The 43,598-nt window shown below is 59.8% G+C and carries 44 protein-coding genes, 2 tRNA genes and 1 pseudogene (1 of these 47 only partly in view); 30 read left to right on the forward strand and 17 right to left on the reverse strand.

Annotation, left to right across the window (positions count from 1 at the left end):
• Positions 1 to 1,453, reverse strand: the 5' portion of a protein-coding gene (locus UB23_RS25350) for a glycogen/starch/alpha-glucan phosphorylase (RefSeq protein ID WP_045061988.1). Its footprint begins 998 nt before the window's first position; 1,453 of the gene's 2,451 nt are visible here — the first part of the coding sequence; the start codon lies at positions 1,451 to 1,453; its stop codon lies off the left edge, out of view.
• Positions 1,454 to 1,712: 259 nt separating this feature from the next.
• Between UB23_RS25350 and UB23_RS25355 the strand changes: the two genes are divergently transcribed.
• Positions 1,713 to 2,153, forward strand: coding sequence for a YkgJ family cysteine cluster protein (locus UB23_RS25355; RefSeq protein WP_045062033.1), 441 nt, complete (start codon positions 1,713 to 1,715; stop codon positions 2,151 to 2,153).
• 173 nt (positions 2,154 to 2,326) lie between these two features.
• Here the strand turns inward: UB23_RS25355 and typA are convergent, their stop codons facing one another.
• Both typA and thiI read right to left on the reverse strand, forming a co-directional pair.
• Complete coding sequence (gene typA, locus UB23_RS25360; RefSeq protein WP_045061989.1) at positions 2,327 to 4,147, reverse strand: translational GTPase TypA; 1,821 nt, start codon at positions 4,145 to 4,147, stop codon at positions 2,327 to 2,329.
• A 139-nt stretch (positions 4,148 to 4,286) separates the two neighbouring features.
• On the reverse strand, positions 4,287 to 5,741 hold the full coding sequence (gene thiI, locus UB23_RS25365; protein ID WP_045061990.1) for a tRNA uracil 4-sulfurtransferase ThiI: 1,455 nt from the start codon (positions 5,739 to 5,741) through the stop codon (positions 4,287 to 4,289).
• 332 nt (positions 5,742 to 6,073) lie between these two features.
• Here thiI and glnA point away from each other — a divergent pair, with 332 nt between their 5' ends.
• The 3 genes from glnA to UB23_RS25380 all read left to right on the forward strand — a co-directional run bounded on the left by glnA (position 6,074) and on the right by UB23_RS25380 (position 8,841).
• The gene (glnA, locus tag UB23_RS25370) at positions 6,074 to 7,480 is read left to right on the forward strand and encodes a type I glutamate--ammonia ligase (RefSeq protein WP_045061991.1); all 1,407 of its coding nucleotides are present in this window, start codon (positions 6,074 to 6,076) and stop codon (positions 7,478 to 7,480) included.
• Positions 7,481 to 7,711: 231 nt separating this feature from the next.
• Positions 7,712 to 8,221, forward strand: a complete 510-nt coding sequence (locus tag UB23_RS25375; RefSeq protein ID WP_045061992.1) for a DUF4124 domain-containing protein — start codon at positions 7,712 to 7,714, stop codon at positions 8,219 to 8,221.
• Positions 8,218 to 8,841: a DUF4124 domain-containing protein gene (locus tag UB23_RS25380; protein WP_045061993.1), complete on the forward strand. Its 624-nt coding sequence runs from the start codon at positions 8,218 to 8,220 to the stop codon at positions 8,839 to 8,841. The genes UB23_RS25375 and UB23_RS25380 overlap by 4 nt, the downstream gene beginning before the upstream one ends.
• Positions 8,842 to 8,874: 33 nt before the next feature.
• Here UB23_RS25380 and UB23_RS29835 read toward each other — a convergent pair whose 3' ends face one another.
• Positions 8,875 to 9,048 carry a hypothetical protein gene (locus UB23_RS29835; RefSeq protein ID WP_160298072.1) on the reverse strand — a complete coding sequence of 58 codons (174 nt, stop codon included), beginning with the start codon at positions 9,046 to 9,048 and terminating at the stop codon, positions 8,875 to 8,877.
• Positions 9,049 to 9,071: 23 nt separating this feature from the next.
• Here UB23_RS29835 and glnL point away from each other — a divergent pair, with 23 nt between their 5' ends.
• Together glnL and ntrC are read left to right on the forward strand one after the other, a co-directional pair.
• Complete coding sequence (gene glnL / locus UB23_RS25385; protein ID WP_045061994.1) at positions 9,072 to 10,157, forward strand: nitrogen regulation protein NR(II); 1,086 nt, start codon at positions 9,072 to 9,074, stop codon at positions 10,155 to 10,157.
• Positions 10,154 to 11,590 carry a nitrogen regulation protein NR(I) gene (gene ntrC / locus UB23_RS25390; protein ID WP_045061995.1) on the forward strand — a complete coding sequence of 479 codons (1,437 nt, stop codon included), beginning with the start codon at positions 10,154 to 10,156 and terminating at the stop codon, positions 11,588 to 11,590. The genes glnL and ntrC overlap by 4 nt, the downstream gene beginning before the upstream one ends.
• A 551-nt stretch (positions 11,591 to 12,141) precedes the next feature.
• On the opposite strand, the gene UB23_RS25395 is transcribed toward ntrC, so the two are convergent.
• The gene (locus UB23_RS25395) at positions 12,142 to 12,582 is read right to left on the reverse strand and encodes a hypothetical protein (protein WP_045061996.1); all 441 of its coding nucleotides are present in this window, start codon (positions 12,580 to 12,582) and stop codon (positions 12,142 to 12,144) included.
• On the opposite strand from UB23_RS25395, the gene UB23_RS25400 reads away from it, so the two are divergent.
• Positions 12,581 to 13,036, forward strand: a complete 456-nt coding sequence (locus UB23_RS25400; RefSeq protein ID WP_007949025.1) for a tRNA (cytidine(34)-2'-O)-methyltransferase — start codon at positions 12,581 to 12,583, stop codon at positions 13,034 to 13,036. The two genes, UB23_RS25395 and UB23_RS25400, sit on opposite strands and share 2 nt — an antisense overlap.
• Positions 13,037 to 13,144: 108 nt before the next feature.
• Here the strand turns inward: UB23_RS25400 and secB are convergent, their stop codons facing one another.
• From secB to UB23_RS25415, 3 genes are read right to left on the reverse strand one after another with little or no spacing between them, the layout of a single operon-like run.
• Positions 13,145 to 13,636: a protein-export chaperone SecB gene (secB, locus tag UB23_RS25405; protein WP_045061997.1), complete on the reverse strand. Its 492-nt coding sequence runs from the start codon at positions 13,634 to 13,636 to the stop codon at positions 13,145 to 13,147.
• A gap of 39 nt (positions 13,637 to 13,675) precedes the next feature.
• A complete protein-coding gene (gene grxC / locus UB23_RS25410) occupies positions 13,676 to 13,930 on the reverse strand; it encodes a glutaredoxin 3 (protein ID WP_045061998.1) in 255 nt (84 codons plus the stop codon).
• Between the two features lies 1 nt (position 13,931).
• Positions 13,932 to 14,345, reverse strand: coding sequence for a rhodanese-like domain-containing protein (locus UB23_RS25415; RefSeq protein ID WP_045061999.1), 414 nt, complete (start codon positions 14,343 to 14,345; stop codon positions 13,932 to 13,934).
• A gap of 153 nt (positions 14,346 to 14,498) precedes the next feature.
• Here UB23_RS25415 and gpmI point away from each other — a divergent pair, with 153 nt between their 5' ends.
• The 4 genes from gpmI to UB23_RS25435 all read left to right on the forward strand — a co-directional run bounded on the left by gpmI (position 14,499) and on the right by UB23_RS25435 (position 19,704).
• Positions 14,499 to 16,028, forward strand: a complete 1,530-nt coding sequence (gene gpmI / locus UB23_RS25420) for a 2,3-bisphosphoglycerate-independent phosphoglycerate mutase (RefSeq protein WP_045062000.1) — start codon at positions 14,499 to 14,501, stop codon at positions 16,026 to 16,028.
• Positions 16,029 to 16,279: 251 nt separating this feature from the next.
• Positions 16,280 to 17,575: a murein hydrolase activator EnvC family protein gene (locus UB23_RS25425; protein ID WP_045062001.1), complete on the forward strand. Its 1,296-nt coding sequence runs from the start codon at positions 16,280 to 16,282 to the stop codon at positions 17,573 to 17,575.
• Positions 17,576 to 17,606: 31 nt separating this feature from the next.
• Positions 17,607 to 18,926: a S41 family peptidase gene (locus UB23_RS25430; protein WP_045062002.1), complete on the forward strand. Its 1,320-nt coding sequence runs from the start codon at positions 17,607 to 17,609 to the stop codon at positions 18,924 to 18,926.
• A gap of 1 nt (position 18,927) precedes the next feature.
• Positions 18,928 to 19,704, forward strand: coding sequence for a divergent polysaccharide deacetylase family protein (locus UB23_RS25435; protein WP_045062003.1), 777 nt, complete (start codon positions 18,928 to 18,930; stop codon positions 19,702 to 19,704).
• 132 nt (positions 19,705 to 19,836) lie between these two features.
• On the opposite strand, the gene UB23_RS25440 is transcribed toward UB23_RS25435, so the two are convergent.
• The 7 genes from UB23_RS25440 to UB23_RS25470 all read right to left on the reverse strand — a co-directional run bounded on the left by UB23_RS25440 (position 19,837) and on the right by UB23_RS25470 (position 25,660).
• Complete coding sequence (locus UB23_RS25440) at positions 19,837 to 20,592, reverse strand: substrate-binding periplasmic protein (RefSeq protein WP_045062004.1); 756 nt, start codon at positions 20,590 to 20,592, stop codon at positions 19,837 to 19,839.
• Positions 20,593 to 20,669: 77 nt separating this feature from the next.
• Positions 20,670 to 21,440, reverse strand: a complete 771-nt coding sequence (gene hisF / locus UB23_RS25445; RefSeq protein WP_007972752.1) for an imidazole glycerol phosphate synthase subunit HisF — start codon at positions 21,438 to 21,440, stop codon at positions 20,670 to 20,672.
• 9 nt (positions 21,441 to 21,449) lie between these two features.
• Positions 21,450 to 22,187 carry a 1-(5-phosphoribosyl)-5-[(5-phosphoribosylamino)methylideneamino]imidazole-4-carboxamide isomerase gene (gene hisA, locus UB23_RS25450; RefSeq protein ID WP_045062005.1) on the reverse strand — a complete coding sequence of 246 codons (738 nt, stop codon included), beginning with the start codon at positions 22,185 to 22,187 and terminating at the stop codon, positions 21,450 to 21,452.
• 42 nt (positions 22,188 to 22,229) lie between these two features.
• Complete coding sequence (locus UB23_RS25455) at positions 22,230 to 22,484, reverse strand: DUF2164 domain-containing protein (protein ID WP_045062006.1); 255 nt, start codon at positions 22,482 to 22,484, stop codon at positions 22,230 to 22,232.
• Complete coding sequence (gene hisH, locus UB23_RS25460) at positions 22,485 to 23,123, reverse strand: imidazole glycerol phosphate synthase subunit HisH (RefSeq protein WP_045062007.1); 639 nt, start codon at positions 23,121 to 23,123, stop codon at positions 22,485 to 22,487.
• The gene (hisB, locus tag UB23_RS25465) at positions 23,123 to 23,716 is read right to left on the reverse strand and encodes an imidazoleglycerol-phosphate dehydratase HisB (protein ID WP_007897437.1); all 594 of its coding nucleotides are present in this window, start codon (positions 23,714 to 23,716) and stop codon (positions 23,123 to 23,125) included. The genes hisH and hisB overlap by 1 nt, the downstream gene beginning before the upstream one ends.
• A 282-nt stretch (positions 23,717 to 23,998) precedes the next feature.
• Entirely contained in the window at positions 23,999 to 25,660 is a 1,662-nt protein-coding gene (locus UB23_RS25470; protein WP_045062008.1) for an OFA family MFS transporter, read from the reverse strand.
• 222 nt (positions 25,661 to 25,882) lie between these two features.
• On the opposite strand from UB23_RS25470, the gene UB23_RS25475 reads away from it, so the two are divergent.
• From UB23_RS25475 to vapC, 10 genes are all read left to right on the forward strand, one after another.
• On the forward strand, positions 25,883 to 26,287 hold the full coding sequence (locus UB23_RS25475; protein ID WP_045062009.1) for an acetyl-CoA sensor PanZ family protein: 405 nt from the start codon (positions 25,883 to 25,885) through the stop codon (positions 26,285 to 26,287).
• 78 nt (positions 26,288 to 26,365) lie between these two features.
• On the forward strand, positions 26,366 to 28,585 hold the full coding sequence (locus UB23_RS25480; protein ID WP_045062010.1) for an AsmA family protein: 2,220 nt from the start codon (positions 26,366 to 26,368) through the stop codon (positions 28,583 to 28,585).
• Positions 28,582 to 29,649: an A/G-specific adenine glycosylase gene (mutY, locus tag UB23_RS25485; protein WP_045062011.1), complete on the forward strand. Its 1,068-nt coding sequence runs from the start codon at positions 28,582 to 28,584 to the stop codon at positions 29,647 to 29,649. Before UB23_RS25480 ends, mutY begins: the two co-directional genes overlap by 4 nt.
• Complete coding sequence (locus UB23_RS25490; RefSeq protein ID WP_010464608.1) at positions 29,646 to 29,918, forward strand: oxidative damage protection protein; 273 nt, start codon at positions 29,646 to 29,648, stop codon at positions 29,916 to 29,918. Before mutY ends, UB23_RS25490 begins: the two co-directional genes overlap by 4 nt.
• Before the next feature lie 103 nt (positions 29,919 to 30,021).
• A tRNA-Phe gene (locus UB23_RS25495) sits at positions 30,022 to 30,097 on the forward strand.
• Positions 30,098 to 30,259: 162 nt separating this feature from the next.
• Complete coding sequence (locus UB23_RS25500) at positions 30,260 to 31,222, forward strand: alpha/beta hydrolase family protein (protein WP_045062012.1); 963 nt, start codon at positions 30,260 to 30,262, stop codon at positions 31,220 to 31,222.
• A 37-nt stretch (positions 31,223 to 31,259) separates the two neighbouring features.
• A complete protein-coding gene (locus UB23_RS25505; protein WP_045062013.1) occupies positions 31,260 to 31,676 on the forward strand; it encodes a hypothetical protein in 417 nt (138 codons plus the stop codon).
• Between the two features lie 6 nt (positions 31,677 to 31,682).
• Complete coding sequence (locus UB23_RS25510) at positions 31,683 to 32,135, forward strand: hypothetical protein (RefSeq protein ID WP_045062014.1); 453 nt, start codon at positions 31,683 to 31,685, stop codon at positions 32,133 to 32,135.
• 181 nt (positions 32,136 to 32,316) lie between these two features.
• Complete coding sequence (gene vapB / locus UB23_RS25515; protein WP_045062015.1) at positions 32,317 to 32,547, forward strand: type II toxin-antitoxin system VapB family antitoxin; 231 nt, start codon at positions 32,317 to 32,319, stop codon at positions 32,545 to 32,547.
• Positions 32,547 to 32,954 (forward strand): type II toxin-antitoxin system tRNA(fMet)-specific endonuclease VapC, encoded by a 408-nt coding sequence (vapC, locus tag UB23_RS25520; protein ID WP_045062016.1) that lies wholly within the window; start codon positions 32,547 to 32,549, stop codon positions 32,952 to 32,954. The genes vapB and vapC overlap by 1 nt, the downstream gene beginning before the upstream one ends.
• 77 nt (positions 32,955 to 33,031) lie before the next feature.
• Here vapC and gabP read toward each other — a convergent pair whose 3' ends face one another.
• Both gabP and UB23_RS29640 read right to left on the reverse strand, forming a co-directional pair.
• The gene (gabP, locus tag UB23_RS25525; RefSeq protein WP_045062017.1) at positions 33,032 to 34,423 is read right to left on the reverse strand and encodes a GABA permease; all 1,392 of its coding nucleotides are present in this window, start codon (positions 34,421 to 34,423) and stop codon (positions 33,032 to 33,034) included.
• 157 nt (positions 34,424 to 34,580) lie between these two features.
• Positions 34,581 to 34,808, reverse strand: a complete 228-nt coding sequence (locus tag UB23_RS29640) for a hypothetical protein (protein ID WP_152644325.1) — start codon at positions 34,806 to 34,808, stop codon at positions 34,581 to 34,583.
• A gap of 175 nt (positions 34,809 to 34,983) precedes the next feature.
• Here UB23_RS29640 and UB23_RS25530 point away from each other — a divergent pair, with 175 nt between their 5' ends.
• The 9 genes and pseudogenes from UB23_RS25530 to UB23_RS25570 all read left to right on the forward strand — a co-directional run.
• Entirely contained in the window at positions 34,984 to 35,757 is a 774-nt protein-coding gene (locus tag UB23_RS25530; protein WP_045062018.1) for an ABC transporter ATP-binding protein, read from the forward strand.
• Positions 35,758 to 35,769: 12 nt separating this feature from the next.
• Complete coding sequence (locus UB23_RS25535) at positions 35,770 to 36,516, forward strand: ABC transporter substrate-binding protein (RefSeq protein ID WP_045062019.1); 747 nt, start codon at positions 35,770 to 35,772, stop codon at positions 36,514 to 36,516.
• A 78-nt stretch (positions 36,517 to 36,594) separates the two neighbouring features.
• Positions 36,595 to 37,290 (forward strand): ABC transporter permease, encoded by a 696-nt coding sequence (locus UB23_RS25540; RefSeq protein ID WP_045062020.1) that lies wholly within the window; start codon positions 36,595 to 36,597, stop codon positions 37,288 to 37,290.
• Entirely contained in the window at positions 37,287 to 37,976 is a 690-nt protein-coding gene (locus UB23_RS25545) for an ABC transporter permease (RefSeq protein WP_045062021.1), read from the forward strand. The genes UB23_RS25540 and UB23_RS25545 overlap by 4 nt, the downstream gene beginning before the upstream one ends.
• Complete coding sequence (locus UB23_RS25550) at positions 37,957 to 39,186, forward strand: methyltransferase (protein ID WP_045062022.1); 1,230 nt, start codon at positions 37,957 to 37,959, stop codon at positions 39,184 to 39,186. The genes UB23_RS25545 and UB23_RS25550 overlap by 20 nt, the downstream gene beginning before the upstream one ends.
• A gap of 343 nt (positions 39,187 to 39,529) precedes the next feature.
• A complete protein-coding gene (locus UB23_RS25555; RefSeq protein WP_045062023.1) occupies positions 39,530 to 40,354 on the forward strand; it encodes an FkbM family methyltransferase in 825 nt (274 codons plus the stop codon).
• A 77-nt stretch (positions 40,355 to 40,431) separates the two neighbouring features.
• Positions 40,432 to 40,507 (forward strand) — tRNA-Thr (locus UB23_RS25560).
• 164 nt (positions 40,508 to 40,671) lie between these two features.
• Positions 40,672 to 42,000: a tyrosine-type recombinase/integrase gene (locus UB23_RS25565; RefSeq protein WP_045062024.1), complete on the forward strand. Its 1,329-nt coding sequence runs from the start codon at positions 40,672 to 40,674 to the stop codon at positions 41,998 to 42,000.
• A gap of 906 nt (positions 42,001 to 42,906) precedes the next feature.
• Positions 42,907 to 43,479: pseudogene (locus UB23_RS25570) on the forward strand (hypothetical protein); the annotation flags it as partial.
• Positions 43,480 to 43,598 lie beyond the last annotated feature (119 nt).

Genomic DNA, 43,598 nt, shown 5'->3' on the forward strand with positions numbered 1-43,598 from the left:
TCAGCTCGGAGTTGGCCTGGTACAGCCAGCGGCGGAAGGTGATGCCGTTGGTCTTGTTGTTGATCCGCTCCGGGTACAGCTTGTGCAGCTCGGAGAACACGGTTTTGCGCATCAGCTGGGTGTGCAGGCCGGACACGCCATTGACGCTATGGGAACCGAGGAACGCCAGGTTGCCCATGCGCACGCGGCGGCCATTGTCTTCCTCGATCAGCGACACCGCGCGCAACACGTCGAAGTCGTGTATGCCCTTGGCCCGCAACGAGTCGATGTGCTGGGCGTTGATCAGGTAGATGATCTGCATGTGTCGCGGCAGCATGCGCTCCATCAGGCCGACCGGCCAGGTCTCCAGCGCCTCGGGCAGCAGCGTGTGGTTGGTGTACGAGAGCGTATCGACCGTCACCTGCCACGCAGCGTCCCATGCCACGTCATAGACGTCGACCAGTTGGCGCATCAGTTCGGCTACGGCGATCGATGGGTGCGTATCGTTGAGCTGGATCGCCGCGTGGTCACCCAGGGTCAGCACCGAGGTGTGCATGTTGCGGTGGCGGCGCAGCAGGTCCTGCAAGGAGGCGGCAACGAAAAAGTATTCCTGGCGCAAACGCAGTTCCTGACCGGCTTCGGTGCTGTCCGCCGGGTAAAGCACACGGGAAATACTTTCGGCCCGGGCAACCTCGGCAACGGCGCCCAGGTGGTCACCGGCGTTGAAGCGTTCCAGGTGCAGATCTTCCATGGCGCGGGCGCGCCACAGCCGCAGAGTGTTGACGCTCGCCCCGCGCCAGCCGACAACCGGGGTGTCGTAGGCAATGGCGCGAACGGTTTCCACGGGTGTCCAGACCTGCTTGGTCTTGCCGTTCTCGTCAGTGACGGTCTCGACACTGCCACCAAAGCCGATCGGGTAAACCACCTCCGGGCGCTCGAACTCCCACGGGTTGCCGAAGTCCAGCCAATGCTCGGTTTGCTCCTGCTGCCAGCCATCCACGATGGCCTGGCGGAACAAACCATGCTCGTAACGAATTCCGTAGCCATGGCCGGCGATGCCGAGCGTCGACATGCTTTCCATGAAGCACGCGGCCAGGCGCCCGAGGCCGCCGTTACCCAGCGCCGCGTCAGGCTCCAGCAGGCGGATACGCTCAAGGTCGACACCCAGCTCGGTCAGCGCTTCGCGCGCAACATCAAGCAGGCCGAGGTTGCTCAGGCTGTCATAGAGCAGACGGCCGATGAGGAATTCCAGCGAGAGGTAATAAACACGCTTCTGGCCTTTACGGTAGATCTGCCGGGTGTGATCCATCCAGTGCTCGACCATGTGATCGCGCGCCGCCAAGGCAATGGCTTCGAACCAGTCGTGGTCGAAGGCGTGATCCGGGTCTTTGCCCACCGCGTAGGTGAGTTTGGTCAAGACGGCGTCGCGGAATGCGGCCACCTCTGCTTCGCGAACAAGTGGTTCTTGAGTCATCGATAAGACCTCGAGCGAGCGTGGAGTAGTTGAGCCTAGACGGTCTGACAGGCCGTGGAGAGTCTGGTTCGGCAGTTTTTCCCGTTAGTGCGAGATAGGTCGACATTACCTTGTCGTATGCCGGAAAGAATGCAGGGCCCGTGCCGGATTACCGAAGCCGATGAGCCGCGCTGGAAAAAAACTGGCGAAAGGTTGTTCAAAAATCCACCAGTCCCGGTATGATCGCGCGCCCTGATGCACACGCTGGTAACAACCGATGATGAAACCCAACCTGATCGCCGCTGCGGAGATCGATCGCCTCGATACCTGGGCCAAGTATTCTGCACCGATGTGCGGCTCTTGTGTGTCCAGCTGCTGCACCCTGCCGGTCGAGGTCAAGATCAAGGACCTGATCCGGATCGGCATCGTCGACGAATTCGAGCGCGGCGAGCCGGCGAAGAACATTGCCAAGCGTCTGCAGAAGGAAGGGATCGTCGAGCGCTACAGCCAGAAGACCGAGATCTTCACCCTCCAGCGCATGAGCAACAACGATTGCCTGTACCTGGATCGTAAGAGCCGTCTGTGCACTATTTATGAAAAGCGCCCGGATACTTGCCGCAATCACCCCAAGATCGGGCCGCGGCCGGGATATTGCGCTTACAAGCCCAAGGAAGTGGTGCGCGAGACCAGTAGCAGCCGTCGCACCCTCGAGAAATTCTAACGCCGAAAAGATCGCAGCCTCGTTTCACTCGACAGCTCCTACAGGGTTATGTGTACGCCTGTAGGAGCTGTCGAGTGAAACGAGGCTGCGATCTTTTGATTTTTTCTCCAGACAAAACAAAAACGCCCCCGATCTCGCGATCGGGGGCATTTTTTGTCTGCTAACTAAATGACTTAGTTACCGGACTTCTTGGCAGCGCGGGTACGCTCGCTTTCGCCCAGGATCTTCTTACGAAGACGGATGGACTTAGGAGTGACTTCGCACAATTCGTCTTCTTGAACGAATTCCAGAGCTTGTTCCAGGGTGAAACGGATAGGCGGAACCAGAGCGATAGTTTCGTCTTTACCCGAAGCACGCATGTTGTCGAGCTTCTTGCCTTTGGTTGGGTTGACGCCCAGGTCGTTGTCGCGGCTGTTGATGCCGACGATTTGACCTTCGTACACGTCTTCACCGTGACCCAGGAACAGTTTGCCGCGAGCTTGCAGGGTTTCCAGCGAGTAAGTCAGAGCCTTACCGGTAGCAACCGAAACCAGCACGCCGTTTTGACGGCCGGACATGTCGCCGGACTTCATCACGTCGTAACGGTCGAAGATCGAGGTCAGGATGCCTGCACCGGAGGTCAGGGTCAGGAACTCGTTACGGAAACCGATCAGGCCACGTGCCGGGATGTTGTACTCAAGGCGCACACGGCCCTTGCCATCCGGAACCATGTTGGTCAGGTCGCCTTTACGGATACCGATCTGCTCCATGATCGAACCTTGCGATTCTTCCGGCAGGTCGATGGTCACGTTTTCGTACGGTTCGTGCTTCACGCCGTCAACCATGCGGATGATCACTTCCGGACGACCAACACCCATTTCGAAGCCTTCGCGACGCATGGTTTCGATCAGTACGGACAAGTGCAGCTCACCACGGCCGGAGACCTTGAACTTGTCGGCGGTGTCGCCTTCTTCAACGCGCAGGGCAACGTTGTAGAGCAGTTCCTTGTCCAGACGTTCTTTGATGTTACGGCTGGTGACGAACTTGCCTTCACGGCCGCAGAACGGCGAGTCGTTAACCTGGAAGGTCATCGAAACGGTTGGTTCATCAACGGTCAGCGGCTTCATCGCTTCAACGTTCTGTGGGTCGCACAGGGTGTCGGAGATGAACAGCGACTCGAAGCCGCTGATGCAGACGATGTCGCCGGCAGCTGCTTCTTCAACGTCAACGCGGTGCAGACCGTGGTGACCCATCAGTTTCAGGATACGGCCGTTACGGCGCTTGCCGTCAGCGTCGATCGCAACAACCTGGGTGTTCGGCTTGACGCGACCACGAGCGATACGGCCAACGCCGATAATGCCCAGGAAGCTGTTGTAGTCCAGTGCCGAGATTTGCATCTGGAACGGGCCGTCACGGTCAACTTGCGGTGCTGGTACGTTGTCGACGATCGACTGGTACAGCGGAGTCATGTCTTCAGCCATGTCGGTGTGATCCAGACCGGCAATGCCGTTCAGGGCCGAGGCGTAGACGACTTTGAAGTCCAGCTGTTCTTCGGTGGCACCGAGGTTGTCGAACAGGTCGAAGATCTGGTCCAGAACCCAGTCCGGACGTGCGCCTGGACGGTCAACCTTGTTGATGACCACGATCGGACGCAGGCCGGCTTCGAAAGCCTTCTTGGTCACGAAACGGGTTTGCGGCATAGGGCCGTCTTGAGCGTCAACCAGCAGCAGAACGGAGTCAACCATCGACATTACGCGTTCAACTTCGCCGCCGAAGTCGGCGTGGCCCGGGGTGTCCACGATGTTGATGTGGTAGCCGTTCCAGTTGATGGCGGTGTTTTTCGCCAGAATGGTAATACCGCGCTCTTTCTCCTGGTCGTTGGAGTCCATCACGCGCTCGTCGTTGAGCTCGTTGCGCTCCAGGGTGCCGGATTGACGCAAGAGTTTGTCTACCAAGGTGGTTTTACCATGGTCAACGTGAGCAATGATGGCGATGTTGCGTAGATTTTCGATCACTTGTGTATCTCGATCAGAGGATTCGGTGTGCTGACAAGTCTTGGCAGCGATTAACAGTAGAGTCAGGCCTTGCCGTTACAGCTTGACGGCAGAGTCGGGGGGCCGGTGACGCAGGCCACAGGCAAACAGCCCCGGGCTCTTAGCTCGGTCGATAAACGCGCACATTGGCATGCCCCTCACTGAGCAAATGGTGGGCATGCAGGCGACTCATCACGCCTTTGTCGCAATACAGCAGGTACTGGCGAGTAGGGTCCAGTTCCTTGAAACGAGCGTTCAATGCATAAAACGGCATCGTTTGTACCTCAATGCCCGCGAGGTCCAGCGGCTCGTCTTCAGCGGCATCCGGATGACGGATGTCGATGACGATCTGACCTGCCAGTGCTTCGCCGACTTCTTCGATTTGCAAGTCCTGGCCCAATTCGTCGATCACGCGATCGATCGGTACCAGCTTGGCGTTCTCAAGCGCACGCTCGAGAACCGCCATGTCGAATTCTTTCTCTTCGTGCTCCACGCGCGGACGCTTGGCGTGGGTCTTGGGGTTCACCGAGATGACCCCGCAATATTCCGGCATGTGCTTGGCGAAATCGGCCGTGCCGATTTCGTTGGCCAGATCGATGATGTCCTGCTTGTGGCTGGCGATCAGCGGTCGCAAGACCAGCTTGTCAGTCACGCAGTCGATCACGGACAGGTTCGGCAGCGTCTGGCTCGACACCTGGGAAATCGCTTCACCGGTGACCAGCGCCTCGATCTCCAGCCGATCGGCAATACGGGAAGCAGCGCGCAACATCATACGCTTCAAAACTACGCCCATATGACTGTTATCGACTTTCCCGAGAATTTCTCCCAGTACTTCCTCGAACGGCACACTGACAAATAACACGCGTTGGGAGCTGCCGTACTTCTTCCAGATGAAGTGCGCGACCTCCATCACCCCCAATTCATGGGCCCGCCCGCCCAGGTTGAAGAAGCAGAAATGGCTCATCAGCCCGCGGCGCATGATCTGGTAGGCGGCCACCGTTGAATCGAAGCCACCGGACATCAGCACAAGCGTCTGCTCCAGGGCACCCAGCGGATAACCGCCGATGCTGTTGTGCTGGTTGTGGATCACGAACAACCGTTTGTCGCGAATTTCGAGACGAACTTCGATTTGCGGCTCTTTCAGCGAGATTCCGGCGGCGCCGCATTGACGACGCAGCTGGCTGCCGACGTATTTCTCGACATCCATGGAACTGAATTCATGCTTGCCGGCGCGCTTGCAGCGCACCGAAAAAATCTTCCCGGCCAGGGCGTCACCGAAGTGCAGCTTGCACTTGGCAACGATGTCGTCGAAGTCACCCAATGGGTACTCGTCGACCTGCAGGAAATGCGCAATGCCCGGCATGCAGCTCAGGCGCTCGGTCATCTCCTTCAGGGCCTTGGGCTCGCTAACGCGGGTTTCCAGCTCGAGATTGTCCCACACACCGTTCACCACCACGGCCGGGTCCAGGTCGCGGAGCACGGTGCGGATGTTCTTGGCCAACTGGCGGATGAAACGCATCCGTACCGGGCGGCTCTTGATGGTGATCTCGGGGAAGACTTTTACGATTAGTTTCATGAAAACAGCGCGCGCTGGGCCAGCCGAAAAAGGGGGGCGCGGATTATAGCGGAAATTGCTCAAGGTTTAACCAGTTAATATGCAGAACCTTCGACGCGCACCAAAACGGGTCATTTGTGTGATTATGCGCCACATAACGGGGCGAGTTTTGCCGTTTCTGAACGCCATACATCTATATAAGCGTGAATTTGGGGCGAAAAACCCATGCTGGGGCACTGGCATGCAATTTGCTCCCTTGTGAGGCAGGTTGCCTTGGCAGAGTATTCGCGCCGGCATCACCCACATTCCAAGGGCCATCCACTACCAAAGCCCGAAGCCACCCGGAGGACACTATGTCGAAGTCGGTTCAACTCATCAAAGATCATGACGTCAAGTGGATTGATCTGCGCTTCACAGACACCAAAGGCACTCAGCACCACGTGACCATGCCGGCTCGCGACGCGCTGGATGAAGCTTTCTTCGAAGAAGGCAAAATGTTCGACGGTTCCTCCATCGCTGGCTGGAAAGGCATCGAAGCCTCCGACATGATCCTGCTGCCAGACGACAGCACGGCCGTTCTCGACCCGTTCACCGAAGACCCAACGCTGATCCTGGTCTGCAACGTGATCGACCCGTCGACCATGCAAGGCTATGACCGCGACCCGCGCGCCATCGCCCACCGCGCCGAGGAATACCTGAAGTCGACCGGTATCGGCGACACCGTATTCGTTGGCCCGGAGCCAGAGTTCTTCATCTTCGACCAAGTGAAGTTCAAGTCCGACATCTCCGGCTCGATGTTCAAGATTTACTCCGAGCAAGGTTCGTGGATGTCCGACCAGGACATCGAAGGCGGCAACCATGGCCACCGTCCAGGTATCAAAGGCGGCTACTTCCCGGTTCCACCGTTCGACCACGACCACGAAATCCGTACCTCCATGTGCAACGCCATGGAAGAAATGGGCCTGACCATCGAAGTTCACCACCACGAAGTGGCGACTGCCGGCCAGAACGAAATCGGTGTGAAGTTCAACACCCTGGTGGCCAAGGCTGACGAAGTTCAGACCCTGAAGTACTGCGTACACAACGTTGCTGTCGCCTACGGCCGCACCGCGACCTTCATGCCTAAGCCACTGTACGGCGATAACGGCTCGGGTATGCACGTTCACCTGTCCATCGCCAAAGATGGCAAGAACACCTTCGCAGGTGAAGGCTATGCCGGCCTGTCCGACACCGCCCTGTACTTCATCGGCGGCATCATCAAGCACGGTAAGGCCCTGAACGGCTTCACCAACCCGTCGACCAACTCCTACAAGCGTCTGGTCCCAGGTTTCGAAGCACCGGTCATGCTGGCCTACTCGGCTCGCAACCGTTCCGCTTCGATCCGTATTCCTTACGTGTCGAGCCCGCGCGCTCGCCGTATCGAAGCCCGCTTCCCGGATCCAGCAGCCAACCCGTACCTGGGCTTCGCTGCACTGTTGATGGCTGGCCTGGACGGCATCCAGAACAAGATCCACCCTGGCGACGCAGCTGACAAAAACCTGTACGACCTGCCGCCTGAAGAGGCCAAAGAGATCCCACAAGTTTGCGGCAGCCTGAAAGAAGCCCTGGAAGAGCTGGACAAAGGTCGCGCGTTCCTGACCAAAGGCGGCGTGTTCTCCGACGACTTCATCGACGCTTACATCGCTCTGAAAAGCGAAGAAGAAATCAAGGTCCGCACCTTCGTACACCCACTGGAATACGAGCTGTACTACAGCTGCTGATCCGGTAGCGCCAGCACTCGCGGCGTGACAAAAAGAGGCCTCCTTCGGGAGGCTTTTTTTATGCGTACAAGATCAAAAGATCGCAGCCTTCGGCAGCGCCCACAGGCGCGTAGGAGCTGCCGAAGGCTGCGATCTTTGCTACTGCTTTTCATACCGAAATATTAACGACTTGGGTCAAGCGCCAGCCCTGACCTATGCTGCACCCCAACGCCTTCGCTTCTGGTCGATTTTATGGGTCGTGTTTTTTTACTGTTGTTGCTGCTGATCGCCCTGCCCGCTGCAGCGCAGATCTACAAGTACACCGACGCCAACGGCAACACCGCCTACAGCAACCAACCGCCCGATGGCGTCGTGGCGCAGCCGGTCGAGCTACCTCCGCTAAACAGCGTCGAATCACAAGCACCTGCTGCGCCGCCTGTTGACGCCGTAACTGACGAACAGCCGAGTAGCGCATACGAAGTGCTGGAATTGACCAACCTGCCCACCAGCGAAGCGTTACGCGCCAACAACGGCACATTCACCGTGAACGTGTTGATCAAGCCGCGCCTGCGGGGCCCGCATCTGTTCCGGCTGCTGCTGGATGAACAGCCCTACGGCCAGCCTGGCAACGTGCCAGTCCTGCAGTTGGTAAACATCGATCGTGGCACCCACAGCCTGGCGGTACAGGTGATCAGCGGGGACAACGTCGTGCAGCAAAGCCCGACCGTGACCTTCACCGTGCAGCGAGTGCACAAGCCTTGAAAGGGTGGCTGTTGGCCGGACTGCTGCTGGTTGCGCTGCCCGCGCCGGCCGAAATATTTACCTACGTCGATGCCCAGGGCAATCGGGTCTTCACCGATCAGCCCGGCTCCGGCAACGCCAAGCGCGTACCGCTGGCGCCGGGTAATCGCATGTCCGCCAATCCGGGCAGCGCCAAACCGGCGACCCCCAGACCACAAGCCGAAGCCCCCCCTCTTTATCGCTACGACCTGCTGAGGGTGCTGGTACCCGAACCTGACGCCACGCTGCGCAGCAGCGCCGGTGAACTGATCGTCAGTGTGACCAGCGAGCCCGGCCTGCAACGGGGTCACCGCTACCGCCTGCTGCTGGACGGCAAACCCACCGCCGAACCCGGCCTCAGCCCGGTCTTTGCCCTGACCAATGTCGACCGCGGCAGCCACAACCTGTCCGTTGAAATCCTCGACCAGCAAGGCCGCACAGTAGAGCGCACCGCCAATCAACCCTTTCACATGCTGCGAATTTCCCTTGCCCAGAAACGCCAGGTCAAACCCTGCGCCCTTTCCGACTTCGGCCAGCGCCCGGAGTGCCCGCTCAAGGACAAACCCGAAGAGGAAAAAAATCCCTTCCTGAAGTTCTTTTAACCCTCAGCCTGCTTGCGCACTATATTGGTGCGCCTAGAGGCGCACTACCCAGTTCTCATCCCATTTTGGTTCGAAACTACCCGTCGAAGCTGGCAAAACGCCACGCAAAAGAGCGTCAAACGCCTGTTTCAGGCGATCGACGCTTCTTTTCAGAGCCTTGGTTTGGTTTTTGCATTTTCCAGTAACAAACGCTTTTTTCTTGCGCACGCCCTGCTCCAAAAGAGGTCCTGATGACCATTAGCGACGCACTGCACCGCTTGCTGCTCGACAACCTGACTACCGCCACCATCCTGCTCGACGCGCAGCTGCGCCTGGAGTACATGAACCCGGCGGCAGAAATGCTCCTGGCAATCAGCGGGCAGCGCAGTCACGGGCAATTCATCAGTGAATTGTTCACCGAATCCACCGAAGCGCTGAATTCCCTGCGCCAGGCTGTTGAACAGGCTCACCCTTTCACCAAGCGTGAAGCGATGCTTACTGCCCTCACCGGCCAGACCCTGACTGTCGACTACGCAGTGACGCCGATCCTCTCCAACGGCGACACCCTGCTGCTGCTCGAGGTCCACCCGCGCGATCGCCTGTTGCGCATCACCAAGGAAGAGGCACAGCTGTCGAAACAGGAGACCAGCAAGATGCTGGTGCGTGGCCTGGCGCACGAGATCAAGAACCCGCTGGGCGGGATTCGTGGCGCAGCGCAACTGCTGGCCCGTGAACTGCCCGAAGAAAGCCTTCGCGATTACACCAACGTGATCATCGAAGAAGCCGATCGCCTGCGAAACCTGGTGGATCGCATGCTCGGCTCGAACAAGCTGCCATCGCTGGCCATGTGCAACATTCACGAAGTGCTCGAGCGGGTCTGCCATCTGGTGGAAGCCGAAAGCCAGGGTTGCATCAACCTGGTGCGCGACTATGACCCAAGCATTCCCGATGTCCTGATTGATCGTGAGCAGATGATTCAGGCGGTATTGAACATCGTGCGCAATGCGATGCAGGCCATCAGCAGCCAGAATGAGCTGCGCCTTGGCCGCATCAGCCTGCGCACCCGGGCCATGCGCCAGTTCACCATCGGCCACGTGCGTCACCGCCTGGTCACCAAGATCGAGATCATCGACAACGGTCCAGGCATACCGGCGGAACTTCAGGAAACCATCTTCTTTCCCATGGTCAGCGGCCGCCCGGACGGTACCGGGCTGGGCCTGGCCATTACCCAGAACATCATCAGCCAGCACCAGGGCCTGATCGAGTGTGACAGCCACCCAGGCCACACCACCTTCTCGATCTTTCTGCCACTGGAACAAGGAGCCACATCGACATGAGCCGTAGTGAAACCGTGTGGATCGTCGATGACGACCGTTCTATCCGTTGGGTCCTGGAAAAAGCCTTGCAGCAGGAAGGCATGACCACGCAAAGCTTCGACAGCGCCGATGGCGTGATGAGCCGCCTGGCGCGCCAGCAGCCGGACGTGATCATCTCTGACATTCGCATGCCCGGCGCCAGCGGTCTGGACCTTCTGGCGCGGATTCGCGAACAGCACCCACGGCTGCCAGTGATCATCATGACCGCTCACTCCGATCTGGACAGCGCTGTCGCGTCCTATCAGGGCGGCGCGTTCGAGTACCTGCCAAAACCGTTCGACGTCGACGAAGCCGTATCGCTGGTCAAGCGGGCGAACCAGCACGCCCAGGAGCAGCAAGGTCTTGAAGTCGTCCCGACCCTGACCCGCACTCCGGAGATCATCGGCGAAGCGCCGGCGATGCAGGAAGTGTTTCGCGCCATTGGACGCTTGAGCCACTCCAACATCACCGTGCTGATCAACGGCGAATCGGGCACCGGCAAGGAACTGGTCGCCCACGCCCTGCATCGTCACAGCCCACGGGCAGCCTCGCCGTTCATCGCGCTGAACATGGCGGCAATCCCCAAGGACCTCATGGAATCCGAGTTGTTCGGCCATGAGAAAGGCGCCTTCACCGGCGCCGCCAACCTGCGTCGCGGGCGTTTCGAACAGGCAGATGGCGGCACGCTGTTCCTCGATGAAATCGGTGACATGCCGGCAGACACCCAGACTCGCCTGCTGCGGGTCCTGGCCGACGGCGAGTTTTATCGGGTAGGGGGTCACACCCCGGTCAAGGTGGATGTACGAATCATCGCCGCGACTCACCAGAATCTGGAAACCCTGGTGCACGCGGGTAAATTCCGCGAAGACTTGTTCCACCGCCTCAACGTCATCCGCATCCACATTCCACGACTGTCGGACCGTCGCGAAGACATCCCGACCCTGGCCAAACACTTCCTTGCCCGCGCAGCCCAGGAACTGGCAGTGGAGCCCAAGCTGCTCAAGAGCGAGACCGAGGAGTACCTGAAGAACCTGCCGTGGGGCGGCAACGTGCGTCAGCTGGAGAATACCTGCCGCTGGATTACAGTGATGGCTTCCGGTCGCGAAGTGCACATCAGCGACCTGCCGCCGGAACTGTTGAACCTGCCTCAGGATTCGGCCCCGGTGACCAACTGGGAGCAGGCGCTGCGCCAGTGGGCAGACCAGGCGTTGGCCCGTGGCCAGTCGAGCCTGCTCGACAGCGCGGTGCCGGCGTTTGAACGGATCATGATCGAGACCGCCCTCAAGCACACCGCTGGCCGCCGGCGTGATGCCGCGGTGTTGCTGGGCTGGGGGCGCAACACCCTGACTCGCAAGATCAAGGAATTGGGGATGAAGGTTGATGGTGGGGATGATGATGAGGGGGAAGAGGGCTAAATACCCTATAAATCATCGTCGCTACATAGATCCATTCGCGGGCAAGCCCGCTCCCACAGTGAATCCGGTGTTTTCACGATTGCGTGAACAACACTGGACCCTGTGGGAGCGGGCTTGCCCGCGATGCTTTTGGCGCCATCGTGCACCGACTGAATGCACCGTGAACCGCAATCGCGCACAAATGCTGATTTAAAACCCCGCCTGCTTTCGCAATCGAACCCTGACCGAAAAAACACGAAAGCCCCGGAATACGGGGCTTTCGACGTTTCAATGGGACTTTCTGTTTCAACTTGTTAAAAACTGGCACGCCCCCTGCAATAGTCCATTCAGTGAATCAGTTCACTACCCAGTTTCGGGGACCTTGGTACAGGCAGGCCGGGGATTCCCCTCTTTACACCGGGCTCACACCGCACAAGCGACGAGCCCAACCAGTTTTGGGGCCCTTGATACAGGCAGGTCAGGGGTTCCTTCTTTACACCGGGCTCACGTCGTCATGCGCGAGCCCTCCCGTTTCGGGAACCTTGGTACAGGCAGGCCGGGGATTCCCTCTTTTATTGCTCCCGGAGATGGATCTCCAGCCGCCAGCGGTCATCGACCTCGCTACCCGCCCACTCGCCCAGCAATGGCCGGGCAGCCACCACGGTCAGCAACAATCCCCCATCACTCAAACGCACTCGCCAGTTCGCGCTTTTATCATTGAGCTTGAGCTGCCCTTTCTGCGCCTTGCCTTCGGCCGCGAACAGCAGCGCAAGGCTGCCGTCGACGATCTCGCCATGGGTCTTGGGTTCGTTGCTGAACCACACGACCAATCCGTCACTCGTCACCTCGACCTGCTGCAGTTCACTGGGGTCGGGTGTGGTCAGGCGGCCAATCATCAGCCCGACCATGACACCGACTATCGCCAAAGAACCCATCACGCGCGGGAATAGTTTCGAACGCCGATCCTCGGGCGGCGTAGAATGCCGGTCATCTTTATCTTCGGAGCCGTGCATGTTTCACGTCATCCTCTTCCAACCAGAAATTCCGCCGAATACCGGCAACGTTATCAGGCTGTGCGCCAACAGTGGCTGCCACCTGCATTTGATCGAGCCGCTGGGCTTCGAGATGGACGACAAGCGTCTGCGCAGGGCGGGCCTCGACTACCACGAGTATGCCACCCTGCAACGTCACGCCGACCTCGCCAGCTGCCTGGAAAGCCTCGGTCACCCGCGCCTGTTCGCCTTCACCACCAAGGGCTCGCGGCCGTTCCATGATGCGAGCTTCGCCGAGGGCGACGCCTTCCTGTTCGGTCCGGAGAGCCGGGGCCTGCCGGCCGAGGTGCTGGACGCCCTGCCCGGCGAGCAACGCCTTCGGTTACCGATGCGCGAAGGCTGCCGCAGCCTGAACCTGTCGAATACCGTGGCCGTGGCCGTGTACGAAGGCTGGCGCCAGCTCGGCTTCAAGTAACCCGAAGATTATTTTCGCCTGACAGAAACAATCGCGGGCAAGCCCGCTCCCACAGGTTTTGCTCAATCCTGTGGGAGCGGGCTTGCCCGCGATTTGCAGCAGCGCCGCTTATTGAACCGTCGGAGTCTCGCCAGCTGCCTGCATGCGTTGCAGCTCTTGCGCGTACAGCGCATCGAAGTTCACCGGGGCCAGCATCAGGGCCGGGAACGAGCCGCGGGTTACCAGGCTGTCCAGGGTTTCGCGAGCGTACGGGAACAGGATGTTCGGGCAGAACGCACCCAGGGTGTGGCTCATCGAAGCGTCGTCCAGGTTCTTGATCAGGAAGATCCCGGCCTGTTGCACTTCAGCGATGAAGGCGACTTCGCCGCTCTCACCGTTCTTCACGGTCACCGACAAGGTCAGCACGACTTCGTGGAAGTCACCTTCCAGGGCCTTCTGGCGGGTGTTCAGATCCAGACCGACGCTCGGCTCCCACTGCTGGCGGAAGATCGCCGGGCTTTTCGGGGCTTCGAAGGACAAGTCACGTACATAGATGCGCTGCAAGGAGAATTGCGGTGCGGTTTCTTCTTCGCTAGCTGCAGTGTTCTGTTGGTCAGTCATCTCAGATCCTTTCTGATCTTGGGTCTTATAGGGAAGGCGTCAGGCCTTGAGCAGGGCGTCGAGCTTGCCGGCGCGCTCAAGGGCAAACAAATCATCACAGCCACCGATGTGGCGCTCGCCGATCCAGATCTGCGGGACGGAGGTCCGCCCGGCTTTCTGGGCCATGGCGGCGCGCACCTGCGGCTTGCCATCGACCTTGATCTCTTCGAAGGCCACGCCTTTGTTCTCGAGCAGGTACTTGGCTCGCGAGCAGTAAGGGCAGTAATCGCTGGAATAGACGACGACGTTGCTCATATCACTTCACCAGCGGCAGGTTGTCGCCTTTCCAGCTGGAGATCCCGCCGGACAGCTTGGCGGCGGTGAAGCCGGATTTCATCAGTTCGCGGGCGTGAGTGCCAGCGGTCTGACCCATGGCGTCGACCAGGATGATGGTCTTGGCCTTGTGCTTTTCCAGTTCGCCGACACGAGCAGTCAGTTTGTCGTGAGGAATATTCAGCGCGCCGACAATGTGACCGGCGGCGAAGTCCTTGGCCGGACGAATGTCGATCACCACGCCTGCGTCCTTGTTGACCAGCCCGGTCAGTTCACCGGTGCTCAGGCTACGACCGCCGCCCTTCATTTCATGGGCGATCAGCAGAGCCAGCAGAACGGCGAAGATACCGACAAGCAGATAGTGAGTGGTGGCAAATGCAATCAGGTGATCAACCATTGAAGGAGGTTCCAGGGCGTTAAAATGTCGGCCAGTATACACAGCCACTATGGTGGGCCAAACCCCGTCCGGCGGTGACGCAGCAGGAACTTACCTTTAAACTGCCACTCCCTTTTCCATTGCCCTCTTTTAACTCAGCCACGAGTGGAATCCATGACTACCACGCCTAAACCTTTGGTCCTGATCATCCTCGACGGCTTCGGTCACAGTGAGAGCCCTGAATCCAACGCCGTATTCGCCGCGAAGAAGCCTGTGCTGGACCGCCTGACGGCCTCCGTACCCAACGGCCTGATCTCCGGCAGCGGCATGGACGTCGGCCTGCCGGATGGCCAGATGGGCAACTCCGAAGTCGGTCATATGAACCTGGGTGCTGGCCGCGTTGTGTATCAGGACTTCACTCGCGTGACCAAATCGATTCGTGACGGCGAGTTCTTTGAAAACCCGACCATCTGCGCTGCCGTGGATAAAGCCGTTGCTGCCGGCAAAGCCGTGCACTTCATGGGCCTGCTCTCTGACGGCGGCGTTCACAGCCACCAGGACCACCTGGTGGCCATGGCGGAACTGGCCTACAAGCGCGGCGCCGAGAAAATCTATCTGCATGCCTTCCTCGACGGCCGCGACACCCCGCCGAAAAGTGCCCAGTCGTCCATCGAACTGCTCGATGCCAGCTTCCAGGCCCTCGGCAAAGGTCGCATCGCCAGCATCATCGGCCGTTATTTCGCCATGGACCGCGACAATCGTTGGGACCGCGTAGCCCAGGCTTACAACCTGATCGTCGACGGCAACGGCGAGTTCAACGCCGCCACCGCCCAGGAAGGTCTGCAAGCCGCCTACGACCGTGGCGAGAGCGACGAATTCGTCAAGGCCACCTCCATCGGTGAGCCGGTCAAGGTCGAAGACGGCGATGCCGTGGTGTTCATGAACTTCCGCGCCGACCGCGCCCGGGAACTGACCCGAGTGTTCGTCGAGGACGATTTCAAGGAATTTGCCCGCGCCCGCCAGCCGAAACTGTCCGGTTTTGTCATGCTGACCCAATATGCCGCCAGCATCCCTGCCCCATCGGCTTTCGCCGCAGGCAGCCTGGACAACGTACTGGGCGATTACCTGGCGAAAAACGGCAAGACCCAGCTGCGCATCGCCGAAACCGAAAAATACGCTCACGTGACCTTCTTCTTTTCCGGCGGGCGCGAAGAACCGTTCCCGGGCGAAGAGCGCATCCTGATCCCGTCGCCAAAAGTCGCCACCTACGACTTGCAGCCGGAGATGAGCGCACCGGAAGTCACAGACCGGATCGTCGAGGCCATTGAAAACCAGCGTTATGACGTGATCGTGGTCAACTACGCCAACGGCGACATGGTCGGCCATAGCGGCGTATTCGATGCAGCAGTCAAGGCGGTTGAGTGCCTGGACCTGTGCGTGGGGCGCATCGTGGACGCGCTGGAAAAAGTCGGCGGCGAAGCGCTGATCACCGCCGACCACGGTAACGTCGAGAAAATGGCCGACGAAGAAACCCACCAGGCTCACACGGCGCACACCACCGAGCCGGTACCGTTCATTTATGTCGGCAAGCGTGATTTCAAGGTACGCCATGGTGGCGTACTGGCGGATGTGGCGCCGACCATGTTGATGCTGATGGGCCTGGAAAAACCGGCCGAAATGACCGGTACTTCGATCCTGGTGTAATCCGCCCGCACAAACACCGCAAAACCCTGTGGGAGCTGGCTTGCCAGCGATAGCTATCTGACACCAACCTCAATGTTGAATGTTCAGACGCCATCGCCGGCAAGCCAGCTCCCACAGTGGCTTATGGCGTTTTCGCAATGGAATCTGGCCTGTTGCTTGTCCCGGTTATCACACAGCCCCAATTGGGCATTTTTTTTGCTGCGCTTGGCGGGCATACTAGGCCGTCCCTTTCCCTGGTGTCGCCCGCCTTTATGCTTCGCGTCCTGATAGCCCTTGCCCTGACTTGCCTGCTCCAACCGGCCTTCGCTGACGAGCGCGCGCAAACCCAACAGCAGTTGGACGCCACGCGTCAGGACATTGCCGAGCTGAAGAAACTGCTGGGCAAGCTTCAGGAAGAAAAATCCGGTGTGCAAAAGGACCTCAAAGGCACCGAGACGGAAATGGGCAAGCTCGAAAAGCAGGTCGATGCCCTGCAAAAAGAGCTGAAGAAAAGCGAAGCCGAGCTGCAGCGACTCGATGCCGAGAAAAAAAAACTCCAGAGCGCGCGCATTGAACAGCAACGACTGATTGCCATCCAGGCCCGAGCGGCCTATCAGAACGGGCGCCAGGAGTACCTCAAGCTGCTGCTTAACCAGCAGAACCCGGAAAGATTCGCCCGCACCCTCACTTATTACGACTACCTGAGCCAGGCCCGCCTGGAGCAGCTGAAAAACTTCAACGAAACCTTGCGCCAACTGGCCAATGTCGAAAAAGACATCGACATGCAGCAGGCTCAACTGCTGGTGCAGAAAAGCAGCCTGGACAGCCAGCGAGACGAGCTCGAAAAGGTTCGCCAGGAGCGCCAGCAAGTGCTCGCCAAGCTCAACCTCGACGTCAAGGCTCGCGACCAGAAGCTGGCGGCACGCGAGCAGGATCAGGCAGACCTGTCTAAAGTCCTTAAAACCATCGAAGAAACCCTGGCCCGTCAGGCCCGAGAGGCAGAAGAAGCGCGGCAAAAAGCGCTGATCGCCCAGCAGGAAGCCGAAAAAAAGCGTTTACGTGAGGCCCAGGCAGCAGCAGAAGACAACACTGACGCCCCACGCAAACAGGTCAAATCAACACCCGGCGCTCTGGTCTCAAGCTCAGGCGGAACCTTCGGTGGTGCTTTTGCTTCCACTCGGGGAAAACTTCCATGGCCTGTTGATGGTCGATTGCTGGCACGCTTTGGCGAATCCCGTGGTGATGACGCTCGAACCAAGTGGGACGGCGTAATGATCAGTGCTTCCGCCGGCAGCCAGGTGCATGCCGTGCACGGTGGTCGCGTGGTGTTTGCCGATTGGCTGCGCGGTGCCGGACTGCTGGTTATCCTGGATCACGGCAACGGTTTCCTGAGTCTTTATGGTCACAACCAGACGCTGTTGAAGTCTGCAGGTGACGTGGTTAAAGCCGGTGAGTCCATCTCCACTGTCGGTAGCAGTGGCGGGCAGGACACCCCGGCGTTGTATTTCGCTATTCGTCAGCAGGGTCACCCGAGTGATCCCGCGCAATGGTGCCGCGCGCAAGGATAAGCACGCCATCTACTTCAGGAGTTCGTTCGACATGCTGCATCTGTCCCGCCTTACCTCGCTGGCCCTGACGATCGCCCTGGTGATCGGCGCGCCTCTGGCGTTTGCCGCTCAACCGGCCCCGGTAGTCGCGCCTGCGGGCACTGCTGCGACCACCAAGGCGCCTTTGCCGCTGGAAGAGTTGCGCACCTTTGCCGAGGTCATGGACCGGATCAAGGCCGCCTATGTCGAACCTGTTGACGACAAGACCCTGCTGGAAAATGCCATCAAGGGCATGCTCAGCAACCTTGACCCGCACTCCGCCTACCTGGGCCCGGAAGATTTTGCCGAGCTGCAGGAAAGCACCAGCGGCGAATTTGGCGGCCTGGGTATCGAAGTCGGCGCCGAGGACGGTTTCATCAAGGTGGTTTCGCCGATCGATGACACCCCTGCGTCGAAGGCCGGCATCCAGGCTGGCGACTTCATCGTGAAAATCAACGGCCAGCCCACCCGCGGCCAGAGCATGACCGAAGCCGTGGACAAGATGCGCGGCAAAATCGGCCAGAAAATCACCCTGACCCTGGTGCGCGACGGCGGCACGCCGTTCGACGTGACCCTGTCCCGCGCCATCATCCAGGTGAAGAGCGTCAAGGCACAGCTGCTGGAGTCGGGCTACGGCTATATCCGCATCACCCAGTTCCAGGTCAAGACCGGCGAAGAGGTCTCTAAGGCCCTGGCCAAGCTGCGCAAGGACAACGGCAAGAAACTCAAGGGCGTCATTCTCGACCTGCGCAACAACCCGGGCGGCGTACTGCAATCGGCGGTGGAAGTGGTCGACCACTTCATCACCAAAGGCCTGATCGTCTACACCAAGGGCCGCATCGCCAACTCCGAGCTGCGCTTCTCGGCCACCGGCAAGGATGAAAGCGAAGCCGTGCCAATGGTCGTGCTGATCAACGGCGGCAGCGCCTCGGCCTCGGAGATTGTCGCCGGCGCCCTGCAGGATCAGAAACGTGCAGTGATCATGGGCACCACCAGTTTCGGCAAAGGCTCGGTGCAAACCGTGCTGCCGCTGAACAACGACCGTGCCCTGAAGATCACCACGGCGCTGTACTACACGCCGAACGGCCGCTCGATCCAGGCCCAGGGCATCGTCCCGGACATCGAAGTGCGCAAGGCGAAGATCACCAGCGAGCAGGACGGCGACTACTTCAAGGAAGCCGATCTGCAAGGTCACCTGGGCAACGGCAATGGCGGCGAAGACAAACCGACCGGCTCCGGCGGCAAAGCCAAGGCGATGCCGCAGGATGATGATTACCAGCTGGCCCAGGCGCTCAGCCTGCTCAAAGGTTTGAGCATCACCTCTGGCCGCTGAGATGTGCGTGCGGTTGCTGCTCGCCCTGTTGTGCTGCCTGGCGGGTGTTGCTCACGCGATGCCCGCCGCCACCACGGCGCATAAGGCCTACATCAGCCTGATCATTGACGACCTGGGGCAGAACCTGCCCCGGGACCGTCGAGTGCTTGCCCTGCCCGGCCCCGTGACGGCGGCGATCATGCCCGACACGCCACACGCCACCGAGTTTGCCCGTGAAGCACACCGCGCCGGCAAGACAGTGATCCTGCACATGCCCATGGACCCGGCCACCGGCCCGTTCGCCTGGCATCCCGAGCTGCCTATCGAAGAACTTGAGAAACGCCTCAACGCGGCGCTCAAGGTCGTGCCTTATACCGCCGGCATCAACAACCATATGGGCAGCCGCATGACCGCTCAGCGACCGGCCATGGCCTGGTTGATGGCGCACTTGCAGCGCCGGCACAAGCTGTTCGTCGACAGCCGCACCAGCGCGCAGACGGTTGCGGCGGCCGAGGCGCAGAAGATTGGGTTGGCGAGCGTTTCGCGGGATGTGTTTCTGGACGATGAGCGCACTGAAGCGGCGATTTTCACCCAGCTACAGACGGCGATCAGCCTGGCGCGCAAGCAGGGTTCGGCGGTGATGATCGGGCATCCGTATCCGCAGACGCTGGCGGTATTGGAGCGGGAATTGCCGAAACTCAAGGCTCAGGGGATTGAGTGGATCGACATCAAGCAAATGATCAGCGTGCGCGGCAATCGCGCGACGGCGGCTCACGGCAACGATGGCGTGTACCGCTAAAAGATCGCAGCCTTCGGCAGCTCCTACACGTCGGGGCGTTCGGCAGCTCCTACACGTGGGTGCGTTCGGCAGCACCTGTAGGGTGGTGCGTTCGGTGTAGGAGCTGCCGAAGGCTGCGATCTTTTGATTTACCTAGAGATACTTCGCCATGATCTCACCTACCACGCCTTCCTTGCGCAACTGATCCAGCGCGGCCTGCAGTTTGGCAACGGTGGTATCCGGAACGTCTTTGTTCAACGCCAGATAGAGCTCGGCACTGTTGAACCGCAGTACCGTCTTGAGCCCGTACACGCCCTCCTGACGCGCCAGATAACGCCCAGCCGGGTCACCGGTAGCCCACAGGTCGATCTGGCCATTAACCAGCTTCTTCGCGTTGTCCTGATCGCGCAGCACCAGGATCGGCTTTAGGCCCTGCTTGGTCAGCGTCTCGGCGATCGCATCGCCCTTGTAGGCACCGATCCGGTATTGGCTGGCCTGTTCCAGCGTCTCCAGGCTGATCTTGCTGTCTGCCTTGGCGAGCATGATCCAGTCGTCCGGACCAATGGGGCCAACCCACTTGAAGAGATTTTCGCGATCAGGCAGTCGCGCCATCACGAACACGCCGTAACCTGGTTTTTCGAGGGCGAGTTTATACACGCGCTCCCAGGGGAAACGCAGCGTCAGGCTGTAGGTGATATCAGCACGCTTGAACATCTCGCGAACGATGTCGGTGGCGATGCCATTGATATTTTCGTTCTGGGCGAAATTCTTGCCGTTCTTCGCCATGTTGTAGGGCGGGAAGTTTTCAGTCAGCAGCACCAGGTCGGTGGCGTGACTTTCTGCGGCAGGCACGTTGTTGGAGAGCAATACGGCTGCGCTGGCGAGGACAAGAAGAAAGCGTTTCAGCATGTCTGGCTACCGAGATCCATGGCGTACCCAAGAGTGCCTTGAGCCCGCCATGATGTCCACTGGCCTGTACCGTTTGTTCAGCGCATCACAATGCCGCGATGAGCCATGTAGGCCTTGGCTTCCTGCACGGTGTATTCGCCGAAGTGGAAGATACTCGCCGCCAGTACGGCACTGGCGTGACCTTCGATGATGCCATCGGCCAGATGCTGCAGGTTGCCGACGCCACCCGAAGCAATCACCGGGATCCCCAGTGCATCGCTGATGGCGCGGGTCACGCCCAGGTCGAAGCCGTTTTTCATGCCGTCCTGGTCCATGCTGGTCAGCAGGATTTCACCGGCGCCCAGGCCTTCCATCTTCTTCGCCCACTCCACCGCGTCGAGACCGGTAGGTTTGCGCCCGCCGTGGGTGAAGATTTCCCAGCGCGGGGTTTCGCCCGGGCCGGAGACTTTCTTGGCGTCAATGGCGACAACGATGCACTGCGAACCGAAATGCTGGGCAGCTTCGCCGACGAATTCCGGGTTGAACACGGCCGCGGTATTGATCGAGACCTTGTCCGCGCCGGCATTGAGCAAGTTGCGAATGTCCTGCACGGTGCGCACGCCGCCGCCCACGGTCAGCGGGATAAATACCTGGCTGGCCATGCGCTCGACGGTATGCAGCGTGGTGTCGCGGCCATCGACGCTGGCGGTGATGTCGAGAAAGGTAATCTCGTCAGCGCCCTGTTCGTCGTAGCGACGGGCGATTTCCACCGGATCACCGGCATCGCGGATGTTCTCGAACTTCACACCCTTGACGACCCGGCCGTTGTCCACGTCCAGGCAAGGGATGATGCGTTTGGCCAGCGCCATAGTCAGTCCTCAGCCTTTATACGAATCGCAGAAAGCTTGCGCTTCGGCGACGTCGAGGGTGCCTTCGTAGATCGCGCGGCCGGTGATGGCGCCGATGATGCCTGGCGCCTTGGCGTCGAGCAGCGACTTGATGTCACCCAGGTTGTGGATGCCGCCGGAAGCAATCACCGGAATACGCGTGGCAGCCGCCAGCGCAGCGGTGTACGAAACGTTGCAGCCCTGCATCATGCCGTCTTTGGCGATGTCGGTATAAACGATGGCAGACACACCGTCGGATTCGAATTGTTTGGCCAGGTCGATGACGTTCACGGTGCTGATCTCAGCCCAGCCGTCGGTAGCGACGAAGCCGTCCTTGGCATCCAGGCCAACGATTACCTTGCCAGGGAATGCGCGGCAGGCTTCGGCGACAAACGCGGGGTCTTTCACGGCCTTGGTGCCGATGATCACGTAGCTCACGCCGGCTTTCACGTAGTGCTCGATGGTTTCCAGCGAACGGATACCGCCGCCGATCTGGATCGGCAGGTTGGGGTAGCGCCTGGCGATCGCAGTGACAACCTCGCCATTGACCGGCTGGCCTTCAAAAGCACCGTTCAGGTCGACCAGATGCAGACGGCGGCAACCGCCCTCTACCCACTTGGCGGCCATGCTCACCGGGTCATCGGAGAACACCGTGGAATCTTCCATGCGGCCCTGGCGCAGACGAACACAGGCACCGTCTTTGAGATCGATAGCGGGGATAATCAGCATCTGGCAAACCTTCAAATTCGATTGTTCAGCTTCGCTCGGAAATCAGTTTTTCTCGAGCGCCCACAAGTCGCTTTCGATGCTCTCGAACCTTTCTTTAAGGTGCGTCTGCACATCGAAAATCGCCCTGTTGTAATAGTGCGGAGCAATTTCGCGGGTAAACAGCTCAAGGATTTCGGCCGCTTCGAACGAACCCAGGTCCAGTTCGAAGCGATCCTCCATGAAGCGCTTGATCTTGTGATTGGCCTCATTCTCCTGTTCGGGAGTGAGGGTCAGGATCGGCGGCTTTTTCCTGGCCATTTACCAGCGACCATCCCACGCAGCGAAGTTCTGCAACAATTGCAGGCCATGGGTATGGCTCTTCTCCGGGTGGAACTGCACGGCGAAACGCGAGCCATCGGCCAGCGCCGCGGCGAAATCGACACCGTAGTGACCGCCACCCACCACCTGCCGCGCGTTGCCGGCAGCGATGTAGTAGCTGTGCACGAAGTAAAAACGCGCCAGGTCCGGAATGTTGTGCCACAGCGGATGCGAGATCGTCTGCTGCACTTCGTTCCAGCCCATGTGCGGGACCTTCAGATGCTCGCCATCTTCATGCAGGTCCTTGCCGAAGAACTTCACCGCGCCGGGAAACAGGCCGATGCAGTCAACGCCGTCGTTCTCTTCACTGCTATCGAGCAGGGCTTGCATGCCGACGCAGATGCCGAGGAACGGACGGTCCTGGCTGACTTCGCGCACCAGCGAATCGAAGCCCAGGCGCCGGATCTCGGCCATGCAGTCGCGAATCGCGCCGACGCCGGGAAAAACCACCCGGTCGGCTTCGCGAATCACATTGGCATCGCTGGTGATCAGGACCTTGCCGGCACCGACGTGCTCGAGGGCCTTGGCCACCGAGTGCAGGTTGCCCATGCCGTAATCGATTACCGCGACCGTCTGCATTACAGAACGCCCTTGGTCGACGGCATTTGGCCGGCCATGCGGTCATCGAGCTCGACGGCCATGCGCAGGGCGCGGCCGAATGCCTTGAACACGGTTTCGATCTGGTGGTGGGTGTTGGTGCCACGCAGATTGTCGATGTGCAGGCTGACCAGTGCGTGGTTGACGAAGCCCTGGAAGAATTCCTGGAACAGGTCAACATCGAAACCGCCAACGGTGGCGCGAGTATAGGGAACATGCATCTGCAAGCCAGGACGGCCGGAGAAGTCGATGACTACCCGCGACAGTGCTTCATCCAGCGGGACATAGGCGTGGCCGTAGCGACGGATGCCTTTTTTGTCACCGATGGCTTTGGCAAAAGCCTGACCCAGGGTGATGCCGACGTCTTCCACGGTGTGGTGGTCGTCGATATGCAGGTCGCCCTTGCTGACGATATCCAGGTCGATCAGCCCGTGACGGGCGATCTGGTCCAGCATGTGCTCAAGAAAAGGTACACCGATATCAAATCGGGCCTTTCCGGTGCCATCCAGGTTGATCGAGGCTTTAATCTGGGTTTCCAGAGTGTCGCGCTCGACTGACGCCATACGTTCGGCCATCACCAGCTCCGCAAATCATTGGGCGAAAAAGGCATCCATTATAGGGGCGCGGGCGGGAAACAGAAACACGAGAGGTGATATCGCTGACGGAGTGAATTCAGGAGTGTGGCGGGTAGACATGTCCATACAAGCGATATCTGGAGACACATGAATCAAGTGTGGGAGTGAGCCTGCTCGCGACAGGGCCTGCACATTCAGCATTTCTGCCGACTGTCAGGCCGCAATCGCGGGCAAGCCCGCTCCCAAAGGGTTGGGTGTTGGCCTGAAATTCAGGCCTTTCCCTTAGTGAAACAGCACCGCCGTTTTCTGCAGGGTCACCCAGACACCCCACGCCAACGGAATGCCCACCACCAGCCAGGCGGCAATCGCCAGCGGCTTGGTACCCGGGGCGGCTTTCCACTCCAGCACGGTAGTGCTGTCAGCGCCCTTGTCGTGACCCAGCGCCTGTTCGGCGGCCAGTTCGGCGTCGGTCATGAAGTACTTGTCCGCCACCGGCCGCACCAGCAGGTTGCACAGGAAGCCCAACACCAGCAGGCCTGCCAGGATGTACAAGGTGATGTCATACGCTGCCGCGCGCTCCACCCCAATGCTCAGCTGATACTCGCGCAGGTAGTTCACCAGCACCGGCCCCAACACACCCGCCGCCGCCCATGCGGTCAGCAGGCGACCGTGAATCGCCCCCACCATCTGGGTGCCGAACAGGTCCGCCAGGTAAGCCGGCACCGTCGCAAAACCACCGCCGTACATCGACAGGATGATGCAAAACGCCGCCACGAACAGCGCGATATTGCCCAGGTGGCCCAGGTTCGGGATCAGCGCGTACAGTGCGAAACCCAGGGCGAAGAACACGAAATAAGTGTTTTTGCGGCCCAGGTAGTCCGAGAACGACGCCCAGAAGAAACGACCACCGATGTTGAACAGGCTCAGCAACCCGGTAAAACCTGCCGCAATGGCAGCGATCGAAGCCAGTTGCCCGGCATCCAGTTGGCCAAATGGCAGGTCGACACCGATCAGCTTGCCGCCAAACACTTCCTGCAACAGCGGCGACGCCATGCCCAGGATGCCGATACCGGCAGACACGTTGAGGCACAGAACCAGCCAAACCAGGCGGAATTGCGGGGTTTTCCACGCCACATTCACGTGCACATGGCGATGGGTGATCATCGCATTCGCAGTTTTCTTGGCCGGGGCAGTCCAGCCCTCAGGCTTCCAGCCCGTTGGCGGAACGCGGTAGGACAGTGCGCCGCCGATCATGAACACGAAGTAGATCGCGGCCATTACCAGGAAGCTTTGCCACACCCCGACGCTGGTCGGCGAGGCAAAATGCCCCATCAGCGCGGCAGCGAGCGGAGCCCCCACCATAGCGCCACCACCGAAGCCCATGATCGCCATGCCAGTGGCCATGCCGCGTTTGTCCGGGAACCACTTGATCAGGGTCGAAACCGGCGAAATGTAGCCCAAACCAAGGCCGATGCCGCCAATGACCCCGGAACCTACCCACATCAGCCAGATCTGGTGGGTATAAATCCCCAGCGCCGATATCAGCAGACCACCACACCAGCACAATGCCGACACTACGCCAGCCTTGCGCGGCCCGGCGTGTTCCAGCCAGCCACCCCAGATCGCCGCCGAGCAACCGAGGAAAATGAAGAACAGGGTGTAGATCCAGCCGAGCATCGAGATCGGCCAGTCGCACTGGGAGGAGAAGATTTGCGAAATAAAGCTCATGTCCGGCGCGCAAGCCACCGGTGCGGTCACACCCAGGGCTTTGGACAACGGCAGCCAGAACACCGAAAAGCCGTAGGCCATGCCGATGCACAGGTGGATCGCCAGTGCGGCCGGCGGTACCAGCCAACGATTGAAACCGGGCTTGGCGATGATGCGTTCCTTGGACAGGAACGCAGGCTGGCCGGCTATGCCGTCAGCCGTGATGCTCGTGGTCATTGTGTATCCCCCAATTATTAGTATTGTTCGCCAGCCACTGCTCATCCCCAGCCTTTATGCACACAGGCATGACTGTCTTGTCAGATGAAGCTCCATTTTGATGCAACATCAAGTCGCAGAAGGACGGACGTACCAGCAGAGGTTACCATTTGCGCGTGGCAGAAAAATCAATCTGCCATCACCTTTTGCACGTCATCTGATCTCTTTCACGCTGGAGCCGCCATGCCGATCGTTGTCGAGTCGCTCAAAGAAGCCAACTATCAGGATCAGCAAGACCTGCAGAAGATCTACCTTGATGCGCCGCAGTGGCTCTTCGCACCCTTTGCCTCGCCGCAACAGTTGATCGAAGCCTGCCTGGGCGATGGCTCACTGATCGCCGGGCGCTTCAATGACCGGTTGCTGGGTGCAGCTCGCCTGCAACGGCACCAGAACGTCTGGCACCTGTCGCAATTGTGCGTGCGCAAGGTCACCCGTCGACGCGGCGTCGCCGAACGCCTGGTGGACGAGGCGCGGAAAATGGCCCGCGACGCCGGCGCCACCTTGCACCTGCTGGCCCCCGCCGGCCATCTTGAAGCCCAGGCGCTCGCCGCCAAGCTGAAAGTGTCGCTGGATGAACTGACAACGTGATCGCCGACCGATCGTCGTCCCCGGGGCGCTATACTCCCCGGCTGAATTTCGAATTTGACTAACTACAAGGACTCGCCCATGAAAGCGTTCGGCAAAATCCTGGGTCTGGTACTTCTCGGGCTATTGCTGATCATTGTGGCCCTGGGTTTTGCACTGACCCACCTCTTTGATCCCAATGACTATAAAGACGAGATTCGCCAGATAGCCCGCGACAAGGCCCACATCGAGCTGACGCTCAATGGCGACATTGGCTGGAGCCTGTTCCCGTGGCTGGGCCTGGAATTGCACGAAGCCAGTGTCGCGACCCTGGCCAAACCCGCCGAACCCTTCGCCGACCTGCAAATGCTCGGCCTGTCCGTTCGCGTGCTGCCCCTGCTGCGCCGCGAAGTCCAAATGAGCGATGTGCGGGTCGAAGGCCTGAACCTGCGCCTGAACCGCGACAAGGACGGCCACGGTAACTGGGAAGACATCGGCAAGGTGCCTGCCACTCAGACCACGCCAACTGCCACCCCCGGTGAGCCTGCCAGCGAGACCACGGCCCAGGCGGAAAAACCCGCCCAGCCCATTCGCCTGGACATCGACAGCCTGACTGTCAATAACGCCCGGGTTGAATACAGCGACGAAAAGACCGGCAAGCAGTTCAGCGCCGAAAGCATCCAGCTCAGCACCGGTGCCGTGCATGACTCGACCAATATTCCGGTCAAACTCACCGCGTTCCTTGGCACCAATCAGCCAGTCCTGCGGGTTCGCACTGAACTGAACGGCGAACTGCGTTTCGAACGCGCCCTGCAGCGCTACAAGTTCGAAGACATGAAATTGACCGGGGAAGTCGCCGGCGACCCGCTGCAAGGCAAGACCATGACTTTCGCCGCACAGGGCCAGCTTTTGCTGGATAAAGCGGCGAACGTCGCCGAATGGACCGGCATCAAGATTTCCGCCAACCAGCTTCGCGCACTCGGCGAGCTGAAGGTCAACGACCTCGACAAGACACCTCAGGTCAACGGCGCGCTATCGATCGCCCAATTTGACTTGGCCAAGTTCGTCGACAGCATCGGCCAGACCCTGCCAGCCATGGCCGAAGGCAGCCTGAGCAAGGTCGAGCTGGTCAGTCGCGTCAGCGCAACGCCCACCAGCGTGGCCTTCGACAACATCAACCTGAAAATCGACGACAGCAGCTTCAGCGGTCGCATCGCCGTCGAGGACTTCGCCAGGCAATCGCTGCGTGCGGTGCTCAAGGCTGACACCTTCAACGTCGACCGTTACCTGAAGCCAAAATCTGCCGAAGCCAATAGCGCAACGCAAGTGCGCCAGGCCGAAGTGGCCAGCACCGAAGCCAATGCCATGGCCGGCGCAGGCAGCACTCCGCTGCCGGATGCGCCGACCAAGACAGCCTGGAGCAACGATCGCCTGTTGCCCGTGGAACGCCTGAGCAAACTCGATCTCGACGCCGACCTGACGTTCGGCCAACTCACCCTCGACAAGCTGCCGATCCGCAACGCGGCCCTCAAGGCTACCGGCCAAAATGGCCTGCTGACCCTGGAGAACCTGCGCGGCGAATTGTACGAAGGTAACTTCGAAGCCAAAGGCACCCTCGATGTGCGCCAACAGGTCCCGGCGCTGAACCTGCAGACCCAGATCAACAAAGTGCCGGTGGAAAAAATCCTTGAAAGCCAGGGTAAAAACCCGCCGGTCAAAGGCCTGGTCACCCTCAACAGCAACCTGACCGGCAGCGGCAACAGCCAGAAAGCCCTGGTCGACACCCTCAACGGCACCGCCAGTTTTGCGATCAACAATGGCGTGCTGCTCAATGCCAACCTTGAACAGCAGCTGTGCAAAGGCATCGCCACGCTCAACCGCAAGACCCTCAGCGGCGAGCCGCGCGGCAAGGACACGCCCTTCCAGGAGCTCAAGGGCAACCTGACCTTTCGTAATGGCGTAGCCAGCAACCCCGACCTGAAAGTGCGCATCCCCGGCATGACCGTCAATGGCGACGGCGATGTCGACCTGCGCGTGCTGGGCATGGATTACCGCGTCGGCATCATCGTCGAAGGCGACAAGAGCGACATGCCCGACCCGGCCTGCCAGGTCGGCGAGAAGTTCGTCGGCATCGAGTGGCCATTGCGCTGCCGCGGCCCACTGGAACTGGGTGCCAAGGCTTGCCGCCTCGATAACGAACGCATGGGCCAGGTCGCGACCCGCCTCGCGGGAGACAAGCTCAGTGAAAAAATCGACGAAAAACTCGGCGACAAAGTCAGTCCGGAACTGAAAAACGCACTCAAAGGGCTGTTCAAGCGATGAGATCCGAGCAGTTTTCGGCAGCAGTGCTGGATTGGTACGACCGCCACGGCCGCCACGATTTGCCTTGGCAGCAGGGCATCACGCCGTATCGGGTGTGGGTCTCGGAGATCATGCTGCAGCAGACCCAGGTCAGCACCGTGCTGAACTACTTCGACCGCTTCATGGCCTCGTTGCCGACGGTCGAAGCCCTGGCTGCCGCGCCGGAAGACGAAGTGCTGCACCTTTGGACCGGCCTGGGCTACTACACACGGGCGCGCAATCTGCAGAAAACCGCGAAAATCATTGTGGCCGACTACGCCGGTGAATTTCCGCGGGACATCGACAAGCTGGTCGAGCTGCCAGGTATTGGCCTGTCTACCGCCGGCGCCATCGCCAGCCTGAGCATGGGCATGCGTGCGCCGATCCTCGATGGCAACGTCAAACGCGTCCTGGCGCGCTTTACGGCCCAGGAGGGATATCCGGGCGAGCCAAAGGTGGCCAAACAGCTGTGGGCCACCGCAGAGCGCTTCACACCCCATGACCGGGTCAACGCCTACACCCAGGCCATGATGGACCTGGGCGCCACGCTCTGTACACGCAGCAAGCCCAGTTGCCTGCTGTGTCCGCTGGAAAAAGGCTGTGAAGCGCACATGCTTGGCCTGGAAACCCGCTACCCGATCCCCAAGCCGCGCAAAGCCGTGCCCCAGAAGCGCACGCTGATGCCGATGCTGGCCAATGGCGAAGGCGCGATTCTGCTCTACCGTCGGCCTTCGACGGGCTTGTGGGGCGGCTTGTGGAGCCTTCCGGAGCTCGATGACCTGGACGACCTGCAACACCTGGCCACTCAACACTCACTGGAGCTGGGCCAGCAACAAGCCTTGCCGAGCCTGGTGCACACTTTCAGCCACTTCCAGTTATCCATCGAACCCTGGCTGGTCCAGGTCCAGGAGGCGGCCCATCACGTGGCCGAGGCCGACTGGCTCTGGTATAACCTCGCCACCCCGCCGCGCCTGGGCCTTGCCGCCCCGGTCAAGACCTTGCTCGAACGCGCGGCCGCCGTATTGAACGCAGGAGAGTCGTCATGACCCGCACCATCATGTGCCGCAAGTACAAAGAAGAATTGCCTGCCCTGGAGCGCGCTCCATTCCCGGGCGCCAAAGGCCAGGACATTTTTGACCACGTCTCGGCCAAGGCCTGGGCCGACTGGCAGAAACACCAGACCCTGCTCATCAACGAAAAACGCCTGAACATGATGAACGCCGAAGACCGCAAATATCTTCAGGGCGAGATGGACAAGTACTTCTCCGGCGAGGAATACGCCAAGGCTGACGGCTACGTTCCGCCGGCTGAATAATCCCGATTTCACGGGGGTCGGATCGTAAGCGACGGTAATAATTAAATATTTTTTGAAAACTTGCTTGACGACCCCCTGAAAAACCAGTTTAATGCGCCCCGTTGCCCAGATAGCTCAGTCGGTAGAGCAGGGGATTGAAAATCCCCGTGTCGGCGGTTCGATTCCGTCTCTGGGCACCAAATACCGAAAACCCTGAATCGCAAGATTCAGGGTTTTTTTATGCCTGGGATTTGACCGGCGCAGCCGTGATGAACTTTCCTGCACACCCCGGCCTCGGCCTGGATTGTCCAACCGCCGCCCGAAGACTATCGTTGTCAGCTACCCGCATTGGTAAGACGCCGATGAATCTGCAGGACATGCCGTCACTGGCACCCAGCCACATCGAGTTGCCGCTGCCCGCGTTCGCGCCCGGCGAACCCTTCAAGGAACCCGCTGCAGACGGTTTCATCCTCGGCGGCTTTACCTGGCGCCATGCCCCCCATGACAGCGTGCGCCCGGTTGTGATCATCAACGCCGCCACTTCCGTGCGCTGCCGCCACTACGCGCGGTTTGCCGACTATCTGCATGCCAACGGCTTCGACGTCATCACCTACGATTACCGCGGCATCGGAGAATCGCGCCCCGCTTCGATGAAAGGCCTGAGGGCGTCATGGTCCGATTGGGGCACCCTGGACTTCGAGGCGATGCTCAAGCGCGCCCAGCGCGAATTCCCCGGCCAACCCATCGATGTGGTGGCTCACAGCTTTGGAGGCTGTGCAGCGGGCCTGGGAGCCTCGGGGCCGGTGATTCGTCGCCTGGTGACGGTGGGTGCGCAATTCGCTTACTGGCGCGACTATGCGCCCGCCCATCGCTGGCGCATGTTGGGCAAATGGCACCTGGTGATGCCGTTGCTGACGATGCTGTACGGTTACTTCCCCGGCAAGCGCCTGGGCTGGCTGGAAGACACCCCTGCCGGCGTCGTCCGGGACTGGAGCACGCCCACCGCCCGTTACGAAAAGCGCCCCAGCGGCCGCGACCTGCATGTGAAAACCTTTGCGGCAGTCAAGGCGCAAGTCCTGGCCATCAGCATCAGCGACGACCCCTATGGCACAATTCCCGCCATAGAACGCCTGCTCGGCTACTTCACCCACAGCCGCAAAACCCATTTGCGCATCGCACCTGAAGACATCGATCAGACAGACGTGGGACATTTCGCCTTTTTTCGCAGCGCATACCAAGCCACACTATGGCCCATTGCATTGTCCTGGCTGCAAAGCGGCGAACTGGCCCCCGGCACTCCGGGGCGGCTAGTGCCACGCAGCTGACTGATGCGCCCACTCAACGCAATACGGAACGACGCCCATGGCCTCCGCCAACAAGCAGCAAAAACGCGCCACCCGCGCCAAAGACAAGGCCAAGCAGAACCGTACCCAGCGAGCGGCTGCGCCGGTGGAGCTGGACCCGAACGACGATCGCATCGATTTTGACTCGGTGGACCTGACCGAACTGTTCAAGGAAATGCTCGACGCGCAGAAAATCAGCCAGCAAGCGATGTGCGCAGCCTTCCTCGAACACCCGCTGCTCGCCCTGGTGCTGGAACAGGAAGGCGAGGAGATCGCCACTGACTTCATCATCGGCGCGCTGATCGAGTATCGCCAGTGGTCCACCGAAACCGACGAAGCCGGCGCCCTGGCGTGGATCGAATCCCCCGCCTTCCAGGTTGATTACGTGGCAGCCTCCGACGCCATCGCCGCCCAAAACCCACAGACACCCAACTGAGTTCCCATGGCCTCCCTGAACAAGCAGCAGAAACGCGCCAAGCGCGCAAAAATCAAAGCCAAGCAAATCAACATCCACGGCCGCAAACCCGCAGCGCTGGATGATGACCTGGGCGAACCGGGCGAGCCGATCCCGGAATACACCCTGGCGATGTTCAGCAAGATGCACGACGCCGAAGCAGTCGGCCGCAACGACATGCTGCAGGTACTGCTGTCGGAGCTCGCGGTTATCATCTCGGACCATCCCGACCTGCTCGACATGGAAAACGCCGACAACGAAGCCATGGCCGCCACCCACCTGGCCGCCGACATGCTGCTCGACTACCGCATGTGGGCCGACGGCATGGACCGCGAAACCGCCCAGGCCTGGCTCACCGAGCCGCAGTTCATCACCGACTTCGGTCATGCACTGGACCAATACCGCCAGGCGCTGGATGCGCAGGAAGAAAAGGGCGAGTAACCCGCTGCGCCCTGAAACAAAAACGGCCGCCTGTCATCCCTGACAGCGGCCGTTTTGCTAAAAATCCACAACGTGTCCTTCCCCTTATCCCACACTCTCGGTTACGTATATCCCGTTGACATATCCCGACAAGGATTTATCCTTGGGTTTATCAACGAAAACCAAAGCTGAGGAGGCCAATATGGAACAGACCACTCTTTTCATGAGCAATCGAAGCCAAGCCGTTCGTCTTCCGAAAGCCGTCGCAATGCCAAGTGACGTGAAGCGAGTCGACGTAGTTGCTATTGGAAGATCCCGAATCATTACTCCTGCAGGTGAAACCTGGGACAGCTGGTTTGATGGAGACGACGTGAGTAACGACTTCATGGCAAACCGCGCTCAACCAGCCGATCAGGAGCGCGAGTCGTTCTGATGCTCAAGTTCATGCTCGATACCAACATTTGCATCTTTACGATCAAGAACAAGCCACAAATCGTACGAGAAGCTTTCAACCTTCATAACGGGCAGTTGTGCATTAGTGCTGTTACGTTGATGGAGCTGATCTATGGGGCTGAAAAGTCAGCAGCCCCCGAGAAAAATCTTGCGGTAGTCGAGGGTTTAGCGGCCCGTCTTGAAGTCTTACCTTTCGATAAAGACGCGGCGGCGCACACCGGAATGATTCGCTCAGAGCTGGCAAAGGCAGGCACGCCCATTGGCCCGTACGATCAAATGATTGCAGGGCACGCGCGTTCGCGAGGATTCATTGTAGTGACCAACAATCTGAGGGAGTTCGAAAGAGTCCCTGGATTGCGCGTAGAAGACTGGGTGACCGCCGACTGAATGCCGATGACCGCACAAAACAAAAAACGGCCGCCTGTCATCCCTGACAGCGGCCGTTTTGCGTTACTCGCTACCTATCAGTTCAGCACTGCCGCACCCAGCTTCTGCTGCTTGCGACGGCGCGCCACGAACAGCCCGGCGGCTACAACCAGCACGCTGAGCAAGCCGGTCGCGAGGATCTCCACGCGATGGGCTTCCTGGAACAGCATGATCGTCAGCACGCCAACGATGAACACGATGACCGCGTAGGTCAGGCCCGGGAACAGCCACATGCGGAAGGCGATTTTCTCGCCGGCGATGGCGCGCTGCTTGCGCATGCGCAATTGCGACACCGCGATGACCAGGTACACCAGCAAGGCGATTGCGCCGGAGCTGGCCAGCAGGAATTCGAACACCGCAGCAGGCGCTACGTAGTTGGCGAATACCGCGAGGAACGCAGCAGCCGTCGACAGCATCACGGCCCAGTACGGCGTGCCGCTGCCGTTGGTGCGTTTGGACACCGCCGGCGCATCGCCGCGCTTGCCCAGGGAGAACATCATGCGCGAGGCGGTGTACAGCGCCGAGTTCAGGCAGCTGGTCACTGCAACCAGGACCACGATATCGACGATCATCTTGGCGTTTGGAATGCCCATGCGCTCAAGGACGGTCTGGTAGGAGCCCACGCTGGCCAGGACTGGATCGTTCCATGGCACCAGGGATACCACGATGAAGATCGATACCAGGTAGAACAAGCCGATCCGCCAGATCACCGAATTGGTGGCCTTGGAGATTTGCTGGCCCGGGTTCTTCGATTCTGCGGCGGCAATGGTGACGATCTCGGTGCCCATGAAGGAGAACATGGTGGTCAGAATAGCCGCCAGTACTGCGCCCATACCGTTAGGCATGAAGCCCTGGGTGTCGAACAGGTGGGACACACCACTGACCTGACTGGTCGGCAGGAAGCCGAAAATCGCCAGGATACCGAGCACCACGAAACCGACAATCGCAATGACCTTGATCAGCGCGAACCAGAATTCGAACTCACCGTAATTCTTCACACTGAACAGGTTGGTGGCTGTCAGCAACAGCGTGATGATCAGCGTAAACGCCCAGATCGCTATATTCGGGAACCAGGCGTGCAGGATGGTCGCGGCGGCGTTGGCCTCCAGCGGTATCACCAGCACCCAGAACCACCAATACAGCCAGCCGATGGTGAAGCCGGCCCAATGACCGATCGCCCGATCGGCGTAGGTCGAAAATGAACCGGTGTCCGGTGAAGCAACCGCCATCTCACCCAGCATGCGCATCACCAGTACCACCAGGGTACCGGCGGCGGCGTAGGCCAGCAGCACGGCGGGGCCTGCTGCAGCAATGGCATGACCGGAACCGACGAACAGCCCGGCACCGATAACCCCGGCGATCGACAGCATGGTCACATGACGCGGTTTGAGCCCCTGTTCGAGGCCATTGGAACTTGGGGTACTGCTCATTGAAACTACCTTTGTAAGGAAAAGCGAAAGCATTGAGCTCGCCGTTTGTTCTCTCTCGTAAAAAGAAACCAACGGGGCGTTCCTTATTCTGCACGCAATAATTGCGCCAAAATGTTACGAACTCCCAAGACCCGGGGCTCTCCGCCTGACCGGACAGTCATCGCAAGTGCTTGAGATTAATGGCAATTTGCCAGAGCGTTACCCTGCGACTCACTTTCAGGACGATTTGCCGCACCAGAAACACAACAAAAAATGCCCGTCGCACAATAAAAGTGCAGATCAGGAACGTTTGTCCGGTTAACGCTTCCAACCCCCCGGCAAAGCTGGCAACATCGCGCCTTTTTTTACGGCAGGACGTCGTTTTTCCATCGCCGGGCAGGTTCAAACACCTGTTCGTTTGATAGCAGCGCGACAGTCTGCTGTGACGATGCGACAACCTGCCACATGACATCCGTTTACTGCCCGTAGCGCTGTTGGCTGCCATTCAGACGCTATGCTAGCTTGGCCGCCTCGCCAGGAAGGCCGCCAACAGCAGGAGCAACACACTATGAGGAACGCACATGGCTGAGGCCACGCCCGCGCTTGAAATCCGCAACCTGCATAAACGCTACGGTTCGCTGGAGGTGCTCAAAGGCATCTCGCTGACCGCCCGCGACGGCGATGTGATCTCGATCCTGGGTTCCTCCGGTTCCGGCAAGTCCACGTTCCTTCGTTGCATCAACCTGCTGGAAAACCCGCACCAGGGCCAGATCCTGGTGGCCGGTGAAGAACTCAAGCTCAAGGCCGCCAAGAACGGCGAACTGGTCGCTGCCGATGGCAAGCAGATCAATCGCCTGCGCAGCGAGATTGGTTTTGTGTTTCAAAACTTTAATCTGTGGCCGCACATGAGCGTGCTCGACAACATCATCGAAGCGCCGCGCCGGGTGCTCGGGCAAAGCAAAGCCGAAGCCATCGAAGTCGCCGAAGCCTTGCTGGCCAAGGTCGGCATCGCGGACAAGCGCCACGCCTACCCCGCCGAACTGTCCGGCGGCCAGCAGCAACGCGCGGCCATCGCCCGCACGCTGGCGATGCAGCCCAAGGTGATTCTGTTCGACGAGCCCACCTCCGCCCTTGACCCGGAAATGGTCCAGGAAGTACTTAATGTCATCCGCGCATTGGCCGAGGAAGGCCGTACCATGCTGCTGGTCACCCACGAAATGGGCTTTGCCCGCCAGGTGTCCAGCGAAGTGGTGTTCCTTCACCAAGGCCTGGTAGAAGAGCAAGGATCGCCACAGCAGGTGTTCGAAAACCCGCTTTCGGCGCGCTGCAAACAATTCATGTCCAGCAACCGCTAACGGAGCTACAGCATGCAGAACTACAAAAAGGTCTTCCTGGCTGCCGCCGTCACCCTGGCGTTCAGCGCCGGTGCCATGGCCGAAACCCTGAAGATGGGCATCGAAGCGGCGTACCCGCCGTTCAACAACAAGGATGCCAGCGGTAATGTCGTCGGCTTCGACAAGGAAATCGGCGACGCCCTGTGCGCCAAGATGAAAGTCGAGTGCACCGTGGTGACCTCCGACTGGGACGGGATCATTCCGGCCCTGAACGCCAAGAAATTCGATTTCCTGATCTCCTCGATGTCGATCACCGACGAGCGCAAGCAGGCGGTGGACTTCACCGACCCGTACTACAGCAACAAGCTGCAATTCATCGCCCCGAAAGACAAAGACTTCAAGACCGACAAGGCTTCCCTGCAAGGCAAAGTGATCGGCGCACAACGTGCGACCCTCGCCGGCACCTGGATGGAAGACAACATGGAAGGCGTTGAAGTCAAACTCTACGACACCCAGGAAAACGCCTACCTGGACCTGACCTCCGGTCGTCTGGACGGCATCCTGGCGGACAAATACGTCAACTACGAGTGGCTCAAAAGCGACGCCGGCCGTTCTTACGAGTTCAAGGGTGACCCGGTGGAAGAAAGCGACAAGATCGGTATCGCCGTACGTAAAGGCGACCCGGTCCGCGAGAAGCTGAACGCCGCACTGAAAGAGATCGTTGCCGACGGCACCTACAAGAAGATCAACGACAAGTACTTCCCTTTCAGCATCTATTGATTCTGACTTGCCTGGCAGGCGCCGTTCGCTAACGGCGCCTGCCCCTGGCATTGCCTGCCGCGATTTGAAAAGAAATCCATGACTATCGATCTCTACGGATTCGGCCCGGCGCTCGCCGCTGGCGCGCTGATGACTGTGAAACTGGCACTCTCGGCCCTGTGCCTGGGGCTGGTGCTCGGTCTGCTCGGCGCCTTGGCCAAGACTTCCCCGTACAAGCCGTTGCAATGGCTTGGCGGCACTTATTCGACCCTGGTGCGTGGCATCCCGGAATTGCTCTGGGTGCTGTTGATCTACTTCGGTACGGTCAACCTGATGCGCGAACTGGGCGAGTTCTTCGGCAACCCCGACCTGGAACTCAACGCCTTCGCCGCTGGCGTGATTGCCCTTGGCCTGTGCTTCGGCGCCTACGCCACGGAAGTATTCCGCGGCGCGATCCTGGCCATCCCCAAAGGCCACCGTGAAGCGGGCGTGGCCCTGGGCCTGTCGAAATTTCGCATCTTCACCAAGCTGATCATGCCGCAGATGTGGCGCATCGCCCTGCCGGGCCTTGGCAACCTGTTCATGATCCTGATGAAAGACACGGCGCTGGTGTCCGTGATCGGCCTGGAAGAAATCATGCGTCATGCGCAAATCGGCGTCACCGTCTCCAAGCAACCGTTCACCTTCTATATGGTGGCCGCGTTCATGTACCTGGGCCTGACGATTCTCGCCATGATAGGCATGCACTTCATGGAAAAACGCGCCGGTCGCGGGTTCGCAAGGAGCACCCAATGAACTGGGAAGTCATCATCAAGTGGCTGCCGAAGCTCGCCCAGGGCGCAACCCTGACGCTGGAGCTGGTGGCCATCGCCGTGATTGCCGGGTTGCTGCTGGCCATTCCGCTGGGCATCGCCCGGTCATCGCGCCTGTGGTACGTGCGCGCATTCCCCTACGCCTACATCTTCTTTTTCCGTGGCACGCCGCTGCTGGTCCAGCTGTTCCTGGTCTATTACGGCCTGGCGCAGTTTGATGCGGTGCGCAACAGCTCGATGTGGCCCTACCTGCGCGATCCTTTCTGGTGCGCCACCGCGACCATGACCCTGCACACCGCCGCCTACATCGCGGAAATCCTGCGCGGTTCGATCCAGGCGATTCCCAAGGGCGAAATCGAAGCTGCCCGGGCGCTGGGCATGTCCCGGGCCAAGGCGATGTTCTACATCATCCTGCCCCGCGCCGCGCGCATCGGCCTGCCGGCCTACAGCAACGAAGTCATCCTGATGCTCAAGGCCAGCGCCCTGGCCAGCACCGTGACCTTGCTCGAACTGACCGGCATGGCCCGCACCATCATTGCCCGGACCTACCTGCCGGTGGAGATCTTCTTCGCGGCGGGCATGTTCTACCTGCTGATGGCCTTCGTTCTGGTGCGCGCCTTCAAGCTGCTGGAGCGCTGGCTGCGCGTCGATGCCTGCCAAGGGCGTTGATGGGCACGTGCTGACGGGCGAGGCCCTGCTCGCCCGCTTCGCCGCGCTGGATGCTTTTCTGATCGAGCATCAAGCCCTGTGGAAGCCGCGACCGTTCACCCATCTGCAACTTCCCTGGGAAGCGTCCTGTCCGCAACTGGCGCAGTGGCTGCGCGGCCGTTCACTGGAAGAGGCTGAACTCGCCCACAACCACCCCGCCCTGCTGGACGCGCCCGAGCCTTTCGCTTCGCTGGCCGCGCAATCACTCCAACTCAGCGCCATCGGCGAATTACCGGCCCATGCGCTGGAAGAAGCCGGGCACCGCCTGAATGTCGATGTGCCGGGGCGCAAATGGCAGCAGATCGAAGCGTTTGCCAGCCGCCTGGAATTCACCCAGCCGGCAAAACACTGGCTCGACTGGTGTGCCGGCAAAGGACACCTGGGCCGACGCCTGTTGCAGGCCGGCCAGCAACTCACCTGCCTGGAATACGACCCGGCACTGGTCGCCAGCGGCCAGGCACTCAGCCAGCGCCATCACCTGCACGCCCTGCATGTTGAACAGGATGTGCTCGCCGCCGAAGCCGCCAGCCTGCTGCACGGCGGGCATACACCAGTAGCGCTGCACGCTTGCGGAGACCTGCACGTCAGGCTGATCCAGATCGCCAGCGCCGCAGGCTGCAAACAGCTCGCTGTCGCACCCTGCTGCTACAACCGGATCAGTCTCACAGCCCATCAGGCGCTTTCCTCACCGGGCCAGCAATCCACCCTGCAGCTGTCCCTGGACGACCTGGCGCTGCCTGCCAGCGAAACCGTCACCGCCGGCGCCCGGGTCCGCCATCAGCGTGACACCTCCATGGCCCGCCGCTTGGGCTTCGACATGCTGCAAAGGCAACTGCGCGGAGTCGATCAATACCTGCCTACCCCGTCTCTTCCCAGCGCCTGGCTGGACAAACCCTTCGCCGAGTACTGCCATCACCTGGCCGCGCTCAAGGACTTATCCACAATCGGGGCCCAGAACTGGCCCGCCCTTGAGGCCGCCGGCTGGCAACGCCTGGCACAGGTGCGCAACCTGGAGCTGCTGCGCGGACTGTTCCGGCGTCCGCTGGAGCTTTGGCTGGTGCTCGACAGGGCCATTTTCCTCTCCGAGCAGGGTTACACCGTTCGCCTCGGAACCTTCTGCGACAGCCCCCTCACTCCGCGTAATCTGCTGATCCTGGGCGAGCGCTGCTGAAGCACCCAGCCTGTGGATAACTCTGTTGATGGAATTATCCTGGATCCAATGTATACAGCTGTTTCCTCCCTGAAACACCTGTGTTCATTTTTCGTACACATGGATAAAAAACCATTAAAACAGGCATTTGCGGACGAATGAGAACGGGTCCACAAAATCGGTAATGAGCAGTAACGGCCATCACGCCCGTTGTGCATAAGCAATTCGCGAAAACGACATAACCGCCGAATACGGGACCACGCCCGCAGGAATTTGCGCCCCGACCGCGACCCTTGCTATACAGGCAAACAAAGCGCCGACACTGCGGCCGTTAACAATAAAAACAAAACACAGGACTCGACTCGTGACGTTCATTTCCTACGCACAGAACTTCGAAGACATCCGCCTGTGGCGCGCCCTCAGAACCGTCGAAAACGGCTTCTACATCGACATAGGCGCCAACGATCCCGTCCACGACTCGGTCACCAAGGCTTTTTATGACCACGGCTGGACCGGCATCAACGTCGAGCCCGTCGCCAATTACCACCAGGCCCTGTGCGAACAACGCCCCAAAGACACCAACCTGCAATGCGTCGCCGGCGAAAACGCCCAGGACCTTACCTTCTACAGCATCGCCGACACCGGCCTGTCGACCCTTGAACCCACCGTCGCCCAACAGCGCAAAGACGCCGGCATGGACGTGCGCAGCCACACCGTGCAATCGCGCACCCTGACCTCCATCTGCGAGCAACACGCCCAAGGCAAGCCCATCCACTTCCTGAAAATCGACGTCGAAGGCCACGAAGAAACCGTGCTGCGCGGCATGGACTTCAGCCAGTGGCGCCCGTGGATCATCCTCATCGAGACCCCGTGGGAGCGCAACCAGACCTGGGAAACCCTGCTCACCGACGCCGGCTACCAGTCCATCCTGTTCGACGGCCTCAACACCTACTACCTCGCCGAAGAACACCTGAACCTCAAACCCGCCTTCGACATCCCGCCCTGCAACCTGGACAACTTCCAGCTCTGCCGCGGCCACACATTCAGCCACCCCCTCAGCGACACCGACCACCACCTCGCCGCCGCTCTACAACGCGCCGAACAGGCCGAAGCGCAACTGCACGCCATCCAAAACAGCCGCACCTGGAAAGCCCTGCACAAACTCCGAACAGCACTGCGCCGCGCCTGACCCAAGGCCCGCGCAAAAATAGTCTGAATTCAGGGGTTTACAGAACCATTCCAATCGCTATAATCGTCGCCCAACACGCCGGTATAGCTCAGTTGGTAGAGCAACTGACTTGTAATCAGTAGGTCCCGGGTTCGACTCCTGGTGCCGGCACCACATTAGGCTCCATTGCATTCCACCGAATGCTCTGGAAGCCCCGAAAACCCGCCCTTTGGCGGGTTTTTTCGTTCCAGGACCCTCTGTCGGGATCCAACAAAATCCCCCTTCCCCGAGGGTATGTTAGGGGTACTGCGATTTTCCGGTCAGGAGCGCGTACCCCTATGCCACGTCTAGCGATCCCTCTCAGCGACCTGCAATGCCGCACGGCCAAAACCCGCGAACGTGCCTACAAACTGTTCGACGGCGGCGGCATGTACCTTTTCGTCAAACCCAATGGCGTGAAGACCTGGCGCTTGAAGTACACCAAGCCCAGCGGCAAGGAAGGTACGCTCATCATCGGCAATTACCCCATCGTTACCCTTTCCGTCGCAAGACGTAAGCGAGACGAAGCCAAGGCGTTGCTGCTCGACAACCTCGACCCAATGGAAGAAAAGAAGAAGGCTAAGATCGTAGCCCAGCGGGCGGCACTGCTTTTCGAAACCGTTGCTCTGGAGTGGCACGTCGACATGTCCCGCCGCTGGACTGAAGGCCACGCAAAAACCGTAATGAGCCGACTGCGCACCCACGTCTTCCCGCTGATCGGCCAACGCCCCATCGCTGAACTCGATACCCACGACCTGCTAGAGATCACCCAGCGCATCAAGGAACGCGGCACCATGGATGTGGCGTTAAGGGTACAGAACTACTTATCCACCATCATGCGCGGGGCCAAAAGGGCTCGGCAGATCACCATGAATCCTGCACTGGATCTGGCAGGCTCGATTCACGCGCCGCGCACAGTCCATCGCCCGGCTCTCTCCCTCAACCGCCTACCCGAACTGCTACATCGTATCGACAACTACAACGGCCGCGAGCTGACACGCCTTGCCGTGCTGCTGACTCTGCATGTGTTCGTCCGCTCCAGCGAACTGCGCTTCGCGCGATGGAGTGAGTTCGACCTCCAACGCGCCATGTGGGAAATCCCCGATACACGTGCACCGATTGAAGGGGTACGCAACTCCACACGTGGGACCAAGATGAACGGCGACATACAAATGGTTCCGCTATCGCCGCAGGTCATCGAAATACTGGAGCGCCTGCGCAGCCTCAGTCGCTTTTCAGAGTTAGTGCTACCGGGCGACCACAAGTACTGGAAGCCCATGTCCGAGAACACGGTGAACACCATGCTGCGCAACGTCGGCTATGACACCAGCAAGGACGTGTGCGGCCACGGTTTCAGGACCATGGCCTGTAGCGCCCTGCTGGAGTCCGGGTTATGGACCGACGCAGCCATCGAAAGACAAATGAGCCACAAGGAACGCAACCGCGTGCGCGCCGCGTATATCCACAAAGCTGAATTTCTGGAGCAGCGCCGGTTGATCATGGCGTGGTGGAGCAACTACATTGATGCCAATCGCAGCGGCCATGTAACGCCTCACGAATTCGCTCACCCAGTCGGCAACAACATCACCGCCCTACAAAATAGCCGTGGCGCATCCAAACGTGGATAAGCCAATGAGATCACCGCAGTCCGCCCTTCCACGCGGGTCCATCCAAGCGGGGCTGCAAAGCCGCCCTGCTTGGATGGACCTCATTTAAAAAATCTAAAACCTATGCAAACTGTCTGTGGAAAACTACTGATTTCCACTGGTGGATAATTTCATCCACAGCCGCAGAGTCCCCGAAAATTCGAGCCTTGACCCAAATTATCCACAGGCGTAGAAAAGATCGGGCAAAGCGCTGTCGTTGACAGCAACCCCAGGTAGCCAGAACCTTTGAGGCTACGCCACACCGTGGTGGTTCTCCCAAAGTGCGATTAGCGTCCGGCGGCTCGCACGGTCACTCACCGAGTGATGGATGCCTACTTCAGATCGTTGCCATTGCGGCAAATACATCCCCCTACCCAGCTGCCCTGCAGCAACCTATCCGCTTGGCCATTTCACTGCGCCAACCTGCGCCCGTCTCTTTCTCCCGGAAAGAGACGGGCGCTCCTACCACTGCTGCAGCCCACCTCGTACAAGGCATTGCGGCATTCCCCCTCGTGACAATCGGCGTGACAAACACCGAAGTCACCAGCAACAGCAATGCCGATGATGGTGCCGCAGCCCACGGAATGGACTGCACCTGACTGACAGTCAGGCACGCCCCGGTCATCGCATCGCTGCCTTCACCCGACTCAGGATCACGCGGCGTTGGTCTCGTCAGCCAGCGCAGCCTCCACCCGCCCACTTCCTCGGAAGTGCTCAGGGGGCCAGATCATGAGATGCCCAAGCTCCCGGTCGTAAAGAGCCGCCAGTCCCGCGTTAGTGGACAACCCTCACAGGCCGCAGGGGCCTTGATCCCTGATAACACTCAACATCCGTGGCGGGATGACGTGGGGATGGTTTTAAAAGTTTGGCTTCGAGAGGAGTTCGATCATGGCACTGGTAGGCAGGCGAGATGGACGCAATTTTGGCTATGGGCGGCAATTGAGCTATGCCGGACCGCAGGCATTGCTAGATCTATTTGGCGGCGGGCACTACAGCACGGTCAAAGCGCACAGTGATCGCTGGCAGGCGTTTGTACGCTGGTGTCGGTCGGAAGATGGGCCGGGATTCAACGATGCGAGGAGGATCGACCGGCAGACCTTGCTGGACTACGCCGGGTATCTGCGCAAACAAGTTGAACATGGTGAGCTTGCCATCGCGACTGCGCAAAACCGATTGTCCAGCGTCAACCGAACCATAGCCGCGCTTCGCGGCGATCAGTATGTGAAAGTGCCGAGCGCGAGTAAGGCGCTGGGAATGCGGCGCACAAGTGTCCGCACAGCATCTCCGCAGGGCCAAGACCGCGAACAGGTGACGCGGATCGTAGAGGTGCTTTGCGAAAACCAGCAGCCGCGCGCCGCGGCCATCGCTCAGTTAGCGCGAGCCACCGGTATGCGCTTGCGCGAGGCGATTTTGGCCGACCTTCCGCGTCTAAAACGGGAAGCCAAGCAATTCGTGCGCATTCCACGCCATCCGGCCACCCAGTCCACCAACATCCGGCCACCCGTTCCACGCTCATCCGGCCAGGCAGTCGGAGCGCAGCGACGCAGGTTTGCATTGTTAGTCTGAAGTCCCTGTCGTCG

The organism is Pseudomonas sp. ES3-33, from assembly GCF_000952175.1.
Classification (GTDB): Bacteria; Pseudomonadota; Gammaproteobacteria; order Pseudomonadales; family Pseudomonadaceae; genus Aquipseudomonas; species Aquipseudomonas gregormendelii.

Excerpts from the sequence above, each read along its gene's own strand:
- UB23_RS25545 (WP_045062021.1), top strand. The coding sequence starts at position 37,287 with ATGAACTGGGAAGTCATCATCAAGTGGCTGCCGAAGCTCGCCCAGGGC.
- secB (WP_045061997.1), bottom strand. The coding sequence starts at position 13,636 with ATGACTGACCAACAGAACACTGCAGCTAGCGAAGAAGAAACCGCACCG.
- UB23_RS25500 (WP_045062012.1), top strand. The coding sequence starts at position 30,260 with ATGAATCTGCAGGACATGCCGTCACTGGCACCCAGCCACATCGAGTTG.
- hisB (WP_007897437.1), bottom strand. The coding sequence starts at position 23,716 with ATGGCCGAACGTATGGCGTCAGTCGAGCGCGACACTCTGGAAACCCAG.
- thiI (WP_045061990.1), bottom strand. The coding sequence starts at position 5,741 with ATGAAACTAATCGTAAAAGTCTTCCCCGAGATCACCATCAAGAGCCGC.
- gpmI (WP_045062000.1), top strand. The coding sequence starts at position 14,499 with ATGACTACCACGCCTAAACCTTTGGTCCTGATCATCCTCGACGGCTTC.
- UB23_RS25550 (WP_045062022.1), top strand. The coding sequence starts at position 37,957 with ATGCCTGCCAAGGGCGTTGATGGGCACGTGCTGACGGGCGAGGCCCTG.
- glnA (WP_045061991.1), top strand. The coding sequence starts at position 6,074 with ATGTCGAAGTCGGTTCAACTCATCAAAGATCATGACGTCAAGTGGATT.
- hisF (WP_007972752.1), bottom strand. The coding sequence starts at position 21,440 with ATGGCGCTGGCCAAACGCATCATCCCTTGCCTGGACGTGGACAACGGC.
- UB23_RS25440 (WP_045062004.1), bottom strand. The coding sequence starts at position 20,592 with ATGCTGAAACGCTTTCTTCTTGTCCTCGCCAGCGCAGCCGTATTGCTC.
- vapC (WP_045062016.1), top strand. The coding sequence starts at position 32,547 with ATGCTCAAGTTCATGCTCGATACCAACATTTGCATCTTTACGATCAAG.
- ntrC (WP_045061995.1), top strand. The coding sequence starts at position 10,154 with ATGAGCCGTAGTGAAACCGTGTGGATCGTCGATGACGACCGTTCTATC.
- UB23_RS25530 (WP_045062018.1), top strand. The coding sequence starts at position 34,984 with ATGGCTGAGGCCACGCCCGCGCTTGAAATCCGCAACCTGCATAAACGC.
- hisH (WP_045062007.1), bottom strand. The coding sequence starts at position 23,123 with ATGCAGACGGTCGCGGTAATCGATTACGGCATGGGCAACCTGCACTCG.
- UB23_RS25480 (WP_045062010.1), top strand. The coding sequence starts at position 26,366 with ATGAAAGCGTTCGGCAAAATCCTGGGTCTGGTACTTCTCGGGCTATTG.
- UB23_RS25355 (WP_045062033.1), top strand. The coding sequence starts at position 1,713 with ATGAAACCCAACCTGATCGCCGCTGCGGAGATCGATCGCCTCGATACC.
- UB23_RS25475 (WP_045062009.1), top strand. The coding sequence starts at position 25,883 with ATGCCGATCGTTGTCGAGTCGCTCAAAGAAGCCAACTATCAGGATCAG.
- UB23_RS25470 (WP_045062008.1), bottom strand. The coding sequence starts at position 25,660 with ATGACCACGAGCATCACGGCTGACGGCATAGCCGGCCAGCCTGCGTTC.
- UB23_RS25490 (WP_010464608.1), top strand. The coding sequence starts at position 29,646 with ATGACCCGCACCATCATGTGCCGCAAGTACAAAGAAGAATTGCCTGCC.
- UB23_RS25510 (WP_045062014.1), top strand. The coding sequence starts at position 31,683 with ATGGCCTCCCTGAACAAGCAGCAGAAACGCGCCAAGCGCGCAAAAATC.
- UB23_RS25430 (WP_045062002.1), top strand. The coding sequence starts at position 17,607 with ATGCTGCATCTGTCCCGCCTTACCTCGCTGGCCCTGACGATCGCCCTG.
- UB23_RS25400 (WP_007949025.1), top strand. The coding sequence starts at position 12,581 with ATGTTTCACGTCATCCTCTTCCAACCAGAAATTCCGCCGAATACCGGC.
- mutY (WP_045062011.1), top strand. The coding sequence starts at position 28,582 with ATGAGATCCGAGCAGTTTTCGGCAGCAGTGCTGGATTGGTACGACCGC.
- UB23_RS25540 (WP_045062020.1), top strand. The coding sequence starts at position 36,595 with ATGACTATCGATCTCTACGGATTCGGCCCGGCGCTCGCCGCTGGCGCG.
- UB23_RS25505 (WP_045062013.1), top strand. The coding sequence starts at position 31,260 with ATGGCCTCCGCCAACAAGCAGCAAAAACGCGCCACCCGCGCCAAAGAC.
- grxC (WP_045061998.1), bottom strand. The coding sequence starts at position 13,930 with ATGAGCAACGTCGTCGTCTATTCCAGCGATTACTGCCCTTACTGCTCG.
- UB23_RS25415 (WP_045061999.1), bottom strand. The coding sequence starts at position 14,345 with ATGGTTGATCACCTGATTGCATTTGCCACCACTCACTATCTGCTTGTC.
- vapB (WP_045062015.1), top strand. The coding sequence starts at position 32,317 with ATGGAACAGACCACTCTTTTCATGAGCAATCGAAGCCAAGCCGTTCGT.
- UB23_RS25435 (WP_045062003.1), top strand. The coding sequence starts at position 18,928 with ATGTGCGTGCGGTTGCTGCTCGCCCTGTTGTGCTGCCTGGCGGGTGTT.
- UB23_RS25395 (WP_045061996.1), bottom strand. The coding sequence starts at position 12,582 with ATGCACGGCTCCGAAGATAAAGATGACCGGCATTCTACGCCGCCCGAG.
- UB23_RS25565 (WP_045062024.1), top strand. The coding sequence starts at position 40,672 with ATGCCACGTCTAGCGATCCCTCTCAGCGACCTGCAATGCCGCACGGCC.
- gabP (WP_045062017.1), bottom strand. The coding sequence starts at position 34,423 with ATGAGCAGTACCCCAAGTTCCAATGGCCTCGAACAGGGGCTCAAACCG.
- glnL (WP_045061994.1), top strand. The coding sequence starts at position 9,072 with ATGACCATTAGCGACGCACTGCACCGCTTGCTGCTCGACAACCTGACT.
- UB23_RS25455 (WP_045062006.1), bottom strand. The coding sequence starts at position 22,484 with ATGGCCAGGAAAAAGCCGCCGATCCTGACCCTCACTCCCGAACAGGAG.
- hisA (WP_045062005.1), bottom strand. The coding sequence starts at position 22,187 with ATGCTGATTATCCCCGCTATCGATCTCAAAGACGGTGCCTGTGTTCGT.
- UB23_RS25425 (WP_045062001.1), top strand. The coding sequence starts at position 16,280 with ATGCTTCGCGTCCTGATAGCCCTTGCCCTGACTTGCCTGCTCCAACCG.
- UB23_RS25375 (WP_045061992.1), top strand. The coding sequence starts at position 7,712 with ATGGGTCGTGTTTTTTTACTGTTGTTGCTGCTGATCGCCCTGCCCGCT.
- UB23_RS25535 (WP_045062019.1), top strand. The coding sequence starts at position 35,770 with ATGCAGAACTACAAAAAGGTCTTCCTGGCTGCCGCCGTCACCCTGGCG.